37 protein-coding genes (2 of these 37 running past the window's edge) are annotated in these 57,671 nt (G+C 60.0%); 13 read left to right on the top strand and 24 right to left on the bottom strand.

Going from position 1 to position 57,671, the window contains the following annotated elements; translation table 11 throughout:
* The 6 genes from accC to Mal15_RS19860 all read left to right on the top strand — a co-directional run.
* Window positions 1–279, top strand: partial view of an acetyl-CoA carboxylase biotin carboxylase subunit gene (accC, locus tag Mal15_RS19885; RefSeq protein WP_147869362.1) — the 3' portion only. Its footprint begins 1,068 nt before the window's first position; only the last 279 of its 1,347 coding nucleotides appear in the window; its start codon lies off the left edge, out of view; its stop codon occupies window positions 277–279.
* 55 nt (window positions 280–334) lie between these two features.
* Window positions 335–1,414, top strand: coding sequence for an MraY family glycosyltransferase (locus Mal15_RS19880; RefSeq protein WP_147872251.1), 1,080 nt, complete (start codon window positions 335–337; stop codon window positions 1,412–1,414).
* On the top strand, window positions 1,390–3,885 hold the full coding sequence (locus Mal15_RS19875; RefSeq protein WP_147869361.1) for an O-antigen ligase family protein: 2,496 nt from the start codon (window positions 1,390–1,392) through the stop codon (window positions 3,883–3,885). Before Mal15_RS19880 ends, Mal15_RS19875 begins: the two co-directional genes overlap by 25 nt.
* 25 nt (window positions 3,886–3,910) lie before the next feature.
* Window positions 3,911–5,176: a DUF1573 domain-containing protein gene (locus Mal15_RS19870; RefSeq protein WP_147869360.1), complete on the top strand. Its 1,266-nt coding sequence runs from the start codon at window positions 3,911–3,913 to the stop codon at window positions 5,174–5,176.
* A 42-nt stretch (window positions 5,177–5,218) separates the two neighbouring features.
* Window positions 5,219–7,381 carry a multiheme c-type cytochrome gene (locus tag Mal15_RS19865; RefSeq protein WP_233902906.1) on the top strand — a complete coding sequence of 721 codons (2,163 nt, stop codon included), beginning with the start codon at window positions 5,219–5,221 and terminating at the stop codon, window positions 7,379–7,381.
* A 306-nt stretch (window positions 7,382–7,687) separates the two neighbouring features.
* Window positions 7,688–9,214 (top strand): sialate O-acetylesterase, encoded by a 1,527-nt coding sequence (locus Mal15_RS19860; RefSeq protein ID WP_147869359.1) that lies wholly within the window; start codon window positions 7,688–7,690, stop codon window positions 9,212–9,214.
* 248 nt (window positions 9,215–9,462) lie between these two features.
* On the opposite strand, the gene bioB is transcribed toward Mal15_RS19860, so the two are convergent.
* Entirely contained in the window at window positions 9,463–10,515 is a 1,053-nt protein-coding gene (gene bioB / locus Mal15_RS19855; RefSeq protein ID WP_147869358.1) for a biotin synthase BioB, read from the bottom strand.
* Between the two features lie 38 nt (window positions 10,516–10,553).
* On the opposite strand from bioB, the gene Mal15_RS19850 reads away from it, so the two are divergent.
* On the top strand, window positions 10,554–11,174 hold the full coding sequence (locus Mal15_RS19850) for a hypothetical protein (protein ID WP_233902905.1): 621 nt from the start codon (window positions 10,554–10,556) through the stop codon (window positions 11,172–11,174).
* Window positions 11,175–11,500: 326 nt separating this feature from the next.
* Here the strand turns inward: Mal15_RS19850 and Mal15_RS19845 are convergent, their stop codons facing one another.
* The 6 genes from Mal15_RS19845 to purH all read right to left on the bottom strand — a co-directional run bounded on the left by Mal15_RS19845 (window position 11,501) and on the right by purH (window position 18,877).
* Window positions 11,501–12,226, bottom strand: a complete 726-nt coding sequence (locus Mal15_RS19845; RefSeq protein WP_261344511.1) for an FKBP-type peptidyl-prolyl cis-trans isomerase — start codon at window positions 12,224–12,226, stop codon at window positions 11,501–11,503.
* 289 nt (window positions 12,227–12,515) lie between these two features.
* Window positions 12,516–13,919, bottom strand: a complete 1,404-nt coding sequence (locus tag Mal15_RS19840) for an NAD(P)/FAD-dependent oxidoreductase (protein WP_233902904.1) — start codon at window positions 13,917–13,919, stop codon at window positions 12,516–12,518.
* Between the two features lie 3 nt (window positions 13,920–13,922).
* The gene (locus Mal15_RS19835; protein WP_147869357.1) at window positions 13,923–14,765 is read right to left on the bottom strand and encodes a glycosyltransferase; all 843 of its coding nucleotides are present in this window, start codon (window positions 14,763–14,765) and stop codon (window positions 13,923–13,925) included.
* 318 nt (window positions 14,766–15,083) lie between these two features.
* Window positions 15,084–16,373, bottom strand: a complete 1,290-nt coding sequence (locus Mal15_RS19830) for a glycosyltransferase family 87 protein (RefSeq protein ID WP_147869356.1) — start codon at window positions 16,371–16,373, stop codon at window positions 15,084–15,086.
* Window positions 16,370–17,146, bottom strand: coding sequence for an indole-3-glycerol phosphate synthase TrpC (gene trpC, locus Mal15_RS19825; RefSeq protein WP_147869355.1), 777 nt, complete (start codon window positions 17,144–17,146; stop codon window positions 16,370–16,372). The genes Mal15_RS19830 and trpC overlap by 4 nt, the downstream gene beginning before the upstream one ends.
* Before the next feature lie 162 nt (window positions 17,147–17,308).
* The gene (gene purH / locus Mal15_RS19820; protein WP_147869354.1) at window positions 17,309–18,877 is read right to left on the bottom strand and encodes a bifunctional phosphoribosylaminoimidazolecarboxamide formyltransferase/IMP cyclohydrolase; all 1,569 of its coding nucleotides are present in this window, start codon (window positions 18,875–18,877) and stop codon (window positions 17,309–17,311) included.
* A gap of 233 nt (window positions 18,878–19,110) precedes the next feature.
* On the opposite strand from purH, the gene hisF reads away from it, so the two are divergent.
* Window positions 19,111–19,878: an imidazole glycerol phosphate synthase subunit HisF gene (gene hisF, locus Mal15_RS19815; RefSeq protein ID WP_147869353.1), complete on the top strand. Its 768-nt coding sequence runs from the start codon at window positions 19,111–19,113 to the stop codon at window positions 19,876–19,878.
* A 411-nt stretch (window positions 19,879–20,289) separates the two neighbouring features.
* On the opposite strand, the gene Mal15_RS19810 is transcribed toward hisF, so the two are convergent.
* Window positions 20,290–20,886 (bottom strand): DinB family protein, encoded by a 597-nt coding sequence (locus Mal15_RS19810; RefSeq protein WP_233902903.1) that lies wholly within the window; start codon window positions 20,884–20,886, stop codon window positions 20,290–20,292.
* Window positions 20,887–21,196: 310 nt separating this feature from the next.
* The gene (locus tag Mal15_RS19805; protein WP_147869352.1) at window positions 21,197–22,240 is read right to left on the bottom strand and encodes a ThiF family adenylyltransferase; all 1,044 of its coding nucleotides are present in this window, start codon (window positions 22,238–22,240) and stop codon (window positions 21,197–21,199) included.
* A 55-nt stretch (window positions 22,241–22,295) separates the two neighbouring features.
* Here Mal15_RS19805 and epmA point away from each other — a divergent pair, with 55 nt between their 5' ends.
* Window positions 22,296–23,255: an EF-P lysine aminoacylase EpmA gene (epmA, locus tag Mal15_RS19800; protein ID WP_147869351.1), complete on the top strand. Its 960-nt coding sequence runs from the start codon at window positions 22,296–22,298 to the stop codon at window positions 23,253–23,255.
* A gap of 139 nt (window positions 23,256–23,394) precedes the next feature.
* Entirely contained in the window at window positions 23,395–23,928 is a 534-nt protein-coding gene (locus Mal15_RS19795; protein ID WP_147869350.1) for a hemerythrin domain-containing protein, read from the top strand.
* A gap of 255 nt (window positions 23,929–24,183) precedes the next feature.
* Here Mal15_RS19795 and Mal15_RS19790 read toward each other — a convergent pair whose 3' ends face one another.
* The 3 genes from Mal15_RS19790 to Mal15_RS19780 all read right to left on the bottom strand — a co-directional run bounded on the left by Mal15_RS19790 (window position 24,184) and on the right by Mal15_RS19780 (window position 30,805).
* Window positions 24,184–25,212, bottom strand: coding sequence for a GGDEF domain-containing protein (locus tag Mal15_RS19790; RefSeq protein WP_147869349.1), 1,029 nt, complete (start codon window positions 25,210–25,212; stop codon window positions 24,184–24,186).
* Window positions 25,213–25,380: 168 nt separating this feature from the next.
* Window positions 25,381–27,594, bottom strand: a complete 2,214-nt coding sequence (locus Mal15_RS19785; protein WP_147869348.1) for a TonB-dependent receptor — start codon at window positions 27,592–27,594, stop codon at window positions 25,381–25,383.
* Window positions 27,595–27,820: 226 nt separating this feature from the next.
* On the bottom strand, window positions 27,821–30,805 hold the full coding sequence (locus Mal15_RS19780; protein WP_147869347.1) for a serine/threonine-protein kinase: 2,985 nt from the start codon (window positions 30,803–30,805) through the stop codon (window positions 27,821–27,823).
* A gap of 199 nt (window positions 30,806–31,004) precedes the next feature.
* Here Mal15_RS19780 and Mal15_RS19775 point away from each other — a divergent pair, with 199 nt between their 5' ends.
* Window positions 31,005–31,523, top strand: coding sequence for a GNAT family N-acetyltransferase (locus Mal15_RS19775; RefSeq protein WP_147869346.1), 519 nt, complete (start codon window positions 31,005–31,007; stop codon window positions 31,521–31,523).
* Window positions 31,524–31,846: 323 nt separating this feature from the next.
* Here Mal15_RS19775 and hemB read toward each other — a convergent pair whose 3' ends face one another.
* From hemB to pilM, 4 genes are all read right to left on the bottom strand, one after another.
* Window positions 31,847–32,851, bottom strand: coding sequence for a porphobilinogen synthase (gene hemB, locus Mal15_RS19770; protein ID WP_147869345.1), 1,005 nt, complete (start codon window positions 32,849–32,851; stop codon window positions 31,847–31,849).
* 19 nt (window positions 32,852–32,870) lie between these two features.
* Window positions 32,871–34,967 carry a hypothetical protein gene (locus tag Mal15_RS19765; RefSeq protein ID WP_147869344.1) on the bottom strand — a complete coding sequence of 699 codons (2,097 nt, stop codon included), beginning with the start codon at window positions 34,965–34,967 and terminating at the stop codon, window positions 32,871–32,873.
* Between the two features lie 106 nt (window positions 34,968–35,073).
* Window positions 35,074–36,873, bottom strand: coding sequence for a hypothetical protein (locus Mal15_RS19760; RefSeq protein WP_147869343.1), 1,800 nt, complete (start codon window positions 36,871–36,873; stop codon window positions 35,074–35,076).
* Window positions 36,874–36,938: 65 nt separating this feature from the next.
* Window positions 36,939–39,149: a type IV pilus assembly protein PilM gene (gene pilM, locus Mal15_RS19755; protein ID WP_147869342.1), complete on the bottom strand. Its 2,211-nt coding sequence runs from the start codon at window positions 39,147–39,149 to the stop codon at window positions 36,939–36,941.
* Between the two features lie 831 nt (window positions 39,150–39,980).
* Between pilM and Mal15_RS19750 the strand changes: the two genes are divergently transcribed.
* Window positions 39,981–42,860, top strand: a complete 2,880-nt coding sequence (locus Mal15_RS19750; protein WP_147869341.1) for a hypothetical protein — start codon at window positions 39,981–39,983, stop codon at window positions 42,858–42,860.
* Here Mal15_RS19750 and Mal15_RS19745 read toward each other — a convergent pair.
* On the bottom strand, window positions 42,857–43,477 hold the full coding sequence (locus tag Mal15_RS19745; protein ID WP_147869340.1) for a LuxR C-terminal-related transcriptional regulator: 621 nt from the start codon (window positions 43,475–43,477) through the stop codon (window positions 42,857–42,859). The two genes, Mal15_RS19750 and Mal15_RS19745, sit on opposite strands and share 4 nt — an antisense overlap.
* A gap of 440 nt (window positions 43,478–43,917) precedes the next feature.
* On the opposite strand from Mal15_RS19745, the gene Mal15_RS19740 reads away from it, so the two are divergent.
* Window positions 43,918–44,868 (top strand): hypothetical protein, encoded by a 951-nt coding sequence (locus Mal15_RS19740; protein WP_147869339.1) that lies wholly within the window; start codon window positions 43,918–43,920, stop codon window positions 44,866–44,868.
* A gap of 225 nt (window positions 44,869–45,093) precedes the next feature.
* On the opposite strand, the gene Mal15_RS19735 is transcribed toward Mal15_RS19740, so the two are convergent.
* The 7 genes from Mal15_RS19735 to Mal15_RS19705 all read right to left on the bottom strand — a co-directional run.
* Complete coding sequence (locus Mal15_RS19735) at window positions 45,094–47,013, bottom strand: PQQ-dependent sugar dehydrogenase (RefSeq protein ID WP_147869338.1); 1,920 nt, start codon at window positions 47,011–47,013, stop codon at window positions 45,094–45,096.
* A 97-nt stretch (window positions 47,014–47,110) separates the two neighbouring features.
* Window positions 47,111–48,451 (bottom strand): adenosylmethionine--8-amino-7-oxononanoate transaminase, encoded by a 1,341-nt coding sequence (locus Mal15_RS19730; protein WP_233902902.1) that lies wholly within the window; start codon window positions 48,449–48,451, stop codon window positions 47,111–47,113.
* Between the two features lie 112 nt (window positions 48,452–48,563).
* Window positions 48,564–51,617, bottom strand: coding sequence for a dockerin type I domain-containing protein (locus Mal15_RS19725; RefSeq protein WP_147869337.1), 3,054 nt, complete (start codon window positions 51,615–51,617; stop codon window positions 48,564–48,566).
* Window positions 51,618–51,733: 116 nt separating this feature from the next.
* Complete coding sequence (locus tag Mal15_RS19720; protein WP_147869336.1) at window positions 51,734–54,538, bottom strand: serine/threonine protein kinase; 2,805 nt, start codon at window positions 54,536–54,538, stop codon at window positions 51,734–51,736.
* Between the two features lie 283 nt (window positions 54,539–54,821).
* Window positions 54,822–56,333 (bottom strand): polyphosphate:AMP phosphotransferase, encoded by a 1,512-nt coding sequence (gene pap / locus Mal15_RS19715; protein WP_147869335.1) that lies wholly within the window; start codon window positions 56,331–56,333, stop codon window positions 54,822–54,824.
* Window positions 56,334–56,635: 302 nt separating this feature from the next.
* Entirely contained in the window at window positions 56,636–57,130 is a 495-nt protein-coding gene (locus tag Mal15_RS19710) for a DUF427 domain-containing protein (protein ID WP_147869334.1), read from the bottom strand.
* Between the two features lie 113 nt (window positions 57,131–57,243).
* A protein-coding gene (locus Mal15_RS19705) for a 2-hydroxyacid dehydrogenase (RefSeq protein ID WP_233902901.1) crosses the window boundary here: on the bottom strand, window positions 57,244–57,671 show its final stretch. It continues 718 nt past the right edge of the window; 428 of the gene's 1,146 nt are visible here — the last part of the coding sequence; the start codon falls outside the window, past its right edge — the gene reads right to left on this strand; its stop codon occupies window positions 57,244–57,246.

Genomic DNA, 57,671 nt, shown 5'->3' with positions numbered 1-57,671 from the left:
AAGTTCTATTCGCCCGGCGGATTGGGCGTGCGATTCGATTCGCACGTGTATGGCGGTTACACCGTGCCGCCGCACTACGATTCCATGATCGGCAAATTGATCGTGCACCGGCCCACGCGTGAAGATGCGATCGCGACGATGCGCCGCGCGTTGGCGGAGATCCAGACCGACGGGATCTCGACGACGGCCAGTTTTCACGAAAGGGTGCTGCAACACCCCGAGTTCGTTTCGGGCAAGCACGACACCCACTTCGTCGAACGCGAATTCACGGGCAAATAATCTCTTGGAAAATGCACTGATCGGATGGCTGATCGCATTGGCGGTGATTCCACCGATGTTGATCAGTCTGGTCAGTCTGTACCCGGTGCGTCGCAACGCCGTGCGACTGGGGTTGGTCGCCCAACCGGTCGGCCACAGCACGCACACCCAGGCGACGCCGTTGGGAGGTGGCATCGGGATCTGGTTGGGGATCATCGTTCCGATGACCCTGGGCACCATCCTGGTCTTGATCGCCGACCGTGTGCCGATGGTCGCGGGCGTGTTGCCTGAATCGGTCTTGGGTTATTTCGAAGGCATCCAATCGCGTTTGGCTCAGCTGTGGTGGTTGCTCGGTTCGGCGACGGTCTTGTTTGCGTTGGGGATTTGGGACGATCGTCGCGGCGCGCCGGTGCTGTTGCGGCTGGGCGTGGAATTCGCAGTCGCGGCGTTTGTGGTTTATTACTTGGGGTTCGGGTTCACGGCGTTCATCGGAGCCGCCTGGTTGACCAAGATTTTGTCCGTCGTCTGGATCGTTGCGGTCATCAATTCGTTCAACATGTTGGACAACATGGATGCACTCAGCGGTGGTGTGGCGGCGATCATCGCCGGGGCGATGGCGGCGGTGATGTTGACCACGCCCAGCCCTGGAACGACCGAGCCGCAGTTGTTTGTCGCCGGATTGCTGTTGTCGGTCGCCGGATCGTTGCTGGGTTTTTTGTGGCACAACCGTCCGCCGGCAAAGATTTTTATGGGTGACGGGGGCAGCTACTTGGTCGGGTTTCTGATCGCCGTTTCGATGTTGATGGCGACGTTCGCCAGCCCGCCGCGTCCGCACGCGGTGCTCGCACCGCTGTGCGTGATGGCGATCCCGATGTACGACATGGCCACGGTCTTGTGGATTCGGATTCGCGAAGGACGCAGCGTGTTTGTGGGCGATCGCAGCCATTTTTCGCATCGGTTGGTCGATTTGGGGCTGTCCCGAACGCAAGCCGTGATGACGATTCATCTGGTCACGGCGACCTGCGGATTGGCGGCGCTGCTGTTGGTTCACGTCAGTGTCTTGCAAGCGGTCGCGGTGCTGGGGATCGTGGCCTGTATGTTGTTGTTGGTCGTGATTCTGGAATCGACCGGATGGCAAAAACAAAGCAACGAGTGAAGCCGCGAAAACCGGAGGTTGCCGGTCAAGACGCGTCCTTGCCGCCGCGACGGGATGTTGCCGGCGATGCTGTTCCGGCTTGGGCCGTCTGGTGTCGCCGACTTGCCGCGGCCACGTTGGGTGGGCTGGTGGTCTACGTCGCGTATCACCCCAGTGACAGCGTCTTGGTCGAATCCGGCGACGCGTTGTGGTTTTGCGCGTTGTCGTTGATCGTGTGGACGCTGACGCTGGCGACCGAGCCGATGGTGCGTGCGTTGCGGTGCTCCGATTCGGGGGCCTCTGACCTGGGAAGACCCCCGATTTCAGCGTCCACGTTGATCGGAAACGGGTTGGTTTTGGATGTGTTGGTGTGGGGGTTGGCGGTGTGGATGATGGCGGCCGCGTTGGCGTCGTGTCCACCGGGGAACCTGCGGCAAGCGACCAACGAAGCTTGGGTGTGGATTGCCGCGGCGGCGGTTTTGACCGCAGCCCGACGCCTGTTGGCGGATCTTTCGATGTGCGCGGTGCTGTTTTCGTTGTTAGCGGCGGTCGCCACGGCAATGGCCGTTCACGCGTTGCATCAAGAATGGATCAGTTTGCCCCAGACCAGGGCCGAGTACCTGGCCGACCCGGAGGCGGTGTTGCGCGCCGCCGGAGTGGTTGCGCCGCGGGGGTCGGCCGCGCGGATGGTGTTTGCCAACCGGTTGTTGGACGGAGGCCCGACGGCGACGTTCGCCTTGGCAAATTCGTTGGCCGCGATGATGTTGGTCGCCGCACTGGTGCCGCTGGCGTTGTTGCGTGACAGTCTGTCTTCAACGCAGGTCGATGGGCAAGCCTCGATCGGCCGCGCCCAGACGGGCTGGATTCGCATGACATTGGTGTTGATCGCGTTGATCGGTGTTGCAGCGCTGCTGGCCACCCGCAGCCGCAGTGCGTTGGTTGCGTGTTTGACGGCGGGGCTTTGGATCTGGATCCGCGGTAATCGATCGGCCGATGCCAAACGCTTCAAGACGCTGGCCACTGCGGTTTCGATCACCGCGCTCGTCGGTGGCGTGGTGTTGGTCGCATTGCTGTTGTGGGGTGACGACGAGTGGATGGCCGCGGCGCCGGCGTCACTGGAGTTTCGATTGCAATATTGGAAATCGACCGCGTTGCTGTTGTTGGATCATCCCTGGCTAGGAGCCGGTCCGGGCGGGTTTCAAGCGATGTACTTGCAGTACCGATTACCGGTGGCCAACGAGTCGATCGCCGATCCGCACAACTTTGTATTTGAAACGCTGGCGGCCGGCGGGCTGGTCGGCGGCTTGTTGTTGGGGCTGGTGGCGATCGCCGCCGTGGTGACGTGCCGACGTGGTGGGGCGGTTGAGGTCGCTGCTGGCACGGACTTTGAATCCACCGCCTCGCACTTCGGCAGTCCGCAGTGGATGGTCTACGGGGCGCTGGTCTCGCTGGGCGGCGTCTGGGGGTTTTCGTTATTGTCTGGCCAATGGCCGGATTTTCAGGCCAGTGTCATCGCGTTGCCGTCGGGGATCGCGACCGGGTGGCTGACCCATCGTTGCCTGCGGGTTGCGACGCAACCGCTGATTCGTCTGGTTGCCGGCGCGATCCTTTTGGCGGTGATGACCCACTTGTTGGTCTCGGGGGGCTGGACGGTTCCCGGGGTGGCCATCGTGATCTGGATGGCCGTCGCCTCGCTCGGCTGCGTCGGGGCCTGCCAGGGACCGGCGAACGATTCGACACGCATCGATGGGATCGCGAACCAATTCGAACGCAGTCGGCGGGGGAAGTCGTCGCTGGTGGCGTTGGGCGTCGGAGTGGTCTTGCTGGCGTGCCTGCGATTCGAATCGATCATCCCTGTTCAGCAATCGCAGCTCGCGTTGCGGCGTGCCGAAGATGCCGCGCGACGGGGAATGCTTTCTCGCGTCGAGTCGGAAAGCCGACGAGCGGTCCAGGCCGATACTTGGGGATCCGAAGCCCCGCGTTGGCGCTCGGAGTTTCTCAAAGGGCGATTGATCGAACTCGGCAATGATCGCCGCGCTCGCAATCAGTGGCAGGCGGTGCTACAGATCGCGTTGGACCGGGCAGGGGCGAATCCGATGCTGTTGCGGGCCGCGGGCGAGCAGCACTTGCACCTGTATCAATGTTTCGGGCAAACGGCGGATTTAGAAGCAGCCGACCGGCTGGTTTCCGAGGCTCTGGCGAAAAATCCGACGGATTTGTCGCTGGTCGCGCAAGCGGCCGTGATCGCCGATGAGCGGTCCGAGACGGCTAAAGCGGGGGTTTTGGCCGACCGGGCGCGACAATTGTCTGGATTGGGCGGCAATATCGTCCGTGATTTGGGGCTGCAGCAAATCCTAATCGCGGAGAAAATCGGGGCTCCCGCGCGCCGGCAACCGGTTTCCCGTTCCATCAAGGATCGATTTCGCGAGCGACCGGGGTTGGCGGGCGAACCAGAGCCGGTCCCCGGCCGTAGCAACGACACCTCCGAATAGAGAATCTCGTCGAATAGGTTTGATCGTGAATAAATTTTGGCTCCTGCTCGGTCTGTCGTTTGTCATCGGAACCACCTGTGCCTGGACGATGAACTACATGGAATACGGACACCGGGAAGCTTATTTCGGTGAGATCACGATGGACGGCAGCGTGACGGCCGACAACGTGATGGCAAAGCTGAAGGAGTACCACAGCGATTCGGCGGCCCGCGCGGAATTGGACGGCAAGCCGGTCCACGATTTCGGGGCGATGTCGCCGGGCAGCAAGGGCTCACACGAGTTTATCGTCAAGAACGTCGGCAACGACGTCTTGCGGTTGGAACTCGGTGCGTCAACGTGCAAATGTACACTTGGTTCGCTGGTCAACAATCAACTCGCACCCGGCGAATCGACTTCCGTGGAACTCGAATGGACCGTTTCGAGCGACAAGACCACGTTCGAGCAGTCCGCGGAGCTGCGCACCAACGACCCGCTGCGGCCGGCGATTCGATTGGTGGTCCAAGGGTTGGTGATCAGTGACATCGAATTCGACCCCAAACAAATCGCCTTTGGCGAAGTGCTCGCCGCCGAGCCGTTCGAGTTTTCGACCAAGTTGTACAACTATTACGACACCGACATCGTTCCCCAGTCGGCGAAGTTTGGCAGCGAGGAATTGACGGAATTATCTGAGGTGGAATTTGAGCCATTTGAAGTCAGCGAGGCGGATGGATCGCACCAAAACGCCAGGCAGGGATTCTTGGTCAAAGTCAACGTGAAGCCGGGACTGCGCCAGGGACCCCTGGTGACCAATTTGCAGGTCAGTTTCAAAAAGGTGGGGGCGTCGGAAGAGGCGACGACGGATAATCAAACGGATGAGTTGAGCGAAGACACCTTTGTCGCGTTGGCCGAATGTGCCGGCCGAGTGATGGGGCCGCTGACCATCCTCGAGTCTTCGGCGATGAAGAGCACCGACGGTGGGGGGTACATCTGGACGTTGGGGCGGTTGGACGCCGATGACGATCTTGAGAAAAAATGTCTTGTGGCACTCAAGGGTAGCGAGAAAGACTCGACAAACCTTACGATTGGGGAGACTTACCCAAGCGACGTAATTGAGGCAGAGTTTGGCAAGCCGATCGGCCGCGGCCAAACGAGGCTTTTCCCTCTCGTTTTGAAGCTCAAGGCGGGCGAGGAGTTGATCGACTTGCTGGGTAAGAACAAAGACGACTTCGGTTGGCTGTGGATTGAGTCCGATAATCCGAAGGTAAGCCGCATGAAAGTGGCGATAAAAGTTTTGATCGAACCGAGACCCTAGCCTTCGTCGCAGCCCGGCTGCGGCAATTCATCGGATGGTGTTGTGAAACAAACAGTCCACTTCCTGCCGACCCCGTTGTCGCTCCCCCGTTTCCGCCGCGCCGCCACTTCATTGAAGCGACTTGCATTGGGCCAGGCATTGATCCTGTCGGCCGGTTTATTGACCGTCAGCGGATGCGGTGACCGCGAGCCCCTAACGGCGATCGATTACCCGATCCAGGCGGAGGTCGAAGCCGCGATGGCCGCCCGCACGCAAGGCGAGCTGCGGCCGGAGATGCGAATCGACGCACCGATCGACGCCCCCATCCACTGGCGCGAGGCGGCCGGTCGCCCCAAGGGTCAGTCGCGATTGGCGAGTTTTGCCAATCGGTCGCGCAAACCGATCGAATGGACCTTCGGCGGATTCTATCCCCAGCGGCAGCCCGCAGCTACATCCGAGCAATCCGAGAGCGGGATCTTGCTAGTTCAGGCTCCCGCGTTGCCCGCCGTCCCGGCGGGGTACGACGACGAAGTGGTCGACGAAAACCAAGCGGGGCCGAGCGCTTCGGATCTTGGTCCCGTAGAAGTCATTCCGACGCCACCGCCGCGTCCGGAGGTCAAGGCGGAACTGATTCCCACGCCGCAAGGGATTCGAGAAGGAATGCAACGGCGCGATGATTCCAAATCCGCACCGGTGGCCCGGATTGCGGCCGAAATCGAAAACGCCAAATCCGCCCAGGCGGCAGAGATGGAAGCCGTCGCGGCGAAGGAACAAGTGCCCGGAAAACCTGCGTTGATCGATCCGGCGACCGAGATCGGGTTGGTCGCGACCCAGGAGGGGCCGGAAGATTTTCGCAAGTGGCCGGCACCCGACGCGGTGTTGTTCGTCACCGGGGACCAACACGGCTACATCGAACCGTGCGGATGCACGGGGTTGGACAAGCAGAAAGGTGGCGTCGCGCGCCGGTTCACGTTCATGAACCAATTGCGCGACATGGGCTGGTCGCTGGTACCGGTTGATGCCGGCAATCAGATCCGCCGGATCGGACAGCAAGCGGCGATCAAGTTCGAAAAGTCGTCGAGCGCGCTGACCCAAATGAAGTACCAGGCGGTGGGATTTGGTCCCGATGACCTGCGGCTGAGCCCGACCGATTTGATCGCGCACACCTACGCCGATTCGCCAGAGAACGCGATGTACGTTTCGGCCAACCTGGTGCTGCTGGATCCGTCGCTGTTGCCGAGTCACAAGATTGTGCGAAGCGGCGAGTGGAACATCGGTTTGACGTCGATCCTGGATCCCGATGCACTGGAGGCACCACTGGGTTCGGATGTGACGTTGAAACCGATCAAGGCGTCGGCCGAAGCGGTGTTGAAGGAAATGGATTCCGCCGGAGCGAACTTTCGAGTGTTAACGTTTTTCGGCGATGAAGAGGTCGCCAAAAAGTTGATGGCTGACGTCCCCGGGTTTGATCTGATTGTCGTTTCCGGCGGCTATGGCGAACCGACCTACCAGCCACAATCGATCGAAGACAGCAAGACCAAGTTGATCGTGACGGGCAACAAGGGCATGTTCGTCGGGCTGGTCGGTTTGTATCAAAACCAGCCGATGAAGTATGCTCGCGTTCCTTTGACCGATGAATTCAAAGACGCGCCGGAAATGAGAAAGTTGATGGCGGACTATCAACAACAACTCGAGCAACTGGGGTTGTCCGGATTGGGATTGTCACCGATCCCGCATCCATCGGGCGAAAAGTTCATCGGTAGCGAAGCGTGTGGAAAGTGCCACACGACGGCGTTTGACATTTGGGAAGGTTCGGGACACGCAGAAGCGACCGCCCACATCGTCGAACCGACCGAAGGTCGTGGCGACGTCGCACGCCATTTCGATCCCGAATGTCTCAGTTGCCACGTCACCGGATGGAACCCACAAAACTACTATCCGTACGAATCGGGCTACTTGTCGCTGGAACAGTCATCGCATTTGACGGGCAACGGATGTGAAAACTGTCACGGCCCGGGCGCCAGCCACGCGGCGGCCGAAGCCGAGAATTCGGGGGTCAGCGAAGAACGCAAGAAGAGTCTTCGATTGGCGATGCAGTTGCCGCTGGAAAAGGCAAAGGAGCATTGCATGGAGTGCCACGACCTGGACAACAGCCCCGATTTTCATGACGACGGCGCCTTCGAAGACGTCTACTGGCCCGAGGTCGAGCACTACGGGTTGGATTAGGTACGTGTCGCGGGCGCCTATGCTAGCCCGACGCGTGAGCGAGGGGCTACGTGCCGCAGCGCGCTGACCGGCCTGTCGATTTAGTCGAAACGAGTATTCTCTCGATCAGCCGATGGGCGTTAGCCCCGGTTTGGTGGCGGCGAGAACCGCGGCTAGCTTCGTGCGGCTGCTTAGATCAGCAGGCCGTAACGCGTCCCGCTCTCACCCCGCGGCACGCCGACTTCGATTATCATGCCGGGCAAGTTTTGAAGGACGCCAAAACTCCTTCTCTCTGCTTCCCACCTTTTGCCCCCCCGGAGTCCCTTGATGAAAAAGTTGTTGTTCGCCTGTTTGATGTTGCTTGCCGCAGCCCCCGTTTGCTTGGCGGAGATTCGCACCAGCGCCGTGTTCGGCGACTCGATGGTATTGCAGCGTGAGAAACCGATTCATGTTTGGGGTTGGGCCGCACCGGATCGCAGTGTTCAGGTTTCGCTGGCCGGTCATGCCGTGACGGTCAAAAGTGGTTCGGACGGACGTTTCGATGCGCAGCTGCCGGCGCTGGAAGCCGGCGGACCGCACACGATGAAGATTGAAAGCGACGGCGAGACGCTGTCGTTTGGCGACGTGTTGATCGGCGAAGTTTGGGTGTGCAGCGGACAATCCAACATGCAGTGGGCCGTCGAACAATCCAACGACGCCGACTTGGAAGCCTTGGCCGCCAACTTCCCCAATCTGCGTCTGATCACCGTGCCTCGCGTCGGGACGCAAGAGCCCCAAACCAGTTTTGACGGCCAGTGGCAAAGTTGTACCCCGGAGACGGTCAAACAGTTTTCCGCGGTCGGCTACTTCTTCGGCCGCCAACTTCATCAAACCCTGGACATTCCGATCGGACTGATCGACAACGCCTGGGGCGGTTCTGCGGCCGAGGCGTGGGTCAACCGCGACGTGCTGAAAGAATCGGGAGCGTTCGACGAGTTGTTGGCTCGCTGGCGTGAAACCGAATCGACTTATGATCACGATGCCGCGCTGGCCAAGTACAACGAACGATTGGCTGCATGGAAGGAATCGGGCAAGGGCAATCGGCCAGGTGCACCGCGAAACCCGCTGGTCGGACAGCATCGACCGGCAAACCTTTACAACGGTGTGCTCTATCCGATCATCGGATACACCATCCGCGGCGTCGTCTGGTACCAAGGCGAAAGCAACGCCGGCCGGGCGTATCAGTATCGCGACCTGTTTCCGACCATGATTCAAAACTGGCGCGAGGAGTGGGGCCAGGACGAGTTTCCGTTCTACTGGGTTCAGTTGGCCGATTATAAGACGGAGGCTTCACAGCCGAGTGACAGCGATTGGGCTGAGCTTCGCGAAGCCCAAACGATGACGATGGACAAGTTGCCCAACACCGGCGAAGCAGTGATTTTGAACTTGGGCGAGGCGTCGGATATCCATCCCAAGAACAAACAAGACGTCGGCAAGCGATTGGCTCGTTGGGCGCTCGCCAATGACTACGGTTATGACATCCCCTATCGCAGTCCGACATACAAGTCGATGAGTGCAAAGGATGGAAAGATCGTGCTGGAGTTTGATCATGTCGGCGGCGGTTTGGACACGTTCGATGTCCCTACGCCGCTCGGGTTCACCATCGCCGGGGCCGACAAGAAATTTGTCGCCGCGGACGCCAAGATCACCGGCAAGACGACGATCGAAGTCAGCAGCGACGCCGTCAACGATCCCGTCGCGGTGCGTTATGCCTGGGCGGATAACCCGGTGTGCAACGTGCAGAGTAAAGAAGGGCTTCCGATGACGCCGTTCCGAACCGACGATTGGAAAGGTGTCACCGCGGATGCCAAGTAGTCGCGTGACACAGGTACGACGGCCCTTCCGGGCCGTCGATTCGACGTAGTCTCGTCAGCGCAGTCCGGTCGTCGAAGACGACCGGGCGACGGCCCGGAAGGGCCATCGTACAATCGGGCAGCGGCTTGAGGGTACGACGTCCTTTCTAGGTCGTCGCGCCGAGCCCAGCGGGCGACGGCCCGGAAGGGCCATCGTACAAACGATCGGCCTACCCGATGAATCGCCTGAAGGCTAGACACCAACGTGCGCTACTCACCCACCGAGGTGGTGACTTCGAATCCGAGGTCTTTGATCATTTGATAGTCTTCGTCGGGGGCCTGGCCCTTGGTGGTCAAGTAGTCGCCGACGAAGACGCTGTTGGCGACATACAGCCCCAGCGGTTGCAAGGTCCGCAGGTGGATTTCGCGTCCTCCGGAAATCCGTAGCTCGCGGCTCGGATTGACGAAACGGAACATGGCCAACGCCCGCAAGCAGTCTTGGGGGCTAAGGTCTTTCTTGCCCTCCAACGGCGTGCCATCGATCGAATTCAAGAAGTTCAGCGGAATCGACTGGACCCCCAACTCCTTCAGATCGAACGCCATCGAAATGATGTCGTCATAGGTTTCGCCCATCCCGATGATCCCGCCGCTGCACATCTCCATGCCGGCGTCGCGGACGTGCCGCAAGGTTTGAACACGATCGGCGTATGTGTGCGTCGTGCAGATCTCCGCGTAGTACTCTTCACCCGTGTTCAGGTTGTGGTTCACACGGTCGACGCCACAAGCCTTCAAACGATCGGCCTGCTCTTTGGACAGCAATCCCAGGCAGGCGCAGATGTCCAGGCCGTATTGCTTTTTGATTTCCGGAACGATCTCTTCGACCGCCTTCATCTCACGCTCGTTCGGCCCCCGTGCGGAAATCACCAAGCAATAGGTTTTGGCACCTCGCTCGGCCGCCACCTTCGCGGCGTCCATCAGTGCGTCGCGTTTCAGGATGTTGTACTTGGGGACCGGCGCTTCGGAGATTTTCGACTGGCTGCAATAGTGACAGTCCTCGGGGCACAATCCGCTCTTGGCGTTCATCAGAAAGTACAGCTGAACGGTTTTGCCGAAGTGCTGCTGTCGCAATCGGAACCCGGCGGAGAGTAAGCGGAGCAGGTCGTCGTCGGGCGATTCCAAGATCTGTTTGGCTTCATCCCGCGTCAATTCTCCTCCGTCGAGGATTCGATCCGCCCAGGCATCAAATGGAACTGCGGAGGTGCTCGGTGGGGCACTGGATCCGGCGGGGGCACTGGTGCCGGGGGTGGTCAGGTCGGTCGCCATATCGGTTCTATTCGGTCGGAATCGGTTTGCTTCGAAAGGTGCAATCGGTCACTATGTTCTTATGGAATCGGCTTGTCGGCAAGCCGGGACGACTCAATCGCACACATTGGCTTGGGATCGCTTTGATCCACTATTTTGTACGAATCGGTGTTTTAGGGGAAATTCGGCTCGCTTCGGCGTTGGCACCGGTCCCGCGTGGACGCCGCGTGGTGGTGCGATCGCCGCGGGGAATCGAGGTCGCGGAGGTGATTTCTCAGCGGCGAAGGGCTGACGGGGCAGACGCCGGCGAGCCCCCAGGGTATCGGATCGTGCGGCCGACGACGGATTCGGACGAACTGCTGGTGGCCCGGCTGGAGCGGTACAAGGGGCAGGCGATGGAAACCTGTCGGGAACGTCTGAGCCGGTCGGGTTGTGACGCGCTCCTGTTGGACGTCGATCAGCTGCTGGACGGCGGCACGCTGAGGATGCATTTTTTGGGCGAGGTGACCGCCGACGCCCAGCGGATCGCCGATGAGATTGCCGGAGAATACGAGTCGATCGTTCGCACCAATCATCTGGCGGAGCTGCTGACCGAGGGCTGTGGCCCGGAGTGTGGGACCACGGGCGGTTGCGGAAGCAGCGGCGGCGCGTGTGCCGGTTGCAGCGGGTGCGGTGTGTAAGGCGGATGACGGCCTCGTGCCGAGGCTCTGCCGTGGAACGGGCTGTCACAGCAGCCAACGGGTGACGCAACACGAGTGACATCAGCTGATACGCGCAAGCGTTCGGGCCTCAGCGTCGATAGAGGCCCGTAGGCTGGCGCCAAACGGCTGATCCCAACAGGGTTTAGCGAAATCGAAACACCAAAATCCTACGAACGAAAACGCGAACGAATCGAACGAATTTGCACAGCCGAGGCGGAGCCTGGGAACGAGGCGCGGCGAGACGCGATGGAGCCCGGGAACGAGGCGTGACTGTGCACGACCTTGTTCAGGGCAACGGTGTCGCGCTACAGGATTTCCAGCAGTTCGACTTCGAACACGAGCACTTCGTTGGGGCCGATCGCACCCGGGCTGCCACGGTCGCCGTAGGCCAGTTCCGGCGGGATATACAGCATCCACTTGTCCCCGACCTTCATTTTCTGAAGTGCCATTTGCCAGCCCTTGATCACGCCGCCAACGACAAATTCAGCCGGCTCACCACGCTTGACGCTGCTGTCAAATACGTCGCCGTTGATCAGTGTGCCGGTGTAGTGCACGCGGACGGTATCACTTTGGCTGGGGGTTCCACCTTCACCAGACTCGATGACCTTGTATTGCAGACCTCCGGTGAGCTCTTTCACGCCGTCCTTTTTCAGATTGGCTTCCAGCCATTGTTGGCCCTTCGCTCTATTGGCCTTGGCTTTCTCTTGAATCGCAGCCGCCATTTCTTGATGGCGTTGATTCAGCAAGGCTTGCAGCTGCTGTTGGACACCCAGCAATTCCTCGTTGGAGAGTTGAAGTTCATTTTGCTCCAGTGCATCCGTTACGCCGGCTGCAAACGCCTGCGGGTCGAAGTCATCGGCCTGCAGGCCTTGATTCCGCATTTGTTGGCCCATGGAAATGCCTAGGAAGTAGCCGATCGGGTTCTCCTTGGCGAGATTGCCACCGGAAGCATCGGCGGCGGTTTGGTCTTGTGCGTTGGTCATCAGCGTCATCATTGAGACGGCGGTGATCACCAGCAGGCAACGATACATTGGGAGTGTCCTATAAGTGGAAGCAATCGCCGTTCATCACGAGGGAAGAAACGGAAGTGGGCTCCAAGGTGAAGCCCTTTGAGGGGGAAATGATAACAGGATCCGTCCCAGACGTAACGGACCGGGGTGGGGATTTCCGTTCCACCTCCCTGCCGTACCGCCTCGTTCCAAGGCTCCCGCCTTGGAACGAGGCGGACCACGCGAACGAGGTGTGGGGGGAGGCAGGGGCCGCGGATGGCGGTGTGCACCGATGGATGTTGTACCGTCGGGGATCCGTGGGTTCGCGCTGCTATCCGTGGGCGCCAACCGTCTTCATGGTTTGGGCCGGACCGCCGCGGGACAGGAAGTCGGGCCAGACCTCGTCGCGGAGTTTCTGCTCACCCAACAGCAGGGTTTCGTTGACGTTCAGATTGCCTTCGAGAATGTGGGCCGAATTCAGGGCATAAAAACCCGGCACGCTGGTCACGACCGGCGGCAATCGAGTGCTGTAGTCGATCGTCGACAGGGCGGCGACGTACTTTGCCCGTGCGACCTTGAATTCCAACACGTCCTCTCGCGAGAAGTGGTCGTACATCTTCTCAAGCGTTTCCAAACAACGTTGCTTGTAGTCCTCATCCGGTTCGGCCAGATCGGGATGGTCGTCGGCCATGTACTTGGGCAAATAGACCAGATGATGACCGCCCAACTGTGATTTTGAATCGACGATCGTCGACATCTCGATCACACCGGTCAGCGGCACCCAGGTGTCGGTGATGTTGGTGACGTAATAGGGACTGATCGGATTCTTCAGCAGCATCGATGCGCAGACAACACCCAGGTACTTGATCGCCCGCAGCCTTGATTTTTCATCCTCCCGCAACTGGTCGCATTGATCGGCGATCAAGGGCGATGCGATGGTGGAAACGACGTTGTCAAAGGTTTCCACGCGGCCTTCGCCGAAGTCGACTTCCAAACGGCCGACCGCGGAATCATCGGTCTTGCGAACACTGTTGACGCCGTGGCCGCACAGCAAGCGGACGCCGCGATCGGACAGCTGTTTTGTCCACACGTCCAAGATTCTGGCATAGCCGCCGGGGACGTAGCCGAACATCTCTTTCTTGGCACCGCTTCGACGTGCCTTGTACATCCGTTGGGTGTGGGCCCAGATGAACGCGGCGGACGTTTGGCGATAGGCGTCGCCCAGTTTCGCCTTTAGCAGCGGCAGCCAAACTTTTTCAAACGCTCCTTTTCCGGACCAACGCCGCAGCCAGGTTTCCACCGACTGTTGTTCCATCTTGCGGAAGTCGCGAATCTTGGACGCCAGAAAGATGGTGCCGCCCAGCCGGATGCGTTGCAGCATCGACAGTGGTGGAAATCGCAGGAACTCCAACGTGTTGCTCATCGACATCAATTTGCCGCCGGCGTAGAACCCCGTCTTGGTTTCGACCCATTGCAGCTCACGCTCCAGACCCAATGATTCCAATTGGCGACGCAGCACCGAATCGCTGAGCAAGGTGACATGGTAGAAGCGATCCCAGGTGACGTCACCGAGTTTCCAGGCGCTGGTCAAGCCGCCGAACGTGGGGGCCGCTTCGGCGATCGTCACGTCCTGGCCCTTGGCGGCCAATTCGTCGGCGATCTTCAGGCCCATGACCCCACCGCCGATGACCAGCCATCGCGGTTTGCCTTGTGCGTGCTCGCGATCATCCGGCACGATTTATTTGCCTCCCAGTCGGTGACGCGAGAGCAGTTTCAGCGTCAACCAAATCGTTTTGAAGACTTGCATCTTGCTCGCCCCGCCTTTGCGGTCGTATCGCAAACGCAGCGGGGCTTCGCCGAACAGCGCGCCTTGTTTTCGCAGTTTCAGCAAGATGTCAGCCATGCAGGAGAAACCCGTTTCGCCGACGAACGCATCGCCGTGATCGGCAAAGCCTTGGCGAATGACCGACGCCCGATAGGCGCGAAAGCCGGAGGTGTAATCGCGGACGCCGCGGGTGGGAAACAGGAGGGTAAACAGCAGCCGCGCGCCGACCGACAGGAAGTGGCGTTCGATCGGAACCCCGACCGCGCAACCGCCCGATTCGAATCGGGAAGCGATCACGACGTCGCAGCCTTCGTGGATCATCTGGACCATTCGGTCGATCAGCCCCGGCGGGTGCGTGTTGTCGGCATCCATGGTGACGATGATGTCGCGTTCACCGGCACGATCGACGGCTTCACGCAGGGCATCGCGAATGGTGATTCCCAGCCCTTGATTTTGAGCATGCTGAACCAGATGCAAGGGCATTTGGAAGGACAGTTGGGACGCGATTTGTGCGGTGTCATCGGTGCTGCCGTCATCGACCACGACGACTTCGTAAGGCAGCAGATTGTCGGCAAACGCCTCGCCGATCCGCTCCAACAACTCCGGCAGGGCTTCCTGCTCGTTGTACGCGGGAAGGGCCAGGAAAACCTTTGCCGGTCGGAATCGCGGGCCGCGTGCGTCGTGAGCGGTCGTTTCCAGCGGAGCGGCCGATGGGGGAACCTGCGGTTTGACGTCACCGTGAGGAGTTGGGTCCATTGGGAGAATGACTGCTGCAAAAGGCCTGCGTGGGGAAGTCATGGAGAATGGACGCAGTTTAAATGCGTTCGGGGGGGTGGCAAGCGGTTTGCATTGATTTGGTCAGGTAAATCAATCCGATGGTTCGGATTATCACTGCAAAGCGATCGATCACCGGATGTCGCAGGTAAAGAGAGGCTCAGGGACGAACGGCACGGGCTTCACTCAAAAGGAACGCAGCAATCGCTGGTGTTCAGGCTTTAGCCGCCCGTTCACGCTGCGTAGCAGCGGCGGGGGAGTCGCCTAAAGGCTAGACACCAACGCTTCTGCCCGTGCCTTTCATACCTGATCCGTTTTCTTGGTGAGCAACACACAGGTCATCACCAAGGCGACCATCAACGCCACACCACTCAGGCTGGTGATCACGCTGCAACCCAGGTCGCCCAGATCCAGACGCGACAGGAAACTTCGGGTCGAAAGGTAGTTGAACGCCGGAAAGACCATCAGGGCGCCCAGCACACCTCGCGTTGACGGTGAAACCGATTTCCAAAAGTCGGTGCATGCCAAAAGCAGACCCAGGATCGGCGCGACGACAACCAACGCATCGTAAGACTGGTGGTACAAACTGGTCAGTGTCGCGACCACGATCAGGCAACCCGTTCCGCCGGCGACGCCATCGTCCAAACCGCTTCGTCGTCGTTGAAACAGAATCCACATCGGCCAGGCGAGAATCAACATCATGGCCGCCAATTGAACGGCCGACCCGGGATCGCCGCCCGTCCATTTACAAATCGTCGCCAGGGCATCCAATCGGGTCCAGGATTCCAGGGGCGATTCGCCGTGAGTGTTCATGTGGATTTCTTGGGCGGTCGCGATGTCGTCGACAATCTTTTCGAATCCCGCCGCCATGTCGACCGAACCGGTCTCACGAATCCCTTCGTGGTACGCCAGGTAGGACATCGGCAGCCCCGCCCCGATCACGCTGATCACCGCTCCGATCAACAGTGCTTTGAAGTTGCCACGAGCCAACATCAGGAAACCGAGCGGCAAGATGAAGGTCGGCTTTGCCGAAACAATCGCCAACGCCAGCGCAGCGACCAGCGGACGGCGTCGGGCAAAGTGGACCGCGGCTATCGTCGCCAGCGCCAGCTCGATCGTGAAGTAGCCGTTGTACAGCGAGATGTGTCCGCTGCGCGAGAACACGATCGCGGCGGCAATCCCGGCGATCCAACCCACGCTGCGGCCGACTCCGGCGGCGTGGGCGGACAACATCGCCAGCACCACCACAAGCGTCACCGAAATCGAAAAGAACACAACATCCGCGACCGGCAGCGGCAGGAACGTCAGGGGCGCGTGCAGGACCAGAATGATCGGCGAAAAGAATGGGATCTGACGTGAGACCGGGTACTCGTCGGCGTACTGTTGACCGTACGGGCTTTTGCCGGCCAACAACGCTGTGGCGGGGAAGTACAGCCCGTTGTGAAAGTCGCACATCCCCTGGGTGGAAAGATCGCGTGACCCGGGAGTTTGATAGCGCGAGACGGTACGGATCGCGGTCAGGGCGACGCCGAGACAAAACAGCAAACAGACGATGACAGTGATCGCAAGGCGTTTGCCGTGGTCGGTCATCCCAACAACTCTCTTACCGCCGCGGTGATGTCGTCTTTTCTCATCAACGATTCGCCGACCAGCACGGCTTTGACTCCGCCGCCGGCCAATCGCACCAGGTCCGCGTGTTCACGAATGCCGCTTTCACCGACGATCAAGCGGTCCGGAGGAATCGACGGGCAAAGATTCAAGGTGTGCTGGAGCGTTGTTTTAAACGTCCGCAGGTCACGATTGTTGACTCCGACCAGTTTGGTTCCGGTGGCCAAGACGGCTTCCAGGTTCTCGGGGTCGAACAGCTCGATCAACGTCTGCATCCCCAATTCAACCGCGAAATCGTGCAGCTGTTTCAGTTCATCCGGGGGCAAACATTCGGCGATCAGCAACACGCAATCCGCCCCCGCATGACGCGCCTGAAGCAACTGGTACCGATCGACGATAAAGTCCTTGCGCAAGATCGGGATGTCGACCGCGGCGCGGATATCGCGCAAGTAGTCCAGTGATCCTTGAAAGAACGGCTGGTCGGTCAACACGCTGATGCAGGCGGCTCCGCCGTCGACATAGCACTTGGCGATGTTGACCGGGTCAAAGTCCGCGCGGATCAGACCCGCCGAGGGGCTGGCGCGTTTGACTTCGGCGATCAAGTTGACGCGTTCACCGGCGGCGAGCGCGGCGTGAAAGTCACGGCAGGGCGGCAGGGCGGAAAGCTGGGCTTCCAGTTCGGACGCCGGGACGACGGCCTTGTCGCGCGCGATCGTTTCGCGAGTTTTGACCAGTATGTCGTCTAGGATCGTCATTGCGAAAAACCAGTGTGTCTGCCCAGTCGTCGTTGGTGTCCAGGATCAAGCACGATGGCCCGTCCGGGGCGTCGTCCGTCGGGCTCCCCACGACGACCTCGAAAGGACGTCGTACGCCAACAGCTTAGTCCGTGCGCTCGCGGCACGGCCCCGTGATTGCGATTAATGTTTGAAGTGCCGTCGCCCGGTCAACACCATCGGCAAATCATGTTGGTCGCAGGCTTCGATGACTTCGTTGTCGCGTCGCGAGCCACCGGGTTGAATGATCGCGACGATTCCCGCTTCGGCGGCCGCTTCGATCGAATCGGGGAAGGGGAAGAATGCGTCGGAGGCCAGGATCGCTCCCTTGGCCCGATCGCCTGCTTTTTCGATCGAGATCTCGACGCTGTCGACACGGCTCATCTGCCCCGCCCCGACGCCGACCAACGAGGTGTCTTTGGCCAACACGATGGCGTTGCTTTTGACGTGACGGACCATTTCCCAGCCGAACACCAGGTCATCCCAAAGGTCGTCGTCGACCTTGGTTTGCGTCGGGGTTTCCCACTGCACGCGCGGGCTGGTCAATCGGTCCGCGTCCTGCACCAACATCCCGCCGCTGATGAACCGACGTTGAATCGACGGCGGCGGATCGTCCAGGATGCCGACTTGCATCAGCCGGACGTTCTCGCGCCAGCGGGGACGCGTGGTCAGCAATCCGACCGCGCCGGCTTCGAAATCCGGTGCAACGATGGCCTCGATGAACAACCCCGGTTCGCACAGCAATTCGGCCGTCGCCATGTCGACCGTCTTGTTGAATCCCAGCACCGATCCGAATGCGCTCAACGGATCGCCGGCGAGGGCTTTGCGACAGGCGTTGGCGAGTTTGGCGTCGCTGGCGGCACCGCAGGGGTTGTTGTGCTTGATCACCGACACGGCCGGGTTGGACAGACCGCGGACGATATCCAGTGCCGAGTCCAGGTCCAGCAGGTTGTTGTAGGAGAGTTCTTTGCCGCTGATCTGTCGCGCCGAAACCAGATTGGCACTGCGGACGGTCGGGTCGGAATACAACGCCGCTCGCTGGTGCGGGTTTTCGCCGTATCGCAATTGGGTTTTGCGACGCAACGCCAAGTGCATCGACGAAGGGAATTCACCGGCGATGCTGTCACCACGCATGTAGTCGGCGATCGCGCGATCGTAGGCCGCGGTGTGGTCGAATGCGTCGGCGGCCAATTGCTTTCTCAATTCCAGCGTCGTGCCGCCGGCGTCGAGCTGTTCCAGCAGTTCGCCGTACTGTTCGGGGCTGGTCGCGACGGCGACGTCGCGATGGTTCTTGGCAGCCGCACGGACCAGACTGGGCCCCCCGATGTCGATTTGTTCGACGCATTCATCGAATGTGGCGCCAGCCCGGGAGGCGGTCGCGGCGAAGGGGTACAAGTTGACGACGACTAAATCGAACGGAACGATGTCGTGGTCGTCGATCGCGTCCATGTGGTCGTCGCGATCGCGGATGGCCAGAATCCCGCCGAAGATCTTGGGGTGCAGCGTTTTGACGCGACCGTCCAACATTTCGGGAAAACCGGTGTAATCGGCGACATCCAGCACCTCGATGCCCGATTGTTCCAGGTGCCGCCGCGTGCCGCCGGTGCTGTAGATCGTGACACCGTCGCGCTGCAAGCCCGCCGCCAGATCGGCCAGACCCAGCTTGTCGCTGACACTGATGAGCGCGTTTCGAACTGGGGTGACTTTTGACACGGGGGGCAGGCCTAATGGGGGGAGGTGCGACGGGTGAACACGTGGTTTTGACGCGAACCTCAAAACCGATGTGGCAAATTAAATTCGGCGGCAGCGAAGGTCAACCGGACGCCTAAAGCTTTGTGCCTATTGGATTTTCGCGCCGCCCTTCGAGCGGACCGCAGATTGTCCTATAACACGTCGATCTGGCCCGTGTCTTCCTGCTCTTGCCCCATTTAATCCCAGTCCGATCGATGTTAGCTGCCCGAGTGATCCCCTGCCTGGACGTGCATGGTGGACGCGTCGTCAAAGGAACGAATTTCGTCAATCTGCGTGACGCGGGGGATCCGGTACAGGTCGCCAGCCGTTATGAGGCCGAAGGGGCCGACGAGCTGGTTTTTTTGGACATCACCGCCAGCCACGAAGAACGCGACATCATCCTGGATGTGGTTCGCCGCACCGCCGACTGCGTTTTCATGCCGCTGACCGTCGGTGGCGGCGTGCGGACGATCGAAGACGTCCGAGACCTGCTGAACGCGGGCTGCGACAAGGTGTCCATCAACTCCGCCGCCTGCAAAGACCCCGAGTTTGTTCGCAAGGCGGCCGATCGATTCGGCAGCCAATGCATCGTCGTCAACATCGACCCCAAGCGGGTGATCAAAGACGGTCAGGAGTTTTGGGAAGTCCACATCAACGGCGGCCGGAAACCGACGGGTTTGGAAGCCGTCGCCTGGGCGAAAACCGTCCAGGACCTGGGCGCCGGCGAGATCGTGTTGACCAGTATGGACGCCGACGGAACCTGTGACGGATACGATTTGCCCGTCACCGCCGCGGTCAGCCAAGCCGTGTCGATCCCCGTGGTCGCCAGCGGCGGGGCCGGAAATCCGTCCCACTTGGCCGATGCCATTTTGCGTGGCAAAGCCAGTGCCGCGCTGGCGGCCAGCATCTTTCACTTCGGCCAATACACGATCGCGGAAACCAAGCAAGTCATGCGCGACGCCGGCATCCCGGTGCGACTGTAGACGCAACGTGTCGGACACCCCCGGCAACCCGTGAGACTCTGTGCCGTCTCGTTCCAAGGCTCCGCCTTGGAACGCAATGCAGGTGTGGCTCCCGCCACATGCACCGCGTGTATCCACAGGCGGAGCCCGGGAACAAGGCGAAGCCCTGTTGGGATTAGCCGTTTGGCGCCAGCCTACGGCCTCAATCGACGCTGGCTTAGACGCTGGGGCCCGAACGCTTCCGCGAATCGGCTGATGTCACTCGTGTATCGACGCCCGATGGCTGCGGTGAGTCGACCATCCACCGCAGAGTGATTTCGCTTGAATTCTGAATCACCTCAGAATCCAGATTTCGCGCAGCCCAGGCGGAGCCACTGGAACACGATGGCCCTTCCTGGCTGTCGTCCGTGGGATTCGGTACAACGCCCCCGATCAAATCAGCACGGGTTTTTTCAGGTTTCTTCGGACGGGTACGAATTGGCCGGCGTGCATCATCGGGTGCGTGGCGATCAGGATGAAAACACCGCCGACGTTGGGACAGATCTGGCGCAGATGCTCGGGGGCGGGTTTGGCCAAGTCTTCGTCCGATTGGGCATCCAACGCTTTGAACGCCGCCTCCTTCAGCTTCGCGAAGTAACCCAAGTACTCGTCTTTGCTCGTAAAGTCTGCTGGATCGTCGCTCGACTTGTTTTCTTTGGAGTGTTTCTCCGCAAAGCCCTCGGGCAACTCGACTGCAAATCCCGGGGCGACTGAATTGAGCAGGCCGCACTCGGAGGCGATCAAATGGCCCAGCTGCCAAGCGACGTGGTTGCACCCCTTGGCCGGCCGTGTCAAAAGTTCTTCGTCGCTGAGGTCGCTGACGTACGAAGAGAGGACCAAACGGCTGAAGTCATACGTTTGGCGAATCGCGTCTTTTCCGTGCATGGTTGAATCTGATTGATGAGGGTGAAGGAAGAAGTCGTCCAAGGCGACGAGAATGTCTTTATAGCGGTTGGGGCCGCCGCCGGTGTGCCGACGTGTTGGCGGCATCGGGCTCGCGCCAAACGGCTGATAATCGTTTGACATCGGCCGGCCGGCTGGCGTCAGCGCGAGCAGCCTGTTGATTTAATCGTCTTCTATGAAAGAACAGGACAATACGAGGCGCGAAACGCTAGCGAGTGGATTCGCCTCGCCCCTTGCTAGAATTCCGCCCCAGCTTGATCGTCGGGTAGCTGATGCGTTCGGACAGTCGCCGTGTTCTCCGAACTCGGCGCGCGAAAAAGCGGAGCTTTGCTCCGCGCCGACCTCGGAGAGGACGGCGACTTTCCAGCCAAATCGAAAACTGCGCTGCGGCGGAATACTAATTGCCGACGAAACGATCGAACAGCGATCGTGCCCGGGCCACGTCATCGGTCCCGTCGACGACGACGCGTCCGTCACGAAACAAGGTCAACTGTGTGGTGTCGTCGATCTGCAATCGGGTGAAGAAACGCGTCGACTGGACGGCGCCGATCGATTCCCAACGCCGCGCCATTTCCGTCAGATCGATTCGTACGCTGTCGTTTTGCGGATTCAGTTGCACGGCGTCGCGACCACACAACGCACCCTCGCTGCTTTGAAGTGCATCGCCGCGCAAAAAGTCGAACTCGCGGCCGACACAGGCGATGCAGTCGGGGGCGATGGCCGGATCGAGCGTGACGTGGCGGACGCGATTGTTCCACAAGTCGATTGAAAACACTGATTTTGAAACGGCATCGCGATTACCCGAGATCCACTTGATCGCTTCGGCCGATTGCAGGCTGGCGATCAGGTGAGTCGCCGGACCGATGACTCCGGCGGTGTCACAGGTGTCGACCGCGCCGGCTGGTGGCAGTTGGGGGATCAAACAACGGAAACAAGGACGATCGTTGCCATCGAACAGCCGCACCTGTCCGGCCGCCCCGACACATCCGCCGTGCACCCACGCGGTGCCCGTGGCGAGCGCCCAATCATTCAACAGAAATCGAATCCCGAAATTGTCGGTGGCATCGATCACCAGTTGAGCGCCGTCCAACACGGATTCGATGTTGCCCGCATGGACGTCGGTCACGATCGGCGTGAGTTTTACTTGGTCGTTGATCTGTCGCAATCGACGACAGGCGGCTTCGGCCTTGCTGGCCCCCTGGCGGGCGTCCTCGCTGTCGAACAGCGATTGGCGTTGCAAATTCGTCCACTCGACAACATCGCGGTCAACGATTCGAATTTGACCGACGCCGGCGCGACAGAGCAGTTCTGCGGCGACCGTTCCCAGCGCGCCGCAACCCAAGACGGCCACCTCGGCTTGTTCGATCCGTTGTTGACCTTGGGCGCCGATCGGGGCGAACTGGCGTTGGCGTGCGTAGCGATCTGAAGACGATGGATTCACGAAACGAGTGATTGGAAAGGGCGAACGTGAAGTTGAGACGAATCAGGGAGCCGTCATGGCCAATGTAAACCATCTCGCCGCGCGTGCCGAGTTGCTTCGCCAGACGCGTCGTTTTTTTGATCACCATGGATTTTTGGAAACACAACCGCCGTGCCTGTCGCGCGACTGTGTGGTCGACGCCTACCTTGATCCGTTGACCCTTGATTCGAGTGCGCTGGGCGTTTCGGATCCGCGGCTGCCCGAACGGTTTTATTTGCAAACGTCTCCCGAGTCCGCGATGAAGCGGATGTTGGCCAGCGGTGCACCGTCGATCTATAGCGTCGGTCCGGTGTTTCGTGGCGGCGAAGCCGGGCAATGGCACAACATCGAATTCACGATGTTGGAATGGTATGAAGTGGGGGGGGACATCGAATCCGCGATGCGACTGACCGGTCAGTTCGCCGCCACGATCCTTGATGCCGACGGCTACGATTCGATCCCCTACCGCGACGTCTTTCGCCAGCAACTCGGGATCGATCCGATCGAGGTTGCGATCGATGATCTGCGCGATTTGGTTGGTCGGATCGATGCGTCGATGGCCGCGACGGTTGGCGATGACCGAGATCAATTGTTGGACGGTCTCTTGTCCGCGCGGATCGCGCCGACCCTGGGCCAGCAACGTCCGGTGCTGTTGACCGATTACCCTCTCTCGCAAGCAGCACTGGCAAAACCATCGGCGCAGGACCGTCAGTGTGCCGCCCGGTTCGAACTGTATGTTCGCGGGATCGAAGTGGCCAACGGCTACGATGAATTGCTGGACGCCGAGACCCTGCTGGAGCGTTATCGGGAAAACAATCATAAACGGGTGGCATCGGGGCGCGAGCGTCTGGAGATCGAGACGACGTTGGTCGCCGCGATGCGCGCGGGTTTGCCGCCATGTAGCGGGGTGGCGCTGGGGATCGATCGGTTGTTGATGTTGAAGGTCGGTGCCGAGAGTATTGAGGAGGTGATGCCGTTCACGATCTCCCGTGCATGACTAGTTTGGGCAATCGCGCCTACCCGTCTGTGGCGGGCCATCCGGAGAGCCAAGATCGACCAAAACGGCCTTGAAAAGCTACGCCGACTGGAAATGGTGGTTACAATAGTGGCAGCCTCAAAACCAAAGGATCACACCGATGTCTGACGCGCTTGCGCCAAGTAACCAGCGGGCCGCTGGGAAATCATCAGGAGAAGGCTTAGCCAGCAAACCGGCCGGTCGTTTGACCGTCAATGCGGCTTTTCTGAGGGAGATTAAAGACGACAACCGTCAGTTGAAATCGCTCTGGGATCGCCTGGTTCCGATGTTTTCGCATCCCGAGACCGTCAAAAATCATTGGCCAGAACTGATCGCCTCGCTGGCGGAACTGAGAGACCAGTTGGCGATCCATTTTTCGCTTGAAGAGGCTTACGGTTACTTTGATGATGCCGTAGATATCGCACCGCATCTGAGTTTGACGGCCGAATCGCTGCGATCGCAACACTCGTCGCTTTATTCACAGATCCGCGATCTGGCCGATGGGATCTTGGAATTGAACAGCGAGGCGGCCGAACACGTGACCAAGCTGATGCGTCGTTTCAAAGCGTTTAAAAAGAGCTTTGAAAACCACGAAGAGTCCGAGTTGAAGTTGATTCTGGAAAGTGTTGACGACGATCTGGGCGTCGGCGATTGATGGACGTCGTGGTCGGGGATGCCCTCGTTCCAAGGCTCCCGCCTTGGAACGCGAGGCAGGTGTGGCTCCGCCACGCGACCTGAGTGATCCGCGAGTCGGAGCCTCAGGGTGACTTTGGCGTAGCTACGCTCGCCAGAGCGTGGAAAACCCTGGGGGTCCACCTTCTGGCGAAGGTAGCTACCTTCGGCCGGCGATTGACGGTGTTACTTGCGCAAAGCGGCGCTGTCCAGCTCGACCCGGGAAAGCCTGCACAAACTAGCTGGCACTCTGGCCGCAAACGCGATTGCGGCCCTCGCGTTTTGCCTGATAGAGCTGCTCGTCGGCGCGTCGGATCAATTCCAACCCGGTGTCGCTGTGTTGATGTTCGTTGTGTCGGTGGTTCAGGACCGCAAACCCGAAGCTGGCGGTGATGTCGAGCGGTCCGGCGGCGGTCTGAAAGGGATGTTCACAGACCGCCATGCGGCACCGTTCGGCGACCTCGGATGCTTCTTCGGCCGCGGTGGCCGAGAGCAGCATGCAGAACTCCTCGCCGCCATAGCGGGCCAATAAATCGTCTTCGCGGCATGCCGTGGAGACGCGTTTTCCGAATTCACGCAACACCTCGTCGCCGACCAAGTGTCCATAGTTATCGTTGACGCTTTTGAAATGATCGATATCCAGCATCACGACGGTCAGCGGTTGCTGCTGGCGGATCGCGGCGGCGATCGAGCGATTGAGGGTTTCTAGCAGGTAGCGTTTGTTCATCGTCCCGGTCAACGCATCACGCGTCAGTGCCGAATAGACCGTTTCGTGGTACTGTGATTCCACGCTGCCGGCGGAGAGAAACTTGAACAGAAAACTGCCGAAACGAATCGTGTCGCCGGAATTCAAGCACGCGCGTTTGACTTGGTGTCCGCCGACGAACGTGCCGTTGGTGCTGTCTAAATCTTCGAGTTCAAAACCTGACTCGGTGCGCCGGATCACGGCGTGTTGTCGCGACACACTGGTATCTCGGAGCAACAGGTCGGAACCGGATTCGCGGCCGATCATCAATTCGTCTTTTTCGATCAACAACATCCCGTCGACGACATCGGGAGGGTAGATTTGGACCAAACAGGATTGGTCATTGCGATGACTGAGCGAAGGATCGGGCGAACGTTGCAGCGTGGCTTCCGGTTCCAGATGCACCGGCGTGTCAATGGGCGCTTCATTGGCCGAACCGGCTGCGCTATCCTTGGTCGAACCGAGCAGTCCATCCGGGTTGGTGTCGCCTTTGAGAGGGTCGGGGGTCGTTGCAGCTGGCATCGTGTCAGTTCATCGAGGTCGGTCGGGACGCTTTGGCGTCTGTCAATCGGGCTCACAAAGATGGGTCACAATTCACAACCCGCCTGATCCGATTGTGTCGCCCGTGGCGGCTTGGTCGGCGAATGCGGGCCCACAAAGCGGTTATTCCGCCGATCTGGATTGTATCAATCAATATCGCCACTCGGAACCGAAATAGCCGCTGATGCCAGGCCGAAAGACGCCCAGTCCGCTGCGATAATCGATGTGTTCCTGGTAGAACTTGTTGGTCAGGTTTTCCACGCCGCCGGTCAGCAAGACGGGGCCGATCCAGCGATAACCGCGAACGTCATAGGTGGTGAATCCCGGCGTCGGTTCTTCATCCAGCGATTCAGCGACACGATCCTGGTTGTCGACCACGCGGGCGGAAAACTCGATCCCCCAGCGCTCGCCGGGACAGGGATCATGCAGCAAGAAGCCGAGGCGGGCTTCGAGCGGATGGATGCCCGGCAGCGGTTCGTGATCGACACCCTCCAGATCGCTACGGTCGGGCAAAAATGATAGTCGCGCCGGGGCATTGCGTGACAAATCGCGACCTTCGGTGTAGCTGGTGATCCCGAACACGGTCAACCAATTTCGAGCGGCATGCTGGGCATAGAACTCCGCCCCGGCGATCGACGCCAGATCGGTATTGACGAAGTAGGCGCCTTGTTGGAAACCGTCGATCGTTCCCGCCGGATCGATCAGGTCGTACGTGATGTAATCGTGAATCCAACTGTAGTAGGTTTGAACGCCCAATTGAGTCGTCGCATCTTCGTACTGCAATCCAGCGTCGACTTGCAGGATCTTTTCGCTTTCCAGTTCCGGATCGCCCTGCAGAAACGTCAGCCCCCGTTGCAACGATCCGATGAATGACGATTCGACATACATTTCGGTCAAGGTCGGGTTCCGGTGTGCGGTGCCGATCCCGGTGTTCAACGACCATCCCGGCGAGAAGCGGTAATTGGACGTCAGGTACGCCGAGCCGAGCAAAAAATCTTGGTCCAGCTCTGCGTCCTTGAGCAGCGAGATCGGGACCGGAACGCCATCGACGATGTCATCAGAATCGGCGAACACGCCATCGACACGGGCACCGGCGGTCATCGTCCAGCAGCCGTTGATTTGCTCGACGTCTTCGACGTAAAAACCGACGTCGATCGAATGGCTGCGGGGGATGGGAAAGTTATTGTCCGACGGCGGTGCCACCGGTTCGATGTCGTTGAGCTGCTGGTTCAGGATGATCAAATCGGTGCCGACGGCGACTTCACCGCTTCCGGTCAAGTAGGTGCTTTCCAGCCGATAGCCGCCCGACAATCCGTCTCCGTCGGTCACCGCAAAGCCGTCAAAGCCGCTGGTCGATTCCAAGCTGAAACGCAACTCGGGGATCTGACGGTCCTTTCCGGGCCGCAACGTGTCGCCTTCGAACCGCGTGCGGTTGTACCAAACCTCGGCTCGGAACCGGTCGGCAAACCCGGGGGCCGTGTTGGTGTACGTCACTTCGTAACCGTCGGTGACCAGGAAATTCAAGTCATAGACCAGCCCGGGAAACTCCACGTCGGTCTGGTCCAACCGCAACACATTGAATTCCAACGACTGTGTCGGGGACAGGTCCACGCCAAAGGCCAGGAAGATGTCGCGAGATTTGTAACTGGAGGGCATGAAGAAATCCGATTCGCCGGTTTCATAGTCGTTGCCGGTCGCATGCCCGTAGCTGACGAAGAATCCGTAGCGGTCGCTGCCGCCGTTGAACGACTGGCGGCCATACCACTGCTGGCCGTTGCTGTTGTACGTCGCGCTGGTGCTGCCATGCGTTTGAAAACCGCCCTGATAGCGAGGGGCTTTGACAAAATCCAGATCGACGAACCGAAATCCGGGCCCGTACTTGGCCGCATACGGGCCTTTGATCAAGATCAGGTTGTCGATCAGCCGCGAGTCGATCTTGCTCATCATCGTGTCCAGGTCCATCCGAGCCGGTGCCCAGTACGATCCCGACGCCAGGACCTGGCCGACGCGTTGTCCGCGAACCCGCGTGTCGCTGACGATCGGCGTGCGGTGCTGGATCGCGACACCGTGGGCGGCTTTGGATCGTTCGACCAAATGTCCGATGTCGCTGGTGCGCCGACCGGTGGCTTCGGCCGAGAACACCGCATCGGCGGCCGGACTGTGGGCTCGATTGCGACGGGTTTCTGGCAGGTCATTGACTTGATTGACATCGCCGAACAGTTTCGCCAATCGTTCGTCCGGTTTCAGTGACGGTTGAGGGTTTTCCGTCGCGTCGCGTGATCGGGCGGCTTGTAGCGTGACATCGGACGAAGGGGCCGGCGTCGGCTGTTGTGCGCCGGCCGGTGCCGCCAAAGCGAAAAACATGGCCCAGCAGGCAGCAATTCTGGTTGTGGTGTCCAAGCCCATGGGTATCCTTTCCCGTTGCAGATCGTGTCGTCCCTCGCGATCGGAATGATGGCGCGGTGTTGAATTGGCGAGGGACGTTAGCGGGGAATCGTCTCGATTCGGGCGAGGGGGCCGGTGCGGAACCAGGATTTGACGGAAAACACTAACGGCAATTCGGTGGTCTTGTCGACGTGTGGGGCATTGGTCAGTCGTAGCCGGCACGCAACGAGCGGAGTTTTGCACGTTGGGGTTCGTTCAACGCTTCGGCGTTGATCTCGCTGAGCAGACTCCGGATCATCGCCGCATCGACCGCGTCGGGATCGAGGTTCCGACGGTCAACCAGCGTTGTCGCCCAATGGAGTCGGTCGATGTCGTTTAGCAGTTCCTGGTCACGCAAGATTTCGTACGCCAGCGCGGCATGTTGCAGATGTTCCAATTGTTCGGCGATCAGATCGCCATCGCCGGGGTGGGGCGATGCGCTGATGGTTTCGGCCATCGCCGTGTGTGTTTGGGCCAGGCGCCGCAGGATGTCGGGCGTTGCCGATTCACTGAGCAGTTGTTGATAGGTGGCGATCGAGCGGGCGAACAGTTGTTTGGCCTGTTGACGTTGCTGTTCGTTTCCATCGGCCCACAAACGACCCAGATTGTTTTCTGCCGTTGCAAGGTTCACGCGAAAGAACTCGTCGGCATCAGCCAGTAACCAGGTTCGTTCCAGGTCCTCGATCGAACTGGCGTAGTCGCTGGCTGCTTCGTCCTTGTGGCCAAGCTTGACGGCCACTTCGGCGCGACGAAGTTTGGCGTGGGCGAGCGATTGCATCCAATCGGATCGCTGGCCGCAGGATTTTAATCGTTTGTCGAGATGATCGATCAGGTGGGTCCAGGCTTGAAACGACGCGGGATAACTACCCAGTCGGCTGTAGCGGTCGGCGTGCTCGGTCGCGATCGTTTCGTACAGTTGGATGTCGCTGGGGTTGCCGCGATGATCGGCCAGCCAGCGAGCCCAGTCGGCGGCGTTGTCGTATCGTTCGGGCGAGAACACGCGTCGTTGCGTTACCGTTGGGCCAGCGGATGATGCGGCGGACTCGGTTCGCTGGATCACCAGTTCCAATCGCACCCGTGCGGAGATTGCTCGGGCGATAAACGTCGACGGTTTCAAATCGGTTTCTGTGGGCGGTTCCCAGGGCAACCAATGTTGCAGTTCTTCGCGGGATGCGATCGCGTCGGCCAACGAAGGTGGCCGCTCGGTCGCGAGCGCACGACCGATGGTGGTGTTGATCCGTTCCAGATGGATGAGTTCGTGCAGCGTCGGTTTGTGCCGATACCAACCGTCGGCAGGTTCGGTTGAGGCAGCCGAGTGAGGCAGTGAGACGTGGGAGATCTGATGGATGGCGTGTCCCAAGTCGTCGAGGATGGACTCCGCAACGGAAAAGTGCTGGTGAGATTGGTCGGCTTGTCCACGCATCCGATACAGGTCTCCCAGACGCAGGTGACACTTGACGCGTTCCAGCCAGACCAGGGTGTTGGTATGGAACGTGTCCTCATCGACGTCGTCACTGAGCCGGTCGACGATCGGATCGATCGGCTGTTCGATCAAACGCTGGTACTGATTCAGTGCTTGGCCGATCAATTCGTTTCGCAGCGGCGTCATCGCCGGATGGAATTGCAAGGAACCACTCAGATCGACCAGCCAGGTATCGGCGGTGTCGCGTGCGTCGACCAGCCGTTCAAGCGACTCATGGTGCGCCTGGCGAGCTTCGATTCTCGCTTGCCGTTCGGCCTGGTGGGCCGAGCGGATCACCAGGGTGCTGATCACCGAGACGATCATCAGCAACACCACGGCAACGGCGATCGTTGACGCGATCCCGCGATGCCGGCTACACCAACGGACGGTCCGTTCGACCAGCGTTTCGTCGTGAACAGACACTCGAACGCCCGTCATGAAGCGTTGCACGTCGTCGGCCAAGGATTCGACATCCCGGTAGCGTCGCTGGGCGTTTGGCGCCATCGCGGTGTGGACGATTTCTTCCAGCGGTTTGGGCACACAGGGTTGCATCTGACGCAGCGGCGTGAATTGACCTCGGCTCGCCCTGCGGAGCACGGTTTTAATGTCCATGCCCTTGTGCGGGTGGCTGCCCGCGATGATTTCGTACAGGATCACGCCGAGCGAATAGATGTCGCTGTGGCTGCCCATCGACGCCAGCTCTCCCCGAGCCTGTTCGGGGGCCATGTAGGTCGGCGTCCCGATCACACTGCCTTCGGATTCCAGCGGTCCGGAGGAACGATAGCTGCCCGATCGGTCCTCCTGTGGTCCCGCCCCCAGGACCGTCGATTCATCGGTCGCGTCGTCGACATAGCGGGCCAATCCCCAGTCGACGACGATCGTTTCGCCAAACGCGCCGGCCATCACGTTGGTGGGTTTCAGGTCGCGGTGGATGATGCCGCGTCGATGGGCATAGGCCATCGCATTGCAAACATCAATGAATCGAAGCAACAGTGGTGTGATCGCTTCGATCAACTCGTGCCTGACCCAACGTCCGTCGGGACGCTTGGCATGTGCGGCGCGGATGTGATGTCGCAACGTGTCGCCTTCCAACAGCTTCATCACGTAATAGGTTTCACCCGTTTCGTCGGCGACCAGTTCGTGAACCGGAACGACGCCGGGGTGCTGAAGTCCGCTGGTGATCCGCGCTTCGTGTAGAAACTGCTCGCGTTGGGCCGGCTGGATTTTGCCCGGGTTGCTGATGCGTTTGACGGCGACCTCGCGTTGTAATTGTCGGTCAAGCGCGCGTTGGACGATGCCCCAGCCGCCGCGTCCCAGTTCACCCAGTTCGACATATCGATCGGAATCGCACGAAGAGCGATCGGATTTGATCGCGTGTTGTGCGTCTGCGACAACAGCATCCTCGGCGGGGGTGGACGTTGGGGCACGCCTGGAGGCCTCCGATCCGAGTGTGCATTCGGCGTCCGGCAGGTCCGCGTCGCGGACCCGATGCGACGATGGAAATGCGCCCGCCGGAATTGCGTCAGCGGTTCCAACGACTCGTTCTGGTTTGCCGGCTCCCCAAACGGTTGCCAGTGGGTCCTCGGAGGCGGGGGCGGGCGGATGTTCGACCGGAAGCGGCGGGGCGTCTTGGTGTTTTCGGGGCTGATTTGAATCGTCGGGCAAGAAGCGGCCGTTGATCGTTTCCATGTCGGTTCTGGACAGCTACAAGTCGGTTCTGGACAGTCGATCGAGTTGTGTGAATCGATCGTTGGGATTGTGAGGGACGTTTGGGGGACCGCGGTTGCATCCTCCGGAGACATACGTAAACGTAGGCCGCCACGAGCGGTCCGAACGCCGTTTCTGGTAATTCCACAATGCCCACTCGAGTTTGAGCCCTGGATCCGCAATGTCCGATGCACCCTGCCACGTCCGCCAAGCCCGTCCCAAGGACGTGCCGGAAATTTTTGCGATGCTTCGCGAGTTGGCCATCTTTGAAAAGTTGGAGCATCAATTGACCGCCAGCGAAGACGACATGCATCAGGCGCTGTTCGTCGGTCGGCATGCCGAAGCCTTGGTGGCAGAGGTTGCCGCAGATGATCCGTCAGAACCGCAGCTGGTCGGCTACGCGATCTACTTTGAAAACTTCTCGACGTTTCTGTGCAAACCGGGGATCTATCTGGAGGACATTTACGTCCGACCGGCTTTTCGCAACCGAGGTATCGGAAAGAAGGTGTTGCAAACGCTGGCCGGGATCGCGGTGGAGCGAAAGTGCGGCCGGATGGAGTGGGCGGTTCTGGACTGGAACCAAAACGCCATCGACGTCTACCAGGCCATCGGCGGCGACGTGCTGCCGGACTGGCGAATCACGCGTTTGGGGACCGACGCGATCGAGAAGCTGGCCGGTGGATGCCAGAGCGACGCGTGAGCAAGGGACCACGCCTGTCATACGCTGGATCAGACACGTCGGCTAAATCAGCGAAAGCAGGCGGCGGTGTGTCGATTAAAGGGACCATCCAGCTTGGGAATGAGGCGAAACGCAACAATTCCAAATGATCTGGCCGGTTGCGGAAGAGAGGTTTGGAGGAAGGGTGTACGACGTCCTTTCTAGGTCGTCGCGCTGAGCCCCACGGGCGACGGCCCGGAAGGGCCATCGTACCGCGAGAGAAGCGTCGCCCTGGCATGAGAAGTGTACCGTGGATCAATTGACAAGCGATTGGCGGCTTCCACGACGGTCGGGGGCTGGCCCACTTACTCGCTGAGCCACTGGGCGGCTTCGGGGGCGAAGTAGGTGAGGATTCCGTCGGCGCCGGCACGTTTGAATCCCAACAGACTTTCCATGGCGACGTCGCGACGATTGAGCCAGCCGAGTTGTCCGGCGGCCGACAGCATCGCGTATTCGCCGCTGACCTGGTAGACGAACGTCGGCACGCCGAAGGTTTGTTTGACGTTGCTGACGATGTCCAAGTAGGGCATGCCGGGTTTGACCATCACCGAATCGGCGCCTTCGGCCAGATCGAGGGCCACTTCGTGCAACGCTTCGTCGGCTTGTTCGGGAGATTGCTGATAAGTCTTCTTGCTCGCCCCGGCCAAATTACCTTTGGACCCGACGGCCTCTCGAAACGGTCCGTAAAACGCGCTGGCGTACTTGGCCGCATAGGACATGATTTGCACATTGATGTGCCCGGCCGATTCCAACGCGTCGCGGATCGCGCCGACCCGACCGTCCATCATGTCGCTCGGCGCGATGATGTCGCATCCGGCATCGGCCTGGACCACGGCCTGCTTGGCCAGGATGTCGACGGTTTCGTCATTGACGACGTCGCCGTCGCGGACGATTCCGTCATGCCCGTGGCTGCTGTAGGGATCCAGGGCGACGTCGCAAATGATGCCCAGCGAATCACCGACGGCGGCCTTAATCTGTCGCACCGTTCGGCAGACCAAATTGTCCGGATTGGTCGCCTCGGCCGCATCGGGGGTTTTCAATTCCGCCGGTGTAGCCGGAAACACCGCGATCGCCGGAATCCCGAGGTCGCGGGCGCGTTTGGCGGCATCGACGATTTTGTCAGTTCCCAATCGATCCACGCCCGGCAGCGACTGGATCGGCTGGGAACCGCTGTCGCTGTGGACAAAGATGGGCCAGATCAGGTCGCTCGGGGTGAGCGAGGATTCGGCGACCAAGCGGCGGGACCATTCGTAGCGGCGTTGCCGCCGCGGCCGTGTTCGCGGGAATGAGCCGCGTGAAAAATCATACATCCTGCGAAAATCCGTGTCCTTACAAACCACGTTCGTCGGCGAACGCTTGGATCCGATAGAACCGTTGTTCTTCGGTCGCGTCCTTGACTTTCAGCTTACCGTTGCTGTCGATCATCAGGAACATGCCTGGTTCGACGATCGTTTCGTCATCGACGATTTCCAGCGGCGCGCCGCCTTCGACATCGATCACCGTCGCGGACGATTTGATGACTTTGGGGGCACCCGTCTTTTTGACTTCCAGGGTGATCGGATCGATGACGTCGGCCGATTCGACTTCGGTGCTCAGCACGGTGCCTTCGGTCGCCTCCATGCGTGTCGGCACAAACACTCCCAAGCTCGGGTCAAAGCTGGATGCGACGACCTCCGCTTTGGGCGGTTCGGATTCGATTTCGATCTTTCGGTTGCCGGCCATCACGACACGTGGTTTGATCGGTTTGACGCTTCCGAACACCGCACGGTCACCTTGCGGCAGCGCGGTCGGTGCGCTGGGGTCGCTCCAATCGCTCCACCGTTTGTAATTACGTTTTTGAGTCTGTGCGGCGTCGGCAGACAGGGTGACATAGCGTTTGTAGGCTTCGGGATCCAGGTTTTTGCTTTTGGGTTGCAGTTCGGGGGACTTGGGGAAGTTGGGGTCGTTGACGGCGAAACGTACTCGGTAGACATAGCTGTGTCTCAGCTGCGGTGCGTTCTTGTCTTGGCGGGGGGCACCGACGATGTAGGCAAAGTCGTAGAACCGCAGCAGTTTGTAATCGACCGGATTCTCCTCGGCGGGTTTGCCTTCGTTGGCCGGCCGGCTGCCGCCCATACCGCCGCCCATGCCCATCATGTCGTATCCCTCGTCCATGCCCATGTCCATGCCCATATCCATGTCCATTCCGTACATGTCATCCATCCCGCCACCGAAGGATCGTGTCTGGCCGCCGGCGATGTCGACTTCAAAGTCATCCAAATTGGTCTGGCTGGCCTTCGCCTTGATCGCTTCGGCCTCCTTTTCCAGTTGTTCGGCCATCAGCACCCGCTGGGACTTCATCGGGACCAGTGGGTGGGTCGCGATGTCGGTGTAGGGATCCAGCACGATCGGGGGAATCCACATCGTGACCCCTGGAATCCGGTAATCGTCGGGGACGATCTCGGGGGCAAACCCTGACCAATACACCGCGGCGTTGCGAATGGTGATGTCGTTGCTGTCACGTAGGATCCAATCATCCTCGGTCAATTGGTCGATCGACTTGTTGGTGACGTCGGCACGTTGCACTTGGTAGGAAACGTATCGCGGTAGATCCCGCTTGATCGGATCGTATTCGGCGGCGTAGGAGAGTGCCTCTTGGTAGGCATCGATCAACTGCTTGTGTGGGATCACGGCGGTCCCGGCGATAAACAGACCGATGCCGGGGACGGGAGGCTGGTCGTCACCGGTGATCAGTGACTGAGTCTTTTTGGGCGTAATGCCGAGGTTCTTGTCGGCGGCCAGTTTTCGGATCGGACCGGAGGCACCGGCCGACTCCATTCCCATCATGCCCATCATGTCGTCTCCGCCCATCATCATTTCCATTTCCATGTCCATGCCCATCATGTCGTCTCCGCCCATCATCATGTCCATGTTGTTTCGGCGGCTGCGTCGGGAACTGCGTTTAGGTTTGGCTTCGACGACCTCCAATTCGTCGGCGGGTTCCAGGTCGGTGAGCGCATACGTGCCGTCTTTGGAGCGATAGGCCAACGTGGCGATGACGCCGGTGGTGCGAACGGCCTCGGGTTTGGCGAGTACAGGGTCCTTGCGTCGGACTTTCTCTTTGCTCGCTTTAGACAGGTCCCAGGGGCCGGGCTGATAGAGACTGGATTTGATCGGCTGCAGGAACTTTTGTTGTTCCATCGCGATATCGAACTTCGGCTCGCGCGGCGCATCGGGGTTGTTGACGATCGCATCGGTGTGGTCGTCGTCGACTTGCCGTTTGACTTCGGTGGCGCTTTGGGCCAACCGATCCGGATCGTGTTTTTCCGTGATGATGGGCTGTCCCATCCCGCTATAGATCAGGAAGCCGGATAGCAGTGCGACGATCACAACGATCAGTTTTTCGAAATTGTAGACCGCAAAGTCTTTCAGTTTATCGGCGTCCATGGTGTTCCCCTGTCAGCAGGTACGTTGGTTCGTCGTTGAATGGGTTTGTGAAAAGGAGGCGATCGGCAGGCCACCCGGGGCAGAACGCCCAGGGCTGTGGCGGCGATCAGGGGGTTGCGACGGGAACGGCCATCGCGGTCGGTGGTGTTGCGGCCGGTGGGGCCGTTGCCGGCGGTGTGGCCGCTGGCGGTTCCGTCGCCGGTGGTGTGGTGGCCGGAGGCGTGGCTGCCGGCGGAGTGGTGGCCGGAGGCTGGGTGGCCGCCGGCGGTTCGGTCGTCGGAGGTGTCGCCGTCGGCGGTGTGGTGGTCGGCGGCGTGGTGGTCGCCGGTTCGGTCTCGCTGGGGCCGGGCAGGGCGTCGATCACTTCGGCCGATTCGTCGATCGAGACGTCGTCTTTGACCTTGTCGATACCGAGAGATTCTTCGCTCGGCGGGTTGTAGAAATAGATCAGTCCATAGATTTCGACGTCCATGTCCATCGGGAATTCGTCGTTGGCTCCGGCGGTCATTCCGCCTCCCATTCCCATGCCTCCCATTCCCATACCGCCGCCCATGCCGCCCATCATCATTTCGTCTTCCATCCCCATCATGTCGTACCCACCGCCTCCGCCGGTGCTGGACGAGCCGCCTTTGGGCATGACGCGGACTTGGCGGACGTCGACCATCAGTGGAGCACTGCCACAGGCGGCCAGCAGCCGCGCAACACTCTGTTGATTCATCTGCAGGTGCATCATGACGGGAACACGTTTGGCGACCGCGATCGCGACCTGTCCGGGGTCATTGCTGCTGAATGCTCCCCGCAGCGACGAGGCGTCGATGGGTTCATTGGCGGTGTTCACGTAACGGTTGTCCCCCGGGTCGGAGCCTTCGCCATCCATGTCGCCTCCCATACCGCCCATGCCCCCCTCATCCATGGAGTACATGTCTCCCATGTCTTCGTAGCCTTCCATCATGTCGTCCATGCCGCCGAAAGAGGCGGTGATCCGAGAACCGGGATCGGAGATGCTGCCCTGGTTGAAGGTGACCGACCGCCCGATGGAAAGTTTCTTGATCTCTCGAATCTCCGCTTCGAAGGCTTGCTGAGCGCCGCCGTTGACGGCAGCGACGATTTCCAGCAACTGCCGCATGATCCAAAGGTTTTCCTGGGAGTAGTAGACGTCCAGTTCCGAGGGATACTCCTTGGCGCCTCGCCAAGGGAACAGGTCCTTTAGCACGGCTTCCTGGCTGCTGGTGCTCCACTTGACGACGGGTTCTTTCACGGCGCCGGTAATGTCCACAGCCGCTCGCCGTGTCATCCCCGGTCCGCTCATCATCATCATGTCGTCCATGCCGTAATCCGCCCCCATCCCGGCGCTGCGTTTCTTGAAGTCGGCGGTCCAGTCCGCACCGGCGATCTTTGCGTAGCTGGGCAGGACTTCGCCGATGTATTGTTCATACCGCCGCAGCATTGCGGGGTTGACCTGATAGGTATCGGACGACGGCGGGAACTGTTCGTATTTCTCAAACGGCAGTTTCAACCGGTTCTTGTCGATCTTGCCGGTTTCCGGATCCCGGACGTATTTGAATTCATCGACAAACTCATCTTTCAGCTTGGTCGGCCAAGTCAGGATGTCGCGTTGTGCGTCGAAGACGTTTTGCCAGGCGGTGAGGACTTCCTGTTTGCGGATTTCGATCTTTTCGTTCATCCACAGGTGTGAAAGGTCGTTCGGCTGGGTCGGCAATTCGCCTTGGTACTGCGACACCTTCTGAACATCACCCTCAATTTTACGGATCTGTGCATCCGTCTTGGCGTTCAAGTCGGATGTCGACAGATACCAAACGCCCAGGGCCCCGATCAGGACGAGCGAGCTGCCGATCCAGAATCCATGCTTGATGGCGACGGCCAGGTACTCTTTGACTTGGTCCATGATGATTGCGTGGGTTGAGAAAAGTGAAAGTGAGTGATAGGTCAGACGCGCGAATCGGCGATGCGTTACGGGGTGGCGGCGACAGTGTCATCCAGCGTTTCGTCGGTGATTTCTTCCACCGGCGGTTCTTCGCCCTCGAGCGCCGCTTCTTCTTCGGCTTTCAAACGCTTGGCTTCCATCCGCTCGGAGTGCGTGGTGGGGGTCCAGAGGAATTGGAAGACAAAGTCCATTCGCCGTGCCGTGAAGAATTCGGGTTCGGCATTGGGATCGGCTGCCGCTGCTGCGGCGCCCGCTGCCGGACCGACGCCCACGGCGGCCGTGCCGGCGACCGGGGGTTCGTAATCCGGGTTCGGGATCTTTTCTTCGATCGCATTTTCGATATTCAGCATCAACGGGTAACTGATGCCCAGCTCGGCCGGCGTGTATTCGATCAAATCCGCCGACGGATCATTCGGATCGGGCAGCCGGATGATCCGGTTAGCCACGTCGTCGGGTAGCCGGCTGGGGTCCAGGAACGCGGTGGTCAGGTACTTGCGGGTGTGGTTGTTTCCGTCCAGACCGACTCGTTCCGGGTTGTTGTAGTAGTGGTAGCCTTGCAATTCGACGACCCAGAACGGACCGGTCGGCGGCTCCGGTTCGGTCGGCACCTCGCCGGGCTCCCGCTTGATGCCCATCTGTGCTTCCCAGTCTGCCTTTTCGGCGGCGAATCGCTTCGTCCGTTTGTCGTACCACTCGGCGATGTCCTCGTAGTACTTGGTTTCGAACGACGTGATCTGGAAATCGATCCGGTCTTCGTAGGGCACGACTTTGGGACTGGGCATTTGGCCGGGTTCGACGCCTTCGTACACACCACGCGGGATGATTTGATTGACGCCGCGGATCAGCTCCATCCACAGCACACGGTTTTCGGCATCGCCGGTGATCTCTTCGCCGACGGCGTTCAAATACGTGAGTTTCTTTTCCAGTTCGCCATCGGTGCCGCGGTGATCCTGGGCATACGTTTCCATGCTGGTCACGGCGACATTGGCTTTCTTCCAAATGTCCTCGTGGCTTTCTTTCCAGCTGTTTTGGGCGAAGTAGAAATTGGCCGACATGCCGAACATCAGGATCGCCAAACCCGCGACGGTCCAGGGTTTCTTGGCACGAATCATCCGCTGGGTGATGATTTCTTGTGGAACCAAGCTGGCATGGATCTGGGAAATGCCCAGTCCCTGCAGACACAGTCCGTAGCAGACCGCGAAGGTCGTCGCGTTGTCACGGAAGGTCGGGATGGCCAGCACGTCGTCGCCGCCCAAGCGATTGAAGCGGTCCAGGGTGTGGACTTCGAAGCCCAGGTTCTTACCCAGGTAGGCTGCCAGCCCCGGCATCTTGACGGTGTTCCCGGTGATCAACAGCTCGGTGATGTCGGCCTTGCGATCGATGCTGCGGAAGAAGCCGATCGAACGCTGGACTTCGGTGACCAGGTCGTTGAAGACCGGACGCATGGTTTGGAAGATCAGTTTGGGGTCGACCGCCTCCCGCGCGTTGCGTTTGATGTGTTCGGCCTTGGCGAACGTCATCTTCAAGTCTTTGGTCAACTGGCGGGTGAAGTGGTTGCCGCCGATCGGCATGCTGCGTTGCCAGATCCGAAAGCCGTTGGTGACGATCAGGTCCGAGCTGTCGGTTCCGATCGACAGGATCACGCTCGAGGACGGCGGATCGTCGGAGTTGAAGATTTCACCGTCCAGCCGTTCGCCCATGCGGTCATAGGCGACCATGTTGTAGAGCGCGATCGGTGCCAGTTGGACGACATCGACTTCCAAGTTGGCGGTGTCGAACGGAGCCAGCTGTCGGTTGGCCTGTTCGCGTTTCATCGCAAACAAGCCGACTTCGCTGTCGAGCGCATAGCCGTCTTCGACCATGCTGCCGGGCATCATCTGGTAATCCCAGACGACGTCGGACAGTTCGAACGGGATCTGTTGACGGGCCTCGTAGCGGACCAAGTCGGCGATCTTTTTGACTTCGACCGGCGGCGGTTTGAAGAATTTCGACAGACCGCTTTGGCCGGGGACACTGATGCAGATCTTGTCCGTCATCCCCTCGTTGCGTTCCATCAATTGGTTGATCGCGTCGGCGATCAACTCTTCGGGGTCTGCTTCGGGCTGACTTAAGATTTTGGGGTATTCGATATAGTCGAACGCGGTCGCGACGACTTCTTCATCGACTTTCGTACAACGCAGCGCCTTGAGGGCTGATTGTCCGATCTCGATTCCCCAAACTGAAGTGCTCTTGGCCATAATTGAACGCTAACGAAAAAGTGATGAGTGAATGGCTCGGGCCATCAAACGTCCGCTCCGAACGACGCCGACCTTGACCGCGATTGAAGCAGGTGCGAGTGCGTCAGCGGGTAATCCAATAAACGATTGATGACGATTATCCTTGGGCGATCTTTACCGAAATTGTGACAGATTTCTCGCCCCGGTTGCAAAACGGCGCCGAAAAATGCGATTCGCCTGCGGTACGCAGAGTACTCTGACACCGCCATCTTCTCCACGCTTGGCCGGCTGTGATGTCAAATATACCCCGCTCCGCTCGTTCCGAATGTGCTGATTGACCTAAAATTGCAATCGATCGCGCACGGCCAACAGCGGGATTGAAGCGATTCGGAGGACGCCGATGTCAAGCGCGTCACGGCAAGCGTTTCCAAACGGCACCTTCGCCAGGGGGGACAGGAGGAGAAATTGAAGAGAACGAAAAGTGAGACGCCAAGTGGCGGCACGCCAGTCGGATTTCTCGGGAATGGCAGACTTTGACGTAGCTACCTTCGCCAGAAAGTGGATTCCCCGGGGGGGCTGCGTGTGATTCTGATTCGACCTTTGGGAGCAAGTCTGGCGTCGACTTCTGCATCATCCACGCTCTGGAGAGCGTCGCTATGCGGATCATTGTCTACCTCCCCCAGTCTATCCGTCTGGTGGGGTGGTCGTCAAATTAATTGTCCTTCCCCGGTACCGATCGAGCCGGTCCGGGGGCGTCCGGGGGCGGCTTTGAAGAGTCGGCAGTTTCGATCACACTCTGTCGCTCCCCGCATTTCTTGTTTGCGCCCTTTTTCCTCCCAAGACCACCGCGATATGGCTCCTTTTGACGAGTGTTCGGTTCTGCTGCCTTCGGCCACGTTGGAAGATTTTCCGGTCGGAGGATCAAACTCGGATGCGCGGAGCTTGTTGGCCGGTTGGACGATATTGTGGCACCCGCGATTGCTGGCCCAAACCGAGCAGCTGCCGACGTGGTACCGCGCCGACACGCCTCCCAATCCCGATGGGCCGCGCGTCATCGTGATCCCCGATCCGTCACTGAAACAGATCCCCAGCGATTTTCGGCGTAAGTGCGACGCCAACCCGGATTGTGTTTGGGTGACCGGGGCGGACCGGGCGGAGATGATTTCGGCGCTCGGGGAGGTGCTGGGCATCGCCCCGGCCGACCCGAATTGCCAACCGCTGCAATCGGGGCCGCGGACGTTGGGCGTCGAAGATTTTTTCGCCGCCGGGTACCTGTCGCTGCAGATTCAGATCATGACGCGACGGTTGCGGTACACCAGCAATCTGGACGAACTGCATCTGCAGAACCGGATCGTCGCGGCGGCCAAAGCGTTTTGCCAGCGCGACGCCGAGGCGGCCGCCGAGGGGTTGCACGACGTGTTTGATTGTCTGTCGGAAGAACGCGACCACTATTTTTCCAGTGATCCGCACTTGGTCGATCTGACACTGCTGACCTCCGGGGTCTTGGGGACAGCGATCGATGCCGGCTGGCTTGATCGTTTCCGAGCGAGCGCGGGGGCGGACAGCGACGCCGACGGGTTGCGGGGCACGCCACGCAACGTCTTGGTTGATGCGACGGCGGCGGCCGAAATCGACGCCGCCAAGGAGGATCCCGGCAAACACGAGCGTTTCAACAAATTCGTGCAGTTGTTGTCGATGGAAACGGTCGGCTGGGCGGGTGGTGGGATTGCATCCCAGTCGAGTTGCCTGGACGCGATGACGATGGCGTCGGCGCGGCATGTGATTGAATCGGGAACCGCCTTGGCCACTCGTGCGATCGGTCGCGCCCCGTCGGTCTATGCCACGCTTTCTGGATTGACGCCGGTCGACATCATCCCCGCTCTCTCGGCGCTCGGTTACCAAGGGGTGATCCCGATCGATTTCACCGCGGGGATCGGATTCGGCGATGAATCCAAGGTGATCGTCTCGGGCGGCCATCGAGAGTTGGAGGCGTTGACGGCCAAGCCGATCGATGCCGCCGGCGATGCGGCGTTTCTGTCACTGGGGGCTCATCTGGGCGAACTGATCGATTCGGGGGAGGTGGCGACGGCCTTGCTGGTGCACTGGCCGGACCGGGTCTGCGACAGCTTTCTGGATCTTTGTCGCGCCGCGACGTGGAGTGTGGCGATGGGCCGTTTCTGGACGTTGCCACGCTACTTCACCGATGGCGAACGCCCCTATCATCATGGGACATTGGATGCACTCTCCAAACATTCGGCATCGAGCGTGGTGGAGCGTCTGATCGGTCCAACGCCGGATGAAACGTTGCGCTCGATGGCCGAGTCGTTTTGTCTGGCGGTGCGATCGGAAGCCCAAAGCACGCTTCGTTCGATCGCAATGCTGGCCAACCCGCGGTTGCTGGATGAAGCGGACGATGCTGACGATCGCCGGCTGGTCAGCCAGGCGATCGGAGTTGCGCCCGCTTCCGGCGAGACGCCTGGCAAGCACACGTTGTGTTTCAATCCGCATGCCGTCGCGACCAGGCGTCAGGCAAGGCTGCACGGCGGGGCACCGTCGGGCGAAAAATTCGTCTATGCCGCGAGCGGTGCCGGCGCCGATTGCGACGTGACCTTCGACGTGCCGGCGATGGGGTTCACCCGGCTGTCGGCGACGCACGCGGTCAAGAAAAAGGGGCTGTTGAAGCGGTTGACCGGTGGCGAGACCGGGATCGCCGAACCGGCGGTGTTAAAAAACGCCTTCATGGCGGTGGCGTTGGACGAAACCGCCGGCGGAATCTCCGGAGTGTACAGCGCGTCGCGCGGCAATCGTCTGTCGATGCGATTGGTTGCCGCCGGCGGCCTGTCCGGCAACCAGGACGGCGGCACGATGGTCTGCAGCCGGATGCAGGTCGATCAGTCCGATTCGACGATCGGGGTGATCACCGCAACGGGCGAGCTGCGGGACAATGACGGCAAAGCGATCGCGGAGTTCATGCTGCGTTATCAGCTTCAACGGGGCAGCCGACTGTTGCGGATTGATGGCCAGCTGAAACCCAAATCCGATCTGCGAGTCGCGTCGGAGTCGGAGTTTTGGAATCGCTATTTTGCTTTACGGACGGCGGTGGCCGGTGAGGCGGCGATTCTGAGACCGCTGGTCCGCGACAAGGTGCACAGTGCGTCGGCAAAAAAAATGGTCGCACCGCTGGGCGTGGTGATCGACGAGGCGGAGAAACAGACGTTGGTCGTCGGCCACGGCTTGCCGCTGCATCGCAAGGTCGGCGATCGATTCTTGGATACCCTGGTGGCAATCCCCGACGGCGCCGAGCGAAGCGAGTTTCAGGTCACGTTGGCGTTTGATTGCCCATCGCCGGTTGCGATCGCGCGGTCGTGTATCGCGCCGGCGGAAGTGTTTGCCATTGATCCGCCCGGTACCGGTTCGTCCGGCGGCCAGACCGGTCAGGCCTGGCTGGTCCACGTTTCCTCCAGCGACGTGCTGGTCACGGAGATGCAGACCGCGCGGCGTCGCGACGGCAAACTTGCCGTGCGGATGCAAGTGATCCAGACCCGACCGAAAACGTCCAAGGTCCGTCTGCAGTTTTGCGCGTTTGCCCAGTCCGCCTTCGTCGCCGACGCGTCAGGGATCGAGCGGTCGCTGGACGAGCTGCCCGACGATGTCCGATGCGACGATGGCGTGGTGGTATTGTCGTTGGGGAACCACCAAGCCGTCGACCTGGTGGTCGTCTTCGATGTCTAGTACTGGCGAAACAGTTTCATCGCCAATTCGGTCATGTTGCTGACGTTCATTTTTTCGATGACACGTTTTTTGTGCCGATCGATCGTCTGGTAGCTGACGTTCAGTTCGCCGGCCAGTCGTCGCGAGGTGACACCCAACAGAAGTTGCGGCAGGACTTCGCGTTCTTTCGGGGTCAGTCTGCCGAAGCCGCTGCGGAGATTGCACAGCGAGTCTTTGCCGGTACCGTCGGCGTGAAAAGCGTCTTCGACCGCTTCGATCAACAGGCGGCTATCCAGCGGATGCGGCACAAGATCGATGAAGCCGTGGCGAAGGGCCTGGTGCAGCGTCCGTCGCGAGCGGTCAGCGGTGACGCCGACGATCGAGTAGCGGATGCCTTGGTCGGCGAATCCTCGGATTTGGCTCAATAACTGATCGCGATCCGCGTCAAAGTCGACCAACAAACATCCCGGTCGAAAGGAGCTGAGCTTTTTAAAGACGCCTTCCCAATCCTCAACCTCCATCGTTTGAAATGGAAGCGCATCGGGAAGCGTATCAATCGAAAGACGGTCGCTTTGCAGAACGACCATGAACGGACGGATCCCTAGCGAGGGATTACCGTTGTGACTAGCCTTGATCATTGTTGCCCCTTGATCGAAGTTAGGTCTCGATAATGTGAATTAGCTCGTGTGTGCTATTCAGTTTTCCTTGGTGTGATTGAAGTGTTGCTGTCAAGATTGGCGGACTGAGTGCCGGTTGCCCCTGACGACGTTTGGCAGGTTACACAAGGGGGCTTTAGCAAATCTATAGCAATTGGTGGAAAAAACTCGGGTGTGTTTTGCGCGCGACTGACGCCACTCCCGTCAAAACCTCCGGAAAGCCGCGCCCCCGGTCACGCTCCGGTTGTGCCAGTGATCGTGGGGGCGTTTGGGGCGGTGTTGGCCAGCAAAACATTCGCCGCACCTTCGTCCAGCGGCTAACATGAATTCAGGCGATCGATGCGACATCAGCCGGCACGAAGTCGATGTGTCGACGTGAGCTGTGATCCCTATCCTGCACACCAGACCGGAGGGCCGAAGCGATGAAACTTGCATTCAGAATCCTCAATCGAGGCAATGGGGCACTCGGCAACGCAGAGGTGACGCTGAATTGGGGCTCAAAAACCTGGAGGGTCGACGATTCGGCGTCGATGGGGTGGAAACGGGTGACGCGCTCGCGCGTCGGTTCGTTCGAGGTCAAGGACTGGAACGTCGTTTGGCTGTGGGACAAGCCCGGTGGCAAAGGGCGCAATATCGCGGTGCTTTGGGACGCCCCACGTGGTCTGGCCGACAAGAGTCGCGGCGACGGTTCGGGCCGGCTGTTCGATCCCGAAGACGCATCGCTAAAGCAACGCGAAATCCAATGGACCCTCGTCACACCGCCGCCGCCTCAAAGCAAACAGCTCAGTCCCAGACGGCAAAAGCTGATCACTTGGCTCAAAACCGAATTCAAGTCCGATATCAACTACGGGACGAGCAAGTACAACGAACTGACCGGCGGCGACAAAGGAATTGGGGGGAAGAGCGATAAACCGGGCTACACGAACTGTCTGATCCTGCCGGGCATCGTGAGCGCCGAGATCGCCAAGGAGAAAGGGCACACGGGGGAGAAGTTGCTGCCCTGGTTGAAGAAAAACTCTCTCACCGGCACCTACCAGGTTCGCGACCGTGGGAAAAAGCTTGGCGCTTGGATCAGTGCCGCCGACAAGAAGAAACGCCCGATCCCCGGTGACATCTTTGCGCTGCTTAAGAAGGGGGCGACCAATCACGAGACCGATGGGATCGGTCACGTCGGCGTGTTCCTGGAATACGTCTCGGACACCAAGTGGAAGACCGCCGACTTCGGCCAAGGTGATTCCGGATACACCGGCCGGACGCTGATCCGAGATTACGATCCGGCCACAGGAAAACTGACCAGCCCCAAAACCGCCAAGCCGCCTCGGGTCTTGGCCGGTTGGGTTGATCTGGATCTCTATTTCAAGGGATCGAGCTGAGCCAAGAAGTTGCAAAAAAACGCGACCGCCGGGAATGGCACGGGCCTTAGCCAATACGCTGAGCCGTAGACGCTAGCCTCGGGCCTGATCGCCGGGTTAAAGGCGTATCAAGGCCCGCGGCTAGCGCCGTCGGCTCACTCAGCCCGTGCCATGCGTGACCTTTTCTTGCACGTCGCGTTCTGCTTTCGAAGACGGCAGAACACGACCAGGGCAATCAAGGAATGCTTACTTGGCGAAGCGATAGATGCACTCGCCACGCGTGTTTTCGGTGAAGTAGTAGATTTCACCGTTTTGATCTTCGCCGAAGCCGAGCACCTGGACGCCTTCGGGGATCACTTGCTCGTTGGCGGTGGCACGCTTGGTTTCCGGATCGAAGGACAAGGCCCAGACGACACCGGTGACGTAATCGGCATACAGGTACTTGCCATTTAATTCAGGCAGTCGTTCGTTGCGGTAAACGCGTCCGCCGGTGATCGAGCGGCCGATGCGGTGGTCGTATTGCCAGACCGGATCGATCGGTTCGCTGACGCCTTCGACCGGCGGGCGGTTGCCGAAGCTGTTGGTGCCTTCGCGATTGCTCCAGCCGTAGTTGCCGCCCTTGGTGATCACGTTGACTTCTTCCCACAACTCCTGACCGACATCGCCGAGCCACAGATCACCGGTCTTGCGGTCGAATGCCAATCGCCACGGGTTGCGAATGCCGTAGGCGTAAATTTCCGGCTGAGCATCTGGCGTATTGACAAAGGGATTGTCGGCGGGGATGCCATAGTTTTTGTCGCCGGCGGGATTGTCGACGTCGATCCGCAGGATCGAACCGAGCAGTTGCGAAAGGTCCTGTCCGGAGGCTTTCGGGTCGTTGCGATCGCCACCGTCGCCGAGCCCGATGTACAGGTAACCGTCGGGGCCGAATTCGATGCTGCCACCGTTGTGGTTCTTGTAGGGCTGGGGGATTTCCATCACGATCCGCTCGGTCGCCGCGTCGGCCGTGTTCGGGTCGACCGTCGACATCCGAAACTCGCTGACGACCGAACGACTGTTGTCGGCGTCGGAGTAATAGACGTAGAACGTTTGGTTGTTCTTGAAATCGGGATGCATCGCCAGACCGAGCAACCCTTGTTCGTTGCCGCCGCTGTTTTTCCAGTCGGCGACTTCACGGCGCATGTCCATCACCAGATGTGACTGGACCGTCTCGGGATCATTTTCGAACGTCCAGATCCGGCCGTCTTGAGAGGCGATGAACACGCGATTGCTGCCGTCACGCGGGTAGGTCAGTTCCAAGATTCGCAGCGGGCGAATCTTACCCTCATCATCGACCGCTTCCCACTGATCAAGTTCCAGGTTCGGGAACGCGAGTTCACCTTTCAAGCCCAGATTGCCATCGATCGGTTGGGGGACGCTGCCGTCGGCGTTGATGCGACGCACTTTGATGTTGCGATACGCGACTTCGTCACCGTGATCTTGCAAACAGATGTGTCCGCTGCCGGCTTTGCCGAACCCGGGGAACTTTGAAAACTTGCTTTCAGCGACGCGAGCGTTCCAATCCTTGTTGCCGATATTGAACGTGTAATAACGCACGCCGTTCAGACACACTTCGCAGCCTTGAGGGGCGATCCGCACGTAGATCTGGTTCCACTGGCCGGCCGGACGCGAGGCGTCGACGGGGCCTTGATTGGCGGACCAGCGCGGCGCCGCGGGCTTGTACAACTGGTACAGCCAACCCGCCTTTTGTGGGTCGTGACCGTCGACGTTGTCCTGAATTTGAATCTCCGGTCCGCTTTGCCACGGTCGGGGATTGTCTTCGGTGACGTGGAACATCAACCCGCTGTTGCCTTCGGGGCTGATCTTGTAATCGATCAACATCTCAAAGGCGTCGAACTTTTCCTTGGTGATGATGTCGCCGGCACCTTTTTCGCTGCGAATCAGGGCACCGTCGACGACTTTCCAACCGTCGCTGATCGTATCCTTTTGATAATTCCGCCACGCATCGGCGGTCGTTCCGTCAAACAGCAGTTTCCAGCCGCTGCGTTTTTCGGCTTCGCTCAATTGGTTCACGCCCGTTTCCGCCTGCGCGAAACTCGGGACGCCGACCAGACAGGTCAGGGCAAACGCGGCGACACATTTGCCGACAGATTTCAATAACAACATGCAATGATACCGATCAGGGATAGGAGGGAAGGTGGGCAAGGGGCGACTATTATTTCCCGAAAAAACGTCGCCAACAACAACGGGCTGTGTGAATTTGTCAACTCTCGCGCGGCCAGCGGGCCCATTGCGAGGTGGCCGAAACCATCGTCGCACCGACTTTTTCCAGTTCCCCACTGGAAATCACCAGCGGGGGTGTGGTGTAGATGCAGTCCCCAAAGGGACGGATGAAAACGCCTTGCTGGACGAACAAATCACGCAGGCGATCGACGTGATCGAGCGAATCAACTTGGATCACTCCGATTGCACCCTTGACCCGAACATCGACCACCCGTTCGATTTCGCGGCAGGGTGCCAACAGGTCGGCGAGGGCGGATTCGATGCTCCGAGCCTGGTCCAATCTCGGTTCCTGTTCGAACAGGTCCAGCGAGGCTCCGGCGGCGGCGCAGGCCAAGGGGTTGGCCATGAACGTCGGGCCGTGCATCAACGCTTTGGAGGCGTCGTCGGACCAGAACGCATCGAAGACTCGGTCGCTGGCGACCGTGGCGGCCATCCCGATCATCCCCGCCGAGAGTGCTTTGCCCAGACAAATCACATCGGGAACGATGTCCGCCTGCTCGATCGCGAACAGCGTCCCGGTGCGTCCGAACCCGGTCGCCAATTCGTCGGCGATCAATAGCACGTCGTTGTCCCGGCAGGCGTGTGCGATCGCGCGGAGCACGTCCGCCGAATGGAACCGCATCCCCCCCGCTCCCTGGACCAACGGTTCGATGAACACGCCGGCCAGTTGATCGCGATGCCGGTGCAGCAGTGATCGAAAACGTTCCATCGAGGCATCGTCGCGAGGGACGTCGACGTTGAATTGTTGCAGCAACGCCCCTTCGAACTTTGCGTGCATGCTGCGCTCGGGATCACACAACGACATCGCACCGGTGGTGTCGCCGTGGTAGGCGTTTGCGAACGACAGAAAACGCGTGCGGCCGTGCTCGCCAAGGTTGCGATGGAATTGGATCGCCATCTTCATGGCGACTTCGACCGCGACGGATCCCGAGTCACAAAAGAACACGCGATTGAGGTCGCCGGGCAGTAACCCGGCCAGGCGATCGGCCAGCGTCAGCGCCGGTTCATGATTGATCCCGCCGAACATCACGTGTGGCATGGTGTCCAGTTGCCGGTGCATCGCATCGACCACGTGCGGATGGTTATACCCGTGGCAGGCCGACCACCAGGACGCCAAGCCATCGATCAGCCGCCGTCCGTCGGAGAGGTGCAAGTAGACGCCCTCAGTCCGCTCGACCGCCAACGGCATCGGCGACGTTTTCATTTGGCAATAGGGCATCCACAGATGTTCGTAACCCCGCTGTTGCCACGCGGGGGTGTCGCCGGTGTTGGAATCGATGAAATGGCCCTCGCTGGATGATTGTGGGATACCGGAAGACACGTTCCCTGCGAGGGAGTGGGTGTCTACACAATCTACAATGGCTCCCTGCTGCCCCGGCTTTGTGTAGACACCGATATTGTTAGGGAGGGTGAATCGTCAACTTGCTGTCCAGCTAGCCGCGGCCGGGGAACCTATCATCATCGTCGTCATCGGACAAGAAGTCGCCGGCTAAGACGTTCCCGGCGAATGCGGCGTCGACCGATCGAATCGCCGCGACCGATTCACCTTCGGCGGCATCATCATCGCGGCTGAACAGACGCGCCAAATCGTTGATCACGTTCAAGGCGTCGCGGGCGCTGATCAGTCCGTCGGCGTTGGTGTCCAGTCGCCGCATCGATCGCAAATGCAGTTCCGTGTCCTCACCCTCGGCCGCGTCGGCCAGGGCGGGAAGGTCATCTACGTCGACGGCGCCGTAGATTCCCAGGAAGTTGATCACGCGGAGGGCGTCCGACGGGGTGACCGCGCCGCTGGCGTCGGTGTCGGTCGGCTGAATGCCGTCGATGTTGATCGTCAACGAACCGAAGACCACTTCCAGTGGTGAAACCTCGTCGTCGCGACCACGCAGCAGCAGTTCCGCGCCACGTGATTCGGCCGGATTAAGCGCCAGCGTGACTTCACCGCCGGCGATCGCTCGGACGCCAAATCGGACCACGCCTTGCGTGTCGGTGCCAGGGTGTTCGATCATCGCTTCTAACGCATGAAATTCGTCAATGCCGGCGGCGGTCACCGGATCACCAAAGTCGTCGAACTTGCCCAGCAGGACGACCTCGCCGGTCAATTCGAGTTGGTTGATCGGCAACGGCAGATCAAACGCGACCGCAAACACGCCGAATCCGAATTCACGTAAATCCTGCGCCGACACTTCCAGGAAAAACTCGTCGCCCGTTCGGACCGATTCGATCGTGTTGCCTTCGACGTCGGTCGCTTTCAAGCTCAGCTGCATGACTTGGTCCAGCGGTTGGCTGCTCAGCTGCGCCACGTCGCCTTCGAAGTTTGCCGCATAACGATACAGTTGGTCGCCGACCGCCACGTCCACGACGACGCCGAATTGTCCGCCCAGCGGGTTGTCGATTCGGTCGCTGTGATGGACCGGCATCGGGATGTCGGTAAATCGGCGTTGCGAAGAAACGCGGACCTCGGACGCACTGACACCAAGGTCTTCGGCGGTTCGGACCACGATTCGTTCAACGGCGCGGCGAACGTCGGCGTCATCGAATCGGAACAAGGTCAACGTGACCGTCGCCGAGGCGCGCTGGGAGCCTTGTTGCAGCACGTATTGAAACTCAAACGTCCCTTCGCTGCCCAAGGCTTCGTCGGTCAGACGCAGCACGTTTCCACCGGTCGCGATCTCGACACCGGCCGGGGCATCGATCAGTTCCGCGATCCGGACGTCGCCGAGGGCGTTGATGACTTGATCGTTTGTCAGCACGTCCAGGTAGCGATCGCGTGCGTCGGAGTTGCGGCGGATGATGTCATCGACGGCGCTCGGGGGCGGAAGCGGTTCGCCCAGCGGCGTGACGATCGCATGATCGAGGTTGTCCCAGCGGTACTGGATCAGCTGGTCGATCTGGCGCAACAGCAAACGGTGATCATCGACGTCGATTTCAAGTACATGGGGAAGCCCGATCGAGGCCCGCAGATTGAAGTGGCCCGAATCGTCAAGGTCGCCGATGACGATCTGTTCGGCTTGGTGGGCAACCAATTCAGGCCCGAGCCCGACCAAGGTCGGAATCGCAGACGACGGAGAAAAAACCGCCAACACGGCGTTGCTGGGAATCTCCTGCGCGAGCACCGTATGATCGTTTAACGAAAGCGTCAGCAATTCCGCTTGGCGGCGCGCGACGGTTTCGTCGCCTTCGGACGTGGTCGTGTACGATTGCCGCACAATCGCGAAACGGTCCGGCGAGAGTTCGGTCACGCCGGTGATGCCGGGAAAGGTCTGGTTGGGAATTCCCGGCAGTTCGATTCGCGTGACGCGGCTTTGGGCATCGATGTCGATCGACTGGTCGGTGTCGACGACCAGCAAACTGTTCCGGCCATCGGCGACGACCACGGCACGCTCGCCGATTTCGACCTTCACCTGGCTGTTGCGTGTCGCGAGCGCGACGGCTTGGAACAGTTGCGGTTGATCGTCCGACAAGTCGATCAACGCGACGGAAAACCCGGCTTGTGGTCCGTCAACGACTGCGGGAAAGAGAAGGCGTTGATGTTGTCCAAAGACCACCGCCGTCTGCCCGTCCTTGGAGATCCTTGTTTGCAGGTTCGAGTCCGCCGTCAACTGCAGGGTGGCGATCTTGACGATGGCGTCGTCGACGATTCGGTATCGCACCAAGTGTTGGGGCGAATCGACGGGCGTGCCGGACGATGCCGTCGTGCCCTCTGGAGCGTTTTCGCCGCTTGTTTCCGTTTGGGGAATCTGTTCGACGACCAGCAAGTCGTCTCCGGCAATCGCGTTGTCTGTGATCGCATGGGGCAGTTCGCCGGAGGCAATTCGAGAGATCGAATCACCACTGACGTCAAAGACCGTGGCCGTCACCGGGAGCGGCGGCAGAAACAACTGCGGCGGAAAACCGGGTGGTTGGTAGGTCGAAACGAACAACCGGTCGTCGTGATGGGCGATGCCGGCCAAGCCACCGTCCAGCGAGATCGTTGATCGATCGGCCAGATCATCTCGCGAGACGACCAACAGGACGGTCCGCGGACCTTGTGTGCCGGTCGAATCCGCGTCGGGCGACGAGCCGATAGCGATCACCAGTCGGTCGGTCAGAACGACATGGGTGGGGGAAAACTGCAGAGCGATCGCGGCCGATTCGACCAGCGTGTCATCGTCTTGGCGGTCAAACAAGTGCAGCGTCGGCGAACGGTTGCCTTCGGAGACCCCTGCCAGCGCGTCATTCCTGACCGCGGCCACCAGATTCGCGTCTTCGGCCAACAGGTCCGACCCAAAGGCAGGCAAGATGAACGGCGGGTGGATCGCTGCCGCCGGAAGGGCCGTCGCTAGAGTGTCCGCCGTGGCCGAAAAACCACTCGTTGCCACCCTTGCGATGGCGGGGGATGCCGATTCGCCCTCGGCAATCCGCTCGATCGGATCGCTGGCCAAACAGACATCGCCGGCGAGCAGCTGACGGAGTTCGAGGGATTCGAGCAGGAATCGTCGCGAATTCATGGGGGAATCCGAAAGCAGTCGGAATTTCGTTGGATGCGTTGAGAGTTCAGATGAGCGGAAACGACAAAAGGTTCCGGCCCAATCCTAATCGATCTCTCACCGATCCGCGCCCATTCTTACTGGCGAAGTCCGAGGATCAGTGTCGGTGGTTCCGATGATTCGTCTTCTCGGGACGCAAAGGTGACCAGTTCGTCGCCGACCGAGCCGGTCAGGATCAGGGTCACCGAGCGATGGCCGGCCTGGGCAACGAATTTGGCCAGCGCGTCGCTGGAGATCAACAGTTTGTCGTTGTTGCGGCCGACTTTCTGTTCTGCCAGCAACGGCAGTTTCTCCAGCCCTTTTTCAGACAACGAATTGCCCCAGACGATCCGGTTTTCCGGCCACACATCGCTGATCGGATCGCTGAAACCGTACACACGGATCGATGCATCGGGATCACGCTTGGTCCCGGCAAGCGTCAGGCTCAACTCCGCAGTCTCGACCGGCAGCGGGTCCAGTTTGTTATTGCCTCCGCGGTTGCGATTTCCCGCTTGAGCCCCGCCTTGATCGGCTCGCAACGTCTGGATCCAGAACCTGGCATAGATGTGTTGAACTTGGATGCCGCTTCGGGTCTGAACGTACAGGACCGGTTTCTCGCCTTGGGGATCATTGAATCCTCCGCCGCGTTTCACCGTGGCGTCGGCGCCGTTGTCGTCGGAGGTCTTGAGCGCGACGATGCGGAGCGACGGTGATTCTGGTGGTGGGGCCGGTTTGGGGGCAGTCTCTGTTGGGCTCGGCGGATCTGTCGGGCTGGACTTCGCCATCGCGGGATCGGGGCTCGGTTTCTCGGCCGGAGTGGCAAGCGACGGTTTCTCCCCTGGCGGCGGACTGGACGGAGTTGTTGCCACGTTGGGCTGGTTGCGGACGGTCACGACAACGCGATCCAGCATGCCACGTTTGCGTTTTGAAGCTTTGTTGGAGATCACGAATTCGACGTAGGGCGACTTTCCCTCGACGGCCGCGTCGACGGTGTATTCGAAGATCGATTTTTTCTGTTTACCGCCGGTCCAGTTCTCGTTGCTGGAAAACTCGGCCAGCTGATAACGGATCGGCGGTCCCGACTTGTCGTTGAAACCCAACACGACACGGTAGGCGGTCTCGCCCGGTCCTTGTCCGCCGGTGTTGACGCTGATCCGGAACGCGTCGCCGGCCTTGGTCTTGTAATCAAACGCGTCGCTGACCAAGACCAGTTCGCTGTTGGGACCGGCATACGCATAGGTCTTCGCTTCCTCGTTCCGCGCGTTGGGATTTCGGTTCCAGCCGCCGTCCTTGCCCGAAAGCGCGGCCGTCCAGCCCTGGAGTCTCAAGGGGCCGGATGCCGGATCGCCCTGTTCAAACGAGCCGTTGTTCTTGGTGTGGCTGAGCAGCCATTTATATCCGGGTCCGCCGACGCCCTTGACTTCTTTCGCGTCGACTTTGGTGGCCGGCGGCGAAGGGGGCTGCGCTGGCGGGGTGGGCTGCTTCGGCGTGCCGGATTGTTGTTCGGGGGGCTTGGGACGCGGGGCTTGTCGGGGCGTGTTGGACGAACTCGATGGCGTCGGGTTCGCCGCCGGTGCCGCAGCGACATAGACCGCTTCTTCTTGTTGCTGGCGTGCGATCGCGCTGGAATCGCTGATGTAGACGATCGTCGGGATCAGCACCAACAGCAGCACGGCGACGACGCCGACGGTGATCCAGATGATTTTGGAATTGGATGCGGCGGCGGGTTCGGGGGCGGGTTTCCGTTGCGATTTGGCGGCGGCAAACGTGCCTGATCCCATCGATCCCTGCCCCGGTGCGGCCTGCGGCACGGCGACGGCAGGGTGGGCACCCGAAGATCCCACATCGCCGGCCAGCGGGGTCGCGGCCGGCAGGACATCGGGCAAGGTTTCAAACGGGTTGGGCGGTGCTTCTTCGGAAATGCCCCAATCGCCGCCGTCGGATCCGCCGAGGTTCTTTTTGCTGACCGCTTGTTCCAGTCCCAGTTGCAATTGGCTGATCGCCTGGGCCACCTCGGATTTCTTTTCGCACTCGACTTCCACTTCGTCGAGCGCTTTTTCCAAGTCCGCGGCGCTGGCGTAGCGATCGCGCGGCTCTTTGGCCATCAGCCGATGGATCAGGTCGGCCAGTGGCTGGGGGATCTCGCGGTTGCGTTCGATCAGCGGCTTGGGGGCATGGGCCAAGATCGCGATCAACTGTTCGGCGACCGTCTTGGATTTCAACGGCAATTTCCCGGTCGCCATTTCGTACAACACGACGCCGGCGGAGTACAAATCGCTGCGGTCGTCCAGCGGTTCGCTCCGCGCCTGTTCGGGCGACAGATAGCCGGGCGTGCCGACGACCGCGCCCCGACCGGACAGTTGGTCGACAGGGGTGGAGGCGAGCGCCAGCCCGAAGTCCAGAATCTTGATGCGGTTGGTTTTGGTGTCCAGCCAGATGTTGGCCGGTTTGATGTCGCGGTGGACGATTCCCTGTCGGTGCGCCGCGTCCAATCCGCGCGCGATGTCGCGGGCATAGGCGATGATCTGGTGGTAATCGGGTTTGCCGTGGCGCTGCTGGTAATTCTCCAGCGTCGCCCCTTGCAGCAATTCCATCGCCATGAAGGGCGTGCCCTTGTGCTCGCCGACTTCAAAGATGGTCGCGACGTTGTCGTGGTGCACCGCCGCCATCGCTCGGGCTTCGCTGATGAAGCGTTTTCGGCTGCCCGGCGTGCTGGCGATTTTCTTGTTCATCACCTTCAAGGCGACTTCGCGTTTCAGCCGCGTGTCTTCGGCCAGGAACACGTATCCCATGCCCCCTTTGCCGAGCTCGCGGAGCACGCGGTAATGGCCGAGCGTACCGAGATGGTCCTCCGAATCTTTCGGCGGATCCAGAAAGTCGTGTTGGATGCCGGGCGACGTCATCGCTGGAAAATACGACCTGAGCAGTGAAGGAAATCAGAAAAGTCGCGTCGGACTCGCTTCAGCGGCAAGCGGCGCAGGATCCCTAGTATACACGTTTCCCGCCAGGCAACCGCACCGGGGGTATGGAGGCCACACAAATCGCCGAGCGAACGTAGCTACCTTCGCCAGAAGGTGGATCCCCAGTGCGTTCCGAGCGTCGCCGCGTTCTCCGAACTCGGCGGATCGATAATGCGAAGCGTTTTCCGGCGCCGACCTCGGAGAGGACGGCGACTGCGTGCCCCCCTCACGCGGGCCGGCCGGCCGGTCCGTCCAATTTTTCTTGCAGGTGATCGATGACGGTTTGCAAGACTTTCAAGCGGGCATACGGCTTGTTGTTCGCCTCGACCAGGATCCAAGGGGCTTTTTTGGTGCTGGTGTACTGGATGATGTCCTGGCCGTACTGCTTATAGGCTTCCCACAGTTCGCGGTTACGCCAGTCTTCGTCGGTCAGCTTCCAGTGTTTGTAAGGCGATTTTTCACGCTTTTTGAAGCGTTTCAACTGTTCGTCCTTGTCGATGTGCATCCAGAATTTAAGCAACAGGATGCCGTGGTCGACGATTTGGCGTTCGAAGTCGTTGATCTCGTTGTATGCCCGTCGCCACTCGTCTTCGGTGGCGAATCCCTCGGCGCGTTCAACCAGCACACGTCCGTACCAGCTTCGATCGAAGACCGAAACGCTGCCCGCACGTGGCAGATGACGCCAAAAACGCCATAGGTAGTGGTGCGCCCGCTCCTCGTCGGTCGGCGCGGCGAACTGAAAAACGCGGTAGGTACGGGCATCCAGACTCCAGACGGTGCGACGGATCGCCCCTCCCTTGCCGCCGGCATCGGGGCCTTCGAAAACCAGCACGGTCGACTGCCCTTCGGCCTGTGCCTTGCGGCCGAGCTCGCCGAGCCGGGCTTGAACGGCGGGGACCTTTTTCTTGTAGTCCGATTTCGGCACCGAGAGTGACAGGTCCAGTGCATCGAAAACGGTGTCGACCTTCGGCATGTCGGGGCTGGCGACGCGGGTCGGAGGCCGATCTTCGGCTGCCTTCCGCTCTTGAACCTCGAGATGACGTGACAGTTCAGCGGCGATGATCTCGCCGACGCGGAGGTGCCGGTAATTCTCGTTGCCACCTTCGACGATGTGCCACGAAGCGGCGCTGCGATTGGTCCGAGTGATCAAGTGCTCGGCGGCCGCGACGAAATCATCGTAGTGCTCGTGGTTCTTCCAGTCTTCCTCGCTGACCTGGTAGCTCCGCAACGGGTCGGCCTCGAGTTCCTTCAGACGTTCTTCTTGCTGCGTTCTGCCGAGGTGCATCCAGAACTTCAGGATCAAGGCGCCGTCGTCAACGAGCGCGTTTTCAAAGCGGATGATCTCCGACAAGCGGTTGTCAAATTCCGGCTCGTCGATGTCGCCATAGACCCTGCTCAGGAGCGGCCGGGAGTAGCGACCGCTCAGGAACAGTCCGATGCCGCCTTTGGGAGGCATGTCGCGCCAGTATCGCCAAAACCGCGGCCGCGCCATTTCGGCACGCGTCGGTTTCTGGTAACCGATCGTGCGGATGAATCGCGGGTCCATCCACATGTTCAGCATATTGATCGTCGTGGCCTTGCCGGCGCCTTCCACGCCGGCAAAGTCGATCAAGACGGGGAATCGTGCCAGTTCGTGCGTGCGGTACTGCAGCGTCAGCAGCTTGGTCCGCAGTTGGACCTCTCGTTCCTTGAATTCACGCTGGCTCACGCGCTGACCCAGTTCCGCCGCGTCGAACATGACTGCTCCTTGAAAACCGCTGTGAGCCCGTCGGAAATCGTGTTCCGGTTTCAAGCGGCAAGCGGTCGAGATTGAAGTGACCCGTCGCCGGCCAAGCGTACTCGAAACCGCCCGCTGCTTCTACGTGTGCTCTCGACGATCAGCCTGACAATCTGCCCGACTCCTTTTCCGGCCAGTTGATTTAATGAGCCGTATGGCGCTAGCCTACGGGCCTCGGTGCGCAGACTTGATGTTCAGGCTCGTACGCTCGCGGCAACCTTTCAGACACAGCTTTTCAGACAGCGCCTCGTGCCAAACGCAGCCTACCAGCCCAACGAGCCCGGCCCGCCCTTGAAGGGGCCCACGATGTCGCTGGTGATCCATCCGCCGTAAAAGTCTCCCGCCTGGGCCTGCACCTGCTCGCCATCGACCAGGCAAACATCCATCTTGCCGGGATAAAATGCCAGGTAGCCTGCAATCGCCCTGAACGTTTCGCTGGGCGTCGGATAGCACCAGGCGACGTTCTCGATTTCGCGCCCGTTGCCGTTCAGTGAAAAGTAATGGGCGTGGCCTTTCCATTCGCAAAACGATCCAGTGCTGCCCGGTCGCAGCAGATCCATGCGAAGGTCGTCCGGCGGCAAATAATAGACCGGCGGATGACTGGTCTCCAAAACACGAAAGGAGCGCTTGGTATCGCCAATCGTGATGCCGCCCGCGATGATCGTTAGATGCTTTTGGCACGCTTCGACTCGAGGCGGGCGAGGGTAATCCCAGACAGATTCTTGCCCGGGACCGGGCTCGATTCGCTGTTTCATCATTCGTATTTGCTTTGCCGTGACTTCCGCTTGATCCACCGGACCGCTGCCTGAGGGACCGCAGCGTTGGTTCGGACGCAACACAGGCGGCCTATCCCGCGGTTGGTTTCGATGTGTTAGGAGGTGGCCGAAACGGAGTTGGTGAGTTCACCGCCTCGTCGGCCATCCAAGAATTCGTGAATGTTCGAAAGCGTCGTCGAGGCGATCCCGCTGAGAGCCTCGTGGGTGAGAAACGCTTGGTGTGACGTGATCACAACGTTGCTGAAGGTCATCAAGCGAGCGAGGACGTCATCGGTCAAGATTTCGGTCGAGCGATCGTGAAAGAAGATCCCGGCCTCTTCTTCGTAGACATCCAGGCCGGCGGCGCCGATCTTCCCGCTCTTGAGCCCCCGTATCAGTGCCTTGGAATCGACCAGTCCGCCCCTGCTTGTATTGATCAGCATTGCCCCGGACTTCATTTTCGCAATCGCTTCGTCATCAATCAGGTAGCGTGTGTCCGGCACCAGTGGCACGTGTAGCGAGATGATATCGGACTCGGCGAGCA

Origin of the sequence: Stieleria maiorica, assembly GCF_008035925.1 — a bacterium.
Classification (GTDB): Bacteria; Planctomycetota; Planctomycetia; order Pirellulales; family Pirellulaceae; genus Stieleria; species Stieleria maiorica.
The sequence above is the reverse complement of the archived record's forward strand: the minus strand, read 5'-3'. Positions and strand labels throughout refer to the sequence as shown.

What these genes read in the sequence shown, in the direction of transcription:
- Mal15_RS19880 (WP_147872251.1), top strand. Translation starts at nt 335, where the DNA reads ATGTTGATCAGTCTGGTCAGTCTGTACCCGGTGCGTCGCAACGCCGTG.
- Mal15_RS19875 (WP_147869361.1), top strand. Translation starts at nt 1,390, where the DNA reads ATGGCAAAAACAAAGCAACGAGTGAAGCCGCGAAAACCGGAGGTTGCC.
- Mal15_RS19860 (WP_147869359.1), top strand. Translation starts at nt 7,688, where the DNA reads ATGAAAAAGTTGTTGTTCGCCTGTTTGATGTTGCTTGCCGCAGCCCCC.
- bioB (WP_147869358.1), bottom strand. Translation starts at nt 10,515, where the DNA reads ATGGCGACCGACCTGACCACCCCCGGCACCAGTGCCCCCGCCGGATCC.
- Mal15_RS19845 (WP_261344511.1), bottom strand. Translation starts at nt 12,226, where the DNA reads ATGTATCGTTGCCTGCTGGTGATCACCGCCGTCTCAATGATGACGCTG.
- Mal15_RS19835 (WP_147869357.1), bottom strand. Translation starts at nt 14,765, where the DNA reads ATGGACCCAACTCCTCACGGTGACGTCAAACCGCAGGTTCCCCCATCG.
- Mal15_RS19830 (WP_147869356.1), bottom strand. Translation starts at nt 16,373, where the DNA reads ATGACCGACCACGGCAAACGCCTTGCGATCACTGTCATCGTCTGTTTG.
- trpC (WP_147869355.1), bottom strand. Translation starts at nt 17,146, where the DNA reads ATGACGATCCTAGACGACATACTGGTCAAAACTCGCGAAACGATCGCG.
- hisF (WP_147869353.1), top strand. Translation starts at nt 19,111, where the DNA reads ATGTTAGCTGCCCGAGTGATCCCCTGCCTGGACGTGCATGGTGGACGC.
- Mal15_RS19810 (WP_233902903.1), bottom strand. Translation starts at nt 20,886, where the DNA reads ATGCCGCCAACACGTCGGCACACCGGCGGCGGCCCCAACCGCTATAAA.
- epmA (WP_147869351.1), top strand. Translation starts at nt 22,296, where the DNA reads ATGGCCAATGTAAACCATCTCGCCGCGCGTGCCGAGTTGCTTCGCCAG.
- Mal15_RS19795 (WP_147869350.1), top strand. Translation starts at nt 23,395, where the DNA reads ATGTCTGACGCGCTTGCGCCAAGTAACCAGCGGGCCGCTGGGAAATCA.
- Mal15_RS19790 (WP_147869349.1), bottom strand. Translation starts at nt 25,212, where the DNA reads ATGCCAGCTGCAACGACCCCCGACCCTCTCAAAGGCGACACCAACCCG.
- Mal15_RS19785 (WP_147869348.1), bottom strand. Translation starts at nt 27,594, where the DNA reads ATGTTTTTCGCTTTGGCGGCACCGGCCGGCGCACAACAGCCGACGCCG.
- Mal15_RS19780 (WP_147869347.1), bottom strand. Translation starts at nt 30,805, where the DNA reads ATGGAAACGATCAACGGCCGCTTCTTGCCCGACGATTCAAATCAGCCC.
- Mal15_RS19775 (WP_147869346.1), top strand. Translation starts at nt 31,005, where the DNA reads ATGTCCGATGCACCCTGCCACGTCCGCCAAGCCCGTCCCAAGGACGTG.
- hemB (WP_147869345.1), bottom strand. Translation starts at nt 32,851, where the DNA reads ATGTATGATTTTTCACGCGGCTCATTCCCGCGAACACGGCCGCGGCGG.
- Mal15_RS19765 (WP_147869344.1), bottom strand. Translation starts at nt 34,967, where the DNA reads ATGGACGCCGATAAACTGAAAGACTTTGCGGTCTACAATTTCGAAAAA.
- Mal15_RS19760 (WP_147869343.1), bottom strand. Translation starts at nt 36,873, where the DNA reads ATGGACCAAGTCAAAGAGTACCTGGCCGTCGCCATCAAGCATGGATTC.
- pilM (WP_147869342.1), bottom strand. Translation starts at nt 39,149, where the DNA reads ATGGCCAAGAGCACTTCAGTTTGGGGAATCGAGATCGGACAATCAGCC.
- Mal15_RS19750 (WP_147869341.1), top strand. Translation starts at nt 39,981, where the DNA reads ATGGCTCCTTTTGACGAGTGTTCGGTTCTGCTGCCTTCGGCCACGTTG.
- Mal15_RS19745 (WP_147869340.1), bottom strand. Translation starts at nt 43,477, where the DNA reads ATGATCAAGGCTAGTCACAACGGTAATCCCTCGCTAGGGATCCGTCCG.
- Mal15_RS19740 (WP_147869339.1), top strand. Translation starts at nt 43,918, where the DNA reads ATGAAACTTGCATTCAGAATCCTCAATCGAGGCAATGGGGCACTCGGC.
- Mal15_RS19735 (WP_147869338.1), bottom strand. Translation starts at nt 47,013, where the DNA reads ATGTTGTTATTGAAATCTGTCGGCAAATGTGTCGCCGCGTTTGCCCTG.
- Mal15_RS19725 (WP_147869337.1), bottom strand. Translation starts at nt 51,617, where the DNA reads ATGAATTCGCGACGATTCCTGCTCGAATCCCTCGAACTCCGTCAGCTG.
- Mal15_RS19720 (WP_147869336.1), bottom strand. Translation starts at nt 54,538, where the DNA reads ATGACGTCGCCCGGCATCCAACACGACTTTCTGGATCCGCCGAAAGAT.
- pap (WP_147869335.1), bottom strand. Translation starts at nt 56,333, where the DNA reads ATGTTCGACGCGGCGGAACTGGGTCAGCGCGTGAGCCAGCGTGAATTC.
- Mal15_RS19710 (WP_147869334.1), bottom strand. Translation starts at nt 57,130, where the DNA reads ATGATGAAACAGCGAATCGAGCCCGGTCCCGGGCAAGAATCTGTCTGG.